This is a genomic window from Methyloceanibacter sp. wino2 (assembly GCF_003071365.1).
Taxonomy (GTDB): Bacteria; Pseudomonadota; Alphaproteobacteria; order Rhizobiales; family Methyloligellaceae; genus Methyloceanibacter.
This window is the reverse complement of sequence record NZ_CP028960.1, coordinates 1823496-1880356: the sequence shown is the minus strand read 5'-3', so window position 1 is coordinate 1880356 and position 56861 is coordinate 1823496. Positions and strand designations below refer to the sequence as shown.

Here is a 56861-nt window from a genome sequence, read left to right as displayed (position 1 = left end):
CCAGAGTTACAGGACTCTGCCCGTGGACGCGTTTCCCGACGTGTCACCAACACTTGTTCAGGTGTTCACCGAAACGGAAGGCCTCGCGCCCGAAGAGGTCGAACGCTACGTCACTTATCCGATAGAGGTAGCGATGAATGGTCTTCCCGGACTGAAGACCATTCGTTCCATCTCCAATTTCGGCCTGTCCGTAGTCAATGTGTACTTCGAAGACTCGACGGACATCTACTTCGCGCGTCAGCTGGTCGGAGAGCGGCTGCAGACCGCTCGCGAGGAAATTCCGGACGGCTTCGGCGAGCCCGAGATGGGGCCGATCACCACCGGCCTCGGACAGATCCTGTTCTACTACGTCGAGGACACGCAAGGATCGCGCACGCCCGAAGAGATGCGCGAGATCCAGGATTGGATCATCAAGTTCAACCTGCAGACGGTTCCGGGCGTCACAGAAGTGCTGTCGCTCGGCGGCGAGGTGAAGCAGTTCCAGGTCCAGGTCGACCCGCAAGCGCTGCTGCGCTATCGGCTCGGCATCGGAGATGTGGTCGACGCGGTGAAGGCCAACAATGGAAATGCCGGCGCCCAATACATCGTCAAGAATTCCGAGCAGTACCTTGTGCGGTCGATCGGCCTCGCGACCGGAATAACCGACATCGAAGACACCATTCTGAAAGTCTCCGACGGCGTTCCCGTAAAGGTACGCGACATCGGTGAGGTGAAGATCGGCGGCGAAGTGCGCCAGGGGCTGGCCACAAAAGACGGCGAGGGAGAAATCGTCGCAGGGCTCGTACTCAAGCTCATCGGCACCAACACGTCGAAGGTCATCGCGGACGTCAAGGAGCGGCTCGACAAGATCAATGCGGCGCTCCCCGAGGGCGTGCGCGTGGTGCCCTATTACGATCAATCCAAGCTCGTGCTGCGCAGCGTGGAGACGGTCAACAGCGCCCTCGCACAAGGGGTGATACTCGTCGTCCTGGTGCTGCTCGCCTTCATGGGCGGGCTGAGGCCAAGCCTGGTGGTTGCCTTTGCCATCCCATTCTCGATTTGCGTTGCCTTCATCGTCATGGGTGCGACGGGGCTGTCGGCAAATCTCATGTCCTTGGGCGGCATTGCCATCGCCATCGGGATCATGGTCGACGGCGCAATTGTCATCGTCGAGAACGTCGACCGCTATCTCAAGGAACAGCACACCGCGCTGTCCAAGCGGGAGATCGTCGCGCGCGCCTGCGCCGAGGTCGTGCGGCCCATCGCTTTCGCCATCGCAATCATCATCGTCGTCTTCCTGCCGCTCTTCACGTTGCAGGGCTATGAAGGCAAGACCTTCCGGCCTCTCGCCTTCACCGTTTCCCTGGCCATGCTGGGCTCGCTGTTGTTTGCAATCTTCGTCGCCCCGGTTTTGTCAGAGATGCTGATGAAGCGGCCGAGCTCCCAGGATCGGGACAAGGTCAGCTTTGCGGATCGGCTCTTGAACGGTCTGATCGGCGCCTACAGGCCGCTGATCCAGATGTTCGTACGGAAGAGGCCCCTCGCTATCGGGCTCGCGGTTGCAATTCTCGCGGTAGGACTTGCGATCTTCCCCCGGCTGGGCTCGGAGTTCGTACCGAGACTCAACGAGGGCGACCTCTTGGTGCGCGTTACCATGGCGCCGTCCATCGCCCTGGAGGAGGCCCGCGAAACGGTGACGCGCTTCGAGCGGCAATTGCTGGAGACATTTCCTGAGGTCGACCGTGTCGTTTCGCGTGTTGGACGCGGTGAAGTCGGCGCTCATGCGGATCCGGTCAACAACGCAGAGGCGTTTGTTGGGTTGAAGCCACAAGACGAGTGGCCGGGCAAGCTTACGCCCGCGGAGCTGTTCGCGGCCATGAGCGAGACGTTTGAGAGTTTCCCCGGCGCAAAGTTCAACTTCACCCAGCCCATCGCCGCCGCCGTGGACGAGTTGCTCACCGGCACGAAGGCAGAGCTTGCGATCAAGCTCTTCGGCGACGACCAGGATGTGCTGCTGGAGAAGGCCGGAGAGATCGAACAGGCTGTACGTAACGTGCCCGGTGCGGCGGACGTACAGAAAGATCAGGTTACCGGGACGCCGCAGCTCCAAATCCGGGTCGATCGTGGGCAAATCTCCCGGTACGGGCTCACCATCGACGACGTGCAATCAGCCGTGCGCACGGCGATCGGCGGCGAGACGGCGGGACAGGTCTTCGAGGGCGTCAGGCGTTTCGACATCCTTGTCCGATACGACGAGGGTGCGCGCACAACGCCCGAAATGATCCGGGAACTTGTTGTCCGCACGCCGTCCGGTTTGCTCATTCCCCTACGGCAGGTGGCCGAGGTGGCGGAGATCGTGGGGCCCCGGCAGATCACGCGGGAGAACACCCAGCGCTTCATCACCATTCAAGCCAATGTACGCGGGCGCGACATCGGCTCGTTTGTCGCGGAGAGTCAGGATCGGATCGCCGAAACAGTCGATCTGCCGGCAGGCTATCTCGTCGAGTGGGGCGGACAGTTCGAGCTACAGCAGGAGGCCAACCGAAGGCTCGCCATCGTGGTGCCCATCACGCTTGGGCTCGTCTTCCTGCTCCTGTTCATGAACTTCGGCTCGCTGCGCGCGTCGTTGCTGATCATGCTCAACATCCCTCTCGCGCTGGTCGGCGGTGTGGTCGCGCTGTGGCTCGCGGGCCTGAACCTTTCCGTGCCGGCCTCAGTTGGCTTTATCGCCCTATTCGGCATTGCCCTCGAGAACGGCATGGTGCTCGTCACCTATCTCAACTGGCTTGTCGAAGAAGGAAAGCCGGTGGACGAGGCGAGCGTTCAGGGCGCCTGCATGCGCCTCCGTCCCGTGCTGATGACCGCACTGACAACCGCGCTCGGGCTCATCCCACTGCTCTACGCCACCGGCGCCGGCAGCGAGGTGCAAGCACCGCTGGCCACGGTCGTGGTCGGCGGCCTTGTCAGCTCCACCGTGCTGACGCTCCTGGTGATACCCGCCGTCTACAAATGGTTTGTACCCGGGCCCTTGGGAGCATCGATGGCGCCGCAAAAGGCGGACGCACCGGCCGAATAGCCAATGTCCGCTGTGGGTCACAAGCGGACATTTGAGTCCCGCCCCTCTCCGCCAAGCCTCTCCACCAAGTCATTCTCCGCCACGTCAGCCGCACAGGATCCGTCCTGCCAGCGGCCCATATCCGGTCCGCTCCGACTAGGATGGACCGCACGCACTGTCTCTAGGGACGCGCTGTCGATCCCATCAAACGCGGAACACTCGCACCTCCTTCGTGTTGACGAGGCCCAGTCCCGGCTTGGGACCCAACACGACAAGAGGATGACGCAGTGAAAACTCTGGAAGGCTTATTCAAGCACTTTCTCCGCGACATGTATTACGCGGAGAACAAGATCCTGGACAGTCTGCCGAAGATGGCGAAGGAAGCCGATGCGGCGGAACTCCGCGATGCGTTCAATGCGCACCACAAGGAAACCAAGACGCAGGTCGCTAACCTCGAAAAGGTCTTCAAGGCCTTGGACCTCAAGCCGCGCGGTGTGACCTGCGAAGCGATCAACGGCATTATCGACGAGGCCAAGGAAATCATGAAGGAGTGCGAAGACCCGGACGCTCGCGACGCCGGCATGATCGCCGCCGCACAGGCCGTCGAGCACTACGAGATCACGCGCTACGGCACGATGGTGGCCTGGGCGCAGCAGCTCAAGATGCCGAATGAAGCAAAGCTGCTCGCGGCCAATCTCGACCAGGAATACGCGGCCGACAAGAAGCTATCGATGCTTGCCGAGAGTGCGCTCAATAAACAGGCCGTCGCCTAACGGCCGCTCGAGACTTCCGAGAGGGGCGCGTTGGCCGGGAGACTAAATGAATGGGCGCACCGGCAATGAGGTGAGCTCGTCATTCGCGGCCCGGACGAGCCCCTCGAGGTCTTTCACATGAAGGATCGGTGGGTGCCAGTCGATCAGGTTCTCGCTCGTGAGCTTCTTGATCGTCTTGTTGGTGTGTACGTGCGAGAGACCGAGCGCATCGGCCAATTGTTGCTGCGTGAACGGAATATCGACCCTGCGCCCGCGCGCCATGCCGAGCTGTTGAATCCGTTGGAAGACGTGCAGCAGTACCGAGGCGACCCGTTCAATTGCCGTGCGGCGTCCCACGGTCAGCAGATTCTCGTCCAGAATGAACTGCTCGCGCGCCGCAAGCCAGGTCAGGTCGAATCCGAGATTGGGATAGTGCTCGTAGAGCTGCCAGACCTTCTCCCGCGGGAACACGCACAGCACGACGTCGGTCAATGCTTCGACCGAATGATCCATCTCGCCGAACATCGACGATTGAAGGCCGAAAAAATCTCCGGGAAGTCCGAAGTTCAGGATCTGACGCCGGCCGTCGTGGAGAAGCTTGTAGCGGAATACCCACCCGGACAGGACCGTATACAGGTGCGCGCTGTTGTTCCCCTCCAGGAAGATCGTCGTTCCCGCGTCGGCGACCAACTCGCCGCCCTTGAAGGTCTGAACGAAGTCCAACTCCTCTTCGGTGAAAGCCCGAAAGGCTTCGTTGCCCCGAAGCGGGCAGTCCTTGCATTTGATTTGCTCTGTATTGGGGGAGCGGCCCGGCGGTGTAAGTGTCATGGCCCAGGTCTCAAGGCAAACGGCGCGCGAAAGTCTAGTCGACTGTCTATGGGAGGTCACCTTCAACTTATGGCCAGTGCGGCCACTCCTCTAGGACCGCCCATTTGAAATGCCAAAGGGCGATCGTCGTGCCGTTTGCGGCACCTTGTCCCTCCGGCTTTCGTATCCGCGCGGAGCAGAAACGGCGAATGGAAAACCGCTAAGCGGTCGAAGAGTCTTCCGGCGCCGAGGGACGGCCCCTGACGATCTCCGCCAGTCTCTCGGGGACCGGCTCATCCAAAATGTGTTGCCCGAGGCCTCGGAGCATTTGGTTGATCAACCACAGGGCGGCCACTTTGCGTCTCAAGTCGGGATCCGCTGCGACGTGGGCGGCAAATTTTGCGGCCTCGCGCGCCGAGAGCCGACCGTCCACGAACTCGTGGATGTTTTCGTCAGAGGGCCTCAGCAACGATCCTACTTCGTTCAATTGGGCGCGGCACGCCGTCATCCATGAGAGAGGCCAAACAGGCACGCGCACGCGACAGTCGCGATTTGATCGTTCCCATCGTCACCCCGAGAACCTCCGCCGTCTGCTCATATGTCATCCCTTCGATAACGACGAGACTCAGAATTTCGCGGTGATCCGGGCTCAGGGACATGAAGGCACGTTCGAGCTCCGAAAGCATCAAACTGTCTTCCTGCTGGGCCGGAAGCTGCTGTGGCGCCGCCGTTCCCAGCTCCTTGAGGGATACCCGCTCCCGCTTGGCTCTGCGGCATTCGTTGAAGAAGACATTTCGGAGAATGACGATCAACCAGCCTTGAAGGTTCGTGCCCGGCTGAAACGAGTCGATCCTTGCGATCGCCCGCGCAAGACATTCCTGTACAAGGTCGTCCGCCAATTCGATATCGCGCGCGAGAAAGCGCGCGTAGCGCCGTAACATCGGAATTTCCGATGCAACCTGCGAAACTGTCTCGGTTTGTGTGCTTTCCCGCATCGTGGCTTTTCCTAACCGCCATAGGTGGTCCGGCGACCGGGCAAAGCCGATCGATGGACTGCAGCACGAGCGCGGTCCCTCAAAGCGCTGATGCGCATGAGCGAAGTTGTTTCCAAGAGAGAGTGCGGATTGCATGAGGGGGCAACACCCGCACCCCACGTTCGTTCCCTCGGCAAGATCCAAGAAGTTCGCCGAGGCTTCGCTTGGAGTCATAGCAAGCCGGTGCGGGATCCGAATTAAGCTATGCTAATCGCGCCCCAAAAAGCCTGGGGCCGTAAACTTGCCTTCGATGGGATGCCGTCGGGCGTGTCCGGACGGCAAAAAGGGCCGCCTCGCGAGCGACCCTTCTTGGCACTTGACGGGCGTTCAGCCGCAACTGGCTCAGAGCCCTTGATCGGCAACCGCGACTACTCGGCCTTTGTGTCGGACTCCATTGTGGACTCGTCGTCCATCTTCTTGGCTTCGGTATCGTCGTCGGCCTTGGGGCGGCAGCCGGTGTAGCGGCACGCTTATAGGCAGACGCATTCATCAGAGCGTCTTTGTCGGCGTTGAGAACCAGAAAGAAATCGTCGTCGTCATCGGCCTCGCGAACCATATTGAGGCTCGACATTTTCACCGCAATGTCACGTTCGCCGATTCCCAAGAAGCCACCGACGCCGACGATCACGGCCTTCACCTCACCGTTCTCGGTCAGGATGACGTCGTCGATTTCACCGATGTCGTCCCAGTCGGGTTTCGACGCCGTCTTGTCATCCTCTTTGCTCATGTCCTTGTCGGTCGCATAGACGCGCATGCCAATGAGCTCCGAGGCATAGATGTCACCGGCTTCGTTTTGCGCGACGGTCCCAAAAGGCTTCGCGTCTTGGCTGGCTGCCAACGCAGGTGTCGCGAGCGTTAGGGCCAGCGCTGTCGTTACGAGAAATCGCATCACGTATAGTCTCCTCAATCCATGATGATGATCGTGCAGTCTCGAACACAGTTCGTGTTCTCGTTCGCAACACCATGCGCAGGGCTATGTTCCGACAATGCGCCGGGCGACTTACGACACAGGTCGTTTAGTGAGTGGGCGTCGCGGTGAAGCAGTTGCCAACAGCCCAACGTGCGGCATGCAGTGCGCCAGTCGCCGTCGTGCGCATGGAACAAAAGCAACAGTCCCGTGTTGCCTGTCGAAGCATCAGAAAAGGCAGGAGAGCACCATGCACAACATCTTCTACATCATCGGGGTCATCGTCGTGGTGGGCTTCATCCTGTCGTTCCTCGGCATTTTTTAGGACGAAGCCTTCGCGCATCGACGGTTTCCGCCTGGACACCAGTCACTCTCAAAACAAATTAGGAGCACTACGACATGAGCCTTGGGACAATTCTCGTCATCATCTTGATCCTCGCCCTGATCGGCGTGATCCCCAATTGGGGCTACAGCCGCGGATGGGGTTACGGTCCAACGGGGATCGTCGGCCTCGTTCTCGTCATTGTACTGATCTTAGCCTTGCTCGGACGGCTCTGACGCCCCGAACGCGGACGCGCTCTAGCGGGCCTTCTCAGCGCCAGGCCTTGCCGACCGTGTCCGCCATGACAGCGCCGCGCGCTCCGAGCGGTTGCTCGGGCGCACGGTCGTGTCTTCCGCAGTCTGGTGCTCGAGCTCGGCATTCAGTTCCGCGCCGAACAGCACGACGATGACCGAAACCCAAAGCCACATCATCAACCCGATGACAGCGCCGAGTGAGCCGTAGGTCGCGTTGTAGTTGGCGAAGTTGGAGAGATACCAGGAGAACAGGCTGGACGCGGCCAGCCAGCACAGGGCCGCGAACACACTGCCGATACTGAGCCACTGCCACTGCGCGGCCGTGCGGCTGGGACCGTAGCGGTAAAGCAGCGCCAGCCATACCAGCACTACGATCAGCAGCGCCGGCCAGCGCAGCAATGAAATGATCCGCTCGTTCATGGATTCCAGCCCGAGCCATGGCATCACGAGCGGAGTCACCACGACCGCCGCCAAGGCCAAGAACACCAGGACGAGACTGCCGATCGTGAAGGCGAAGGAGACCAGCGTCAGTTTCACGAAGCTGCGCTTCTCGCGCTCGTCGTAGACGACGTTCAGCGAATCGATAATCGCCTTCATGCCGCCGTTGGTGCTCCAAAGCGCGAACGCAAGTCCGATCAAGAAACCAAGACCGAGCGACCCGGACCGCGCCTCCGAGACGCGCGTGACCTGGTCCCGCACGATTTCGACGGCGTCGTTGGGCACGACACCAGCCAACAGGGAAAGCTGCGCGTTGATCTCGGCGGGATCGGATACGAGGCCGTAGAGCGAAACCAGTGCCGTCAGCGCGGGGAACAGAGCGAGCAGCATATAGAAGACGACGCCCGCGGCCACGGCGAGCAAGCGATCGTTCTGCAGCTGGTTGTAGATACGCCACAGCACATCCATCCAGCCCTTGCCGGGGATGCCGGTCGGGGACGAGGCCGCGCGTCCGCGGCCGGCCTCGTTCTTCCGGCTTTCATGAAAATGGTGGGGCTCCTGGGAGGGCCGCAGGTCGCTGTCGTCCGGCTCTGCTTTCGATGCACCTGTGCCCGGATCCCTGCGGGACCTATCCAGTTGGAACGCCAGGGCAAAGAGTCCTGCGAGCAGAGCAATGTCAGTGACCAAAGAGTTGCGACTGTTCCTCATGGTTCAGGATCTTCCGACACGTTCCCCGGTGTTTCAATCAGACGCCACACAGAGAAGGGAACAATGCGCACAAGCTGGTGTTCCCAAAGCATTCATGACCAGGGGAGATACGATGTCTACTGCAAGACCCGGCCAAGGTGGAAACGATACGGCAGCTGCGGCGCGCGAGCACCTCGACAAGCTCGTCGACGAAGTTGGCAAGATACAGTCCGAGTTGAGTGCCATGGGCGCGAAGGTCAGCAAACTCGCAAGCGAGGGCCTGAGCCGCGCTCAGGAAGGCGCTGCGGAAGGCGTGCACGAAGCGGAAGAAGCCGTGCGGCGCAACCCCCTGGCCGCCCTCGCGATCGCCGTGGGCCTTGGCCTGCTGCTCGGCGCCTTCATGCGGCGATGAGAGCCGCGCGCAATGATCCTTACGCTGATTTCACAAGTCAAGCAGCGCATCGACAACTCGATCAGCGCGGTCGTGCACAAGGTCATCGTCATCGCGGTTGCGATCGTCTGTCTCCTGTTCGCCGCAGCTTTCGGTCTCGTTGCCGCCTACTATGCGCTCGTCGATTCGATCGGCCTCCGTCCCATCGAAGCCGCAGGGATCGTCGCGGGATGTTTGCTGGGATTGGCGCTTGTGGTTCTCGCCATCCTGCCGTTGGCAGCGCGCACGAAATCGCGCGAAGCGGCTGCCATTGCGGCGCCGGGCGAGGCTCTGGCGCTCGTCGACAAGGGGCTTTCCCGTGCCACGCAGCGCGTCGGAGCCCTGCCACTGGTGGCGATCGCATTCGTGTCGGGCTTCCTGGCGACAAGACGGTAGCGCCGCGCCGAGCGAGACAGCACGCATGGAAAAGCTCAGTGATCACGAACTACGCAGCGCGCTTGTGAAGCCCGATCTGAGCGCAAGGAAGCGCGCCTACGCCAGGGAGCTTCTGCGGCGGCGCTGCGACAAGAGCGGCAAGCATGCATGGCGAAAACTCTGGGTCGGGGCGCTCTACTGGGTCGGCTCGTGCCGCGCCGCGCTTTCCCAGCGGCTTTCGAGCGCACGATGAAACGGCAAGCGACGGCTCTTACAAAAAAGGGGCAGCCTCTCAAGGCCGCCCCTTTAGATAGGAGGGAGGGTTTGCGCGGGCTATCCCGAGATGCTTTTCATCCAATCGTCGACTTGCCGCTCTGCCTCTTCTTTGGCCACGCCATAGCGCTCTTGCACCTTGCCCACGAGCTGGTCGCGGCGCCCTTCGACGACATCAAGGTCGTCATTGGTCAGGTGGCCCCATTGCTGTTGCGCCTTACCGCGCAATTGCTTCCAGTTTCCTTCGATCTGATCCCAGTTCATTTCCTTCAATCCTCCTTGCGATGCAGTTGGATGCTTTGAGAACATCAAAGGCGCTGTCATGTTCCCACCGAATTTGGGGCGCACGGAACCGGACCAGCCGCATGGGAATTGTCAGTGCAAGGTCCTGCAGGGTGAGTGCAGATGTCACACGATTCGAAAGATCTAATGGAACCCGTACCTACATCGCCGCGTATCGAACGGAAGCTCGTCGGCATACTGGCCGCCGATGTGGTGCGTTTCTCGTCTCACATGGAGCATGACGAGGAGCGAACGCTGCAGCTTCTGACGGAGCGCCGGAAATTGATCGATGAGCTCATAGAGGCTCACGCCGGTCGAATCACGGGCACTGCCGGCGACAGCGTCGTCGCGGAGTTTGCGAGCGCGGTGAATGCCGTCGACTGCGCCGTGAAGATTCAACGCGAAATCATGCGTGTGAACGCCAAGGAGGCGGAGCATGACGGCCTGTCCTTTCGGATCGGCGTCAACGTGGGAGACGTCATGGTGAAGGATGCCGATATTTTCGGCGATGGCGTCAACGTCGCCGCGCGGCTCGAGTCGCTGTCGGAACCGGACGGAGTTTGTCTGTCGCGCGGCGTACACGAATATGTGCGCAAATTGACGAACTACGTCTACGCCGACTTGGGCGAGCAATACGTCAAGAACATCGAGCAGCCGGTAAGAGCCTACCGTATCGTGTTCGAGGATGGCGAACCCGTCCTATCCGAGGAGGACACACCCAGTCAGGAAGCGCTCGACGTGGAAACGCATGAACCGCCGGAATACGAGCTTGCCTTTTGGGAAAGCATCCGGGACGGCGATGTCGTCGCCGAGTTCGAGGCCTATCTCGACAAGTATCCGGAAGGGGCATTTGCCGCGCTCGCTGCCGAGCGCCTGAAGGTGCTTTCCGAAAAGGAAGGTGAGCCTGAGCTGCCGGAGGCGGATCCCGTCGAACTTGCCTACTGGGAGAGCATCAAGGACAGCGAGAACGCCGAGATGTTCCAGACCTACTTGGAAACATACGCGGAGGGCGCCTTCGCCGCCATTGCCCGGCTGAAGGTCGCCGAGCTTCGCTAGCAGCGTCCCTCTCACCCAAGGAAAACGACGCGGATGACCGTCAAACTCGGTTGCAACCTGAACTATGAGGTCACGGCGGATACGATCTTCGTATTCAATGTCGAGGTCGCGCGCCTGGCAACAAATGCCAACCTGAATGATACGGTCACGGTCAGTCAGGGCGTCAATGTCGAGTCCTACGACACCCCGGGTCTCGGGAACCGCTACTTACGCGTTCCGGCTTCGCCGGGCACGTTGTCGCTCCACTATGAGGCGGACCTCACTCTCGATGTCGTGAGAGCCGATCCGCAGACATTGGCCGAAGTGCCGGTTGCCGCGCTGCCGTTTTCACTGCTGCCCTACCTCTTGCCGACGCGCTTCGTACCCTCGGATCGGGTTGCGGGATTTGCGCAGGCAGAGTTCGGTCAACTCCCCAAGGGTCATCAGAGAGTCAGCTCCATTTGCAACTGGATCAACGATCATATCGCCTATATGCCGGGGAGCAGCGACGCGGAGACCACGGCGGCGGAGACAATCATGAACCGCGCGGGCGTGTGCCGCGATTTTGCGCATCTCGGAATCACCTTCTGCCGCGCACTCGGCATCCCCGCACGCTACGTCACATGCTACGCATTCGGCCTCTCGCCCCCGATTTTCATGCGGTGTTCGAAGCCTATCTCGGTGACCGCTGGTGGCTGTTCGACCCGACGCGGCAGGCCGCCCTTGATGGGCTGGTCAGGATCGGAGTGGGGCGCGATGCCGCCGAGGTCGCGTTCGCGACGCTGTTCGGCAGCGCCACCGCTTCGCCGCCCGAAGTTTGGATCGATCGCTCGGATCAGAGCCCCGGCGATCCGCGCACGACCGACGCAATCAGCCTCGAAGCGCTCTCGTAGCCAAGCCAGGTCCCAGGCTGGATCGGCGCGCTGCTTCTTGGACGGAGTATGTCGGCGATCGCCCTGCCCTGTTCCCGAGCCGAAAAACCAGGCGTCGTAGGTGATCCGCGGCACCCCGTGTGTCGTATACTACCCACGCAACAACGACAGGACCTGGCGGCATTCGAGGAATGAGCGCGGCCCAACCATTGTCAACGTGCCCGGAAGACAACCTGGACGATCGAACGCTCGTCGTGCGCGTGGCGCAGCATCGCGACCGTGAGGCGTTCCAACGCTTGTTTCTGCATTTCGGACCGAGAATCAAAGGGTTGATGATCCGGAGCGGCAGCGACGCCGATACGGCGGAAGATTTGGCGCAAGAGGTGATGCTGACGCTTTGGCGCAAGGCCGGGCTCTATGCGCCCGAAAGGGGCACGGTAAGCGCCTGGGTTTTCACCATCGCCCGTAACGTCAGGATCGATCGCCTACGCCGGCAGTCGTCCCGGCCCTATGAGGACATTGCCGACCTCCAGCTGGAAGCACCGGATGCAAGCGGCGAAGAGGAAACGGAAATGCGGCAGCGTGAGAGGCTGGTGGGACAGGCTCTCGCAGACCTGCCGCCCGAACAGCGCCGCGTGGTCGAATTGTCGTTCGTGGAAGATATGCCGCAGGCGGAAATCGCGACGACACTCGGCCTGCCGCTCGGAACAGTGAAGTCCCGCATGCGCCTTGCGTACGGAAAGCTGCGGGAACGCTTGGAGACTTTAAAATGACAATCGTCCATCATCCCGACACCGCCACCTTGGTGAGCTACGCCGCGGGCAGTCTCGATGAGGGATTTGCGACCCTGGTCGCGGCCCATATCGCCACATGTGACGCCTGCCGCGCTGCACTGCGCGAGATCGAAGATGTCGGCGGCGCGGTGCTGGAGAGTGTCGAAGCATCGCCCATGAGCCCCGCCTCGCTCGATCGGGCCCTCAGTCTTCTCGACGATCACGCCGACGCGCCGCCGGCACGCACCAAACCTCGGCCGAAAGATACGCGGCCGGGCGTCCCGGGCCCGCTCGCGCGGCTGCTCGAATGCGGCCTCGACGACATTGTCTGGAAGAAGGTCGCGCCGGGTGTCTCCAAGCATGTCCTTCCCGTCTCCAAGACGGCGCGCAGCACGCTGACTCTGTTGCGGATTGCGCCCGGGACCAAGATCCCGGACCACGGCCATGGCGGCATGGAACTGACCCTCGTTCTCGAGGGGTCCTACCGCGACGTCTTCGGGCGGTTCGGACCGGGCGACATCGCCGATCTCGACGAACATGCCGAGCATCAGCCCGTGGTGGACTCGCCGGAGGCCTGCATCTGCCTCGTGGCCACAGAGGCGCCGACGCGCTTCAAGGGCTTTTTCAGCCGCTTGCTGCAGCCCATCGTGGGGATCTAGGTGACCGACACGCCGGCGCTCCCATGGCGCACCGCCTGGATTGTCGGCGCGAGCTCCGGTCTAGGCGCCGCGCTCGCGAAGCTGCTCGATGGACGCGTCGAGACCGTCGCCATCTCCGCGCGCTCGGCCGATAACCTCAACGCCATGCAAGAGGCCTCGCAAACGCTCATCGCTTATCCGCTCGATATTACTGACGCGAACGCCGTGGCGCGATGCTATCAGGACATCGAGGACAAGGCCGGAAAGATCGATCTCGTGGTTCTTTCCGCCGGTACGTGGGAAATGGTCCTGCCGCCCGATATCGATCCGGAGGTGTTCAAGAGTTCCATGGACGTTAATTTCATGGGCGTCGTGAATGTACTCGCCCAAGTGGTTCCCGACATGATGCGCCGCGAGGCCGGGCAGATCGCGATCATCTCGTCCGTCGCCGGCTATCGAGGGCTGCCAAAGGCGGCGGCCTACGGCTCGACCAAGGCAGCGCTCATCAACGTCGCAGAGTCCTTGCATCCGGAACTCGCGGCGAAAGGCGTGACGTTGTCGATCGTCAATCCCGGCTTTGTGGACACGCCCATGACCGCGGTAAACGACTTTCCGATGCCGTTCCTGATGCCGGTGGACGACGCGGCGCAGCGGCTCCTGCGCGGGCTGGAGCGCAAGGCATACGAGATCACCTTCCCCCGCCGCTTCACCTGGGCGATGAAGCTGATGCGGCGGCTGCCGAACGCCGTCTATTTCTGGATCGTGCGGACCTTCATGCTCCGCCCATAGGGGCCGGGGTCAGTCGCGGGTCAGGCGATAGAGGCCCACGTCGATCGATCCCTCCAGGAAGCCCGCCTCGCAATACGCAAGGTAATAGAGCCACTTGCGGCGGAACCGCTCGTCAAAACCGAGCGCCTCGATTTGGGCCCACGCCGCCTCGAAGCGCACGCGCCATTCGGAAAGCGTTCGTGCGTAGGAGGGACCGAATGCAAGGACAGGCTCGTAGTGGAAGCCGGCGGCGCGGGCCTGTTCGGCGAGGATACTCTTGGTCGGCAACATGCCGCCGGGAAAGATGTAGCGCTGAATGAAGTCCGGCTGACGCCGGTAGGTCTCGAAATGCGCCTCGCCGATCGTAATCGCTTGCAGTGTGGCGGTGCCTCCCGGCTTGAGACGATCGTGCAGGGTCCGGAAATAGCGCGGCCAATTCTGTTCGCCGACGGCCTCGATCATCTCGACCGAGACGATCCGGTCATATAGGCCGGTCACGTCGCGATAGTCTTTCAGATCGAAGCGCGCCTGTTCATCGAGCCCTTCCCGTTCGGCGCGGGCCCGAGCATGAGCCAATTGCTCATGAGACAAGGTGATGCCGTGCACCGAGACGCCGTGATCGCGGGCGGCTGCAAGCGCCAACGCACCCCAACCAGCGCCGATCTCCAACATGCTCATGCCGGGCTCGAGCCGAAGCGAGTCCAGGATGGCGCGCAGCTTCGCTTCCTGCGCGGCTTCGAGCGTCGCGGTGCCGTCCTCGTACAGCGCGCTCGAGTAGAGCAGCTCCTTGTCGAGCCACGCCTCGAAGAAGGCATTGCCCAGGTCGTAGTGCTCGGTGATGTTGCGGCGGCTCCCCTGCCGCGTGTTGCGACGCTGAAAGTGGCCGATCCGATCCAAGACACTCGCACTGAACAAGGAGCGCCCTGAATCGTTGAGCGCAGCCTGGTTCCGCAACACAAAGCGGAACAGGCCGACAAGATCGGAGCAGTCGACGTCGCCATCCATGTAGGCCTCGGCAAAGCCGAGCGCGCCCCGGCGAAACGCCTTTCGCAAAACCCTATAGTTCTTGAGGGTAAGCACGGCATCATGTGGACGGTCGTTGCCGAACCGCACGCGCTGACCGTTCGGCAGCACGATCGAAAGCGAGCCGATCGGCTGCCACGTCAGCAGGCGTTCGCCGATGCCGACGACGACGCGGGTCAAAAGGTCGAGCGCCAAGGGCGCCCGGCCGGCGGCAATCGAAGTGTCCGTCATTGGTCTCCGTGCTCTCCTGGTGTTGGCGCAAAGGCGATCGTGGATCGGGGCGCCGTGGCCGCTCAACGAGCCGCAAGCCTTTGAGCCAAAGCTTGAGCGCTTCGTAGTGAATGGCGGCGATCACCTTGACCGACAGCCAGCCGGTTCGTGCCAAGGCCGCCGCGAGCGTTGCGTCGGTCAGCGCCGAGCGCTCGCCACGGAAGAAGGCCTTCAGCAGCGGCCGCTCCTCCGTGTGAAGGGCTATGCCGATCGTGATCTCGTCCTCAAGCGGCGTGACGTGGAAACTGTAACGCCCATCGACGCTGTTGAACGGCGAGACGTAGAACGTCTTTCCGCAGCTTTGATGCAGCGTATCGCTGCCGCCGGATCGCACCGGCACCACATAGGTCTGCCGCTCCCCGAACGTGTTGTTCACCTCGTACACGATCAGCGCCGGGGCGCCGGACGCATTCAGGCCGAAATAGATCGTCACCGGGTTGAAGCCGTAGCCCAGCACGCGCGGATAGCAGAGCATCCGGAAACGCTCGATGCCCGCCACGCCGCTCTGATCGGCGATGCCACGCAGATAGGCCGCAATTGGCGTCCCGTCGCCATGATTGGCGTCGTGCAGGCTGCAGACATTGAAGCGATTATAGGAGAAGAGACGCAAGCGACGATCGAGATCGGGAAGTTCGTCGCAATCGATCAGAAGCGAGAAGACGTGATAGCGGAGCGCATGATGAACGGGGCGCACACGCTTGTGCACGACGACACCGTTATAGAGCGCCGACGCGGACATCATTCCGCCGCCACGAGGGGCACGGTGCCGGCAGCGCCGGCATCGTGTGTGATGTGGATACGGTCCGACTCGCCGGACACCGACCATGGCCGCCGCACGCCGCCGAGTTGTTCGGCAACTGCGAGTCCGCTCTGCAGCCCGTCCTCATGGAAGCCGTAGCCGAAATAGCTGCCGCAAAACCAGGTGCGATCCTTGCCCTGCAGCGACCAGAGGCGGCGCTGCGCCGCGATGGCGTGTGCGTCGAACACCGGGTGGTCGTAATCGACCTCCAAGTCGATCGCCTTGGGGTGGATGTCCCATGGCGGATTGAGCGTCACGAACAGATCCGTCTTGGTCGGCAGGTTCTGCAAGCTGTTCATCCAGTACGAAACGCACAGCTCGGACTCCAAGCCGTGCCCGCGCTTGATGTAGTTCCAGCTCTGCCAGAGCCGGCGGCGGCGCGGCATGAACCGCGGGTCGCGGTGGAGCACCGCATGATTGCGCTCATAGGCGAACACGCCAAGAAGCTCCTGCTCCTTTGGAGACGGAACGGCGAGCAATTTTAGCGCTTGATCCGCATGCGTCGCAATCACCACGTGGTCGAACATACGGACAATGCCCCGCGCGTCCTCCACGTGGACGCAGGATCGGGCGCGGCCGATCCGCCGGACCGGTGAACCGACGGCCGTTTCGAAGTCGCCGTCGTCGAGGAGGCGGTCGATGTAATTCTTGCTGCCGCCGGTAACGCTCCTCCACGCGGGGCGGCCGGCTGCCTGCAGCATGCCGTGATTGGCGTAGAAGTTGACGAAGGTCGCCGCGGGAAAGTCCAGCATGCCCGCCATCGGTGTTGACCAAATCGCGGCGCCCATGGGCAGAATATGATCCTCGATGAAGGCATCGGAATAGTTCTCGGCCCACAGGAATTCGCCCAGCGAAAGCCCTTCCGGATGGCGTTCCAGCGCGCCTTGCGCCGTGCGGAAGAACCGGAAGAGATCGGATACGAGCCGCCATTGGCGCAGGTTTGCGAGATTGGAGAGCTGGCCGAAGAGCCCTGGGCCGCTGCCGGCATATTCGAAGGCGCCGTCATTGGCGGAAATGGCAAAAGTCATCTCAGTGGATTCGGTGCGGACGCCAAGATGAGCGAAGAGTGCGGTCAGGTTCGGATAGTTCAGCTCGTTGTAAACGATGAACCCCGTATCGACCGGCACCGGTCCATCGGCCGTCAGCGCGGTCGTCGTGTGGGTATGGCCGCCGAGCCGATGATCCTGCTCGAACAGGGTGACCTTGTGATGCTTGGAAAGCAGCCAGGCCGCGGAGAGACCCGAAATTCCCGATCCGACAACTGCGATATTGAGAGGAGCCATGGTCACCTTGATTGACGGCAGCACTGGAACCGTTACGGACCGTTCGAAAGCTTGGATCACCTGCTGGGGGCAGATTGTGCGACGGCGTTTAGGACGGAGCCGCACGCTCCTTATGCGCCGGCAAGCGTCCGCGTGGCGCAATAGCCGGCAACGGCGGCGGTGCCCGTGAGGAACGTGCCCCAGGCGATATCGACGACAGTGACAGTCGGGCTCCAGCCTTGCAGCGTGGCCAGATTGGTCATGTCGTAGGTGGCGTAAGCGAAGAAGCCGAACATAGCGCCGTAGAGCAGCGCCGTTTTCCACGTGCCGCCCTGCAGTGCGGGAGCCACCGCGAAGATGACCACGCCCGCGATAAAGATCAGATAGAAACCGATCGCCGCACCCACATTGAACTTCTCGAGAAGGAGCGGGCCAATTTCCTGCTGGTAGAGTGGCTTGGCGACATATCCCAGCCAGATGAAGTCCAGCACAAGAAAAGCGAGCGCGGTTGCCACATAGGCAAGAGCATAGGTCATGGAGCGGTCCTGGGTGTTTGTCCGTATGCCCACTACGGCAAGCGGCCCGATCCGGATCACTGGTATCGCCCGAACGGGGGCTCCTCTGTGGGCTTGGCCGACCCGTGCGGCAAGCAGAAGCCGTTAGGCCGACGAGCCGCCAAGCTTGTCGAGCGCGCCGGAATTGTCGTCGTCCACGCGTGGGGCACCGTCCGTCCACTTGCTCATCATGGCCATGAGAGTGACCGGCGTGATCGGTTTTGGCAGATGATCGTTCATGCCGGCCTCCCGGCACGTCTCCCATTGCGAGGCGAGAGCCTGTGCCGTCATGGCGATGATCGGAAGGTCCGCAAAACCGTCCATAGCCCGAATGGCGCGCGTGGCCTGGAGGCCATCCACCTCCGGCATCTGAACATCCATCAGCACGATGTCGTAGTTGCCGGTCTTCACGGCTTCGATCGCCTCGGCTCCGCCGGTCGCCTCGGACACGACATATCCTTGCGGCGCGAGCAGTGCCGCAACCAGATCGCGGTTGAGATCCACATCATCAACGACAAGCACGCGTGACGAGGAACCGGCGGCCTGGAGTATGTCGGCACGGTCTTCGTCGGCAAGCGCCCTGGCATCCTCACAAGGCAGGGTGAGTTCCACCCACACCGTCGTTCCCTCACCCTCCACGCTATCAACGCCGATCTCGCCGCCCATGAGCTCGACGAGGCGCTGCGATATCGCAAGCCCCAGCCCGGTGCCTCCGTAGCGGCTGTGAATCGACGAGTCGGCTTGTGTGAAGCGCTGGAAGATCGATTTCACCTGCTCCGGCGAAATACCGATCCCGGTATCGCGAACCGCGATGCGCAAATGCTGATCCGAGCCGGGCGGCTCCGCCGCGGATATCGCAACGACTACGCCGCCCTCCGACGTGAACTTGACCGCGTTGTTCACGAGGTTGAGGAGCACCTGGTGAAGCCGGACGGGATCGCCGAAATGGGCTTCGCCAACGGCTGCGCCCTTTTCGATTTTCAGCTGCAGATTTTTCTCGTCCGCCATCAGGGACACGCTGGCAACGACGTCTTCCACGAGCTTGGGCAACGAGAACACGACCGGATGCAGGCGCACGGCGTCGGCGTCCAGGCTGGAGATGTCCAAGATATCGTTGACCAGAGCGAGGAGGGCCTGGCTCGAGGACGTGATGATCTCCGCAAAACGGCGATTCTTTGCGTTGAGATCCGAACTCTTTGCGAGCAACCCGGCGAACCCGACCACGCTGTTCAGCGGCGTCCTGAGTTCGTGGGTCATGTTGGCCAGAAACTCGGACTTCGCGACCACGGCCGCTTCCGCCTCCACGCGCGCTTTCTTCAGTTCCTCGTTGGAGCGCGTCAGCCGCGCGATGAACCGCTCCTCTTTTTGCCGCTCGACAGCCTTCTTGCGTGAGATGTCGCTGGTCATGCCGAGAAACAGCTGCTTGTCGCCCACTTTCATGGGGACACGCCGAGTTCGATCGGAAAGGTCGTGCCGTCTTTACGGCGCGCCTGGACCTCTCGCCCTTCGCCGATGATCTGGGCCTTGCCCGTGTCCAGATAGTTCCGGATGTAGCCGTCGTGCTCGCGCCGATAAGGTTCAGGCATCAGTATACGGACGTTCTGTCCGATCGCTTCCTCCTTCGTGTAGCCGAACATCCGCTCGGCGGCCGGGTTGAAGCTTTGGACAATGCCCGCCTCGTCGATGACGATAAGACCATCGAGCGCGGTCTCCATCACCGCCGAAAGTTGCGTGTTGAGCTCGCCGAACTGTTCGTTGCTCTCGGCAAGTTCTTTGGACCTCTCGCGCAGCGCCGACTCGCGATCGCTGATCTCGTCCGCCATTGCGCCGAACGCCCGGGCGAGGTCGCCGGTCTCGTCATTGCGCTCGCGAACGTGGCTCAGATCGACGTCCCGGCGCCCGCGGCCCAAGCTCACCGCCGCCGCCGTGACCTCCTGGAGCGAACGCGTCGTAAAGCGCGACCAAAATACGGCGAGCGCCGTGCCGCCCAGGATGAAGGAGACAGCCGACAGGATCACCCAGACGGTATCTGCGCCAATCTGCCGGCTAAGCCCCGTGTCTGCGGCAACAACGCCGAGTGTGAGAAAGCGATCCGGACGGTCGCCGTCGATGGAGACGCGCTTCTGGTAGAGCTGGGACTGACCGTCGGCGCCGATGACGACCGTCTCCGTGTCGGCATCGATGTCGTTGAGACCCGGGAATGCCTCTTGGATAAGATGACGTTGGCCAAGGTCGAAGCCAAAGGTGAGCGCCGCATTGGATGGTAGAGGTAATCGCCGGCAGCATTCGCGACCACCAGTGTCTGCCCGCTCTGCAGCACGGCAGCCATGCGCGAGAAATACTCTTGGGCATTGGCGTTGATGACGATCATGCCGAAGATCTCACCAGTCTTCTCATCGAACACGGGGGTCGTGGCACGAACCGTGGGCCGATGGGGCACTTCGAGCGTGCCGTATTCGCGGTTCAGATTGAACGCGCTCAGAAACCGTTCGCCGGGCTTCAGTTCCAGGGTGCGCTCGAAATACGGGCGTTTGGCTTTGGATTGAAGCTCGTTCTCCGGAGTCCGCCGAATACCGTCATCTGTCTTTTCCACGCGCACGATCTCAAGACCATCGCTAGATGCAGAGACAAACCGGATCTGGAAGTACTCGGACCGCGCCTCGAGGAAGCTCGTGAAGATGTGTGCCAGGCGTTCGCCCCAGAGCACCTCAGTGGAGCCATCCAGCGGATCGATGCCGCCGCTCTCCCGTGTTCGGATAAGGCCCTGGATCGGCGGCATAGTCGATAGGATAGTCGTGTCCTGCTTCAGGCGATCCAACGAGGCGCCCAGGCGGACCGAGGCACGTTCCAAGGCCTCGGAGGTCGAAAGCGCCTCCATCTCGTCAACGGCGGTGGAGCTTGCCATGTACATGAGCGCGGCGACGCCGAGCGCAGTGAGCGTTCCGAAGATGGAAGCCCCAAGCGCCATTTTCGCCGCGAGGCTGAAGCGCGTTCCCGGTGGCGCGGTGGCGTTATCCCGCTTCTTGGACATAGCTAGTCCTGGGTACGTTCGGCGTCGAACAGATTGCGCAGGTGCTCGCGAGCCCCGCTAAATTTAGGAAAGCGGGACACGCCGACCTTCTGGTTCAGCGGAAAGGGATCGCCGCTCGCAAGACTGATTTTCGCGAGCTGATTTCGGTCCGATGGTTTGAACGTGTTCTGAAACTCTCGGGGCAGCATGTCGGTTACCGGCAGAATCTCAGTAATGGTTCCGGCGGTCGACTCGCGGCCGTCGGTGACGTGCACCTCCATCCCCACCGAAATCGGGAACAGATAGCGGCGCGGCAGATAGGCCAGCACGTAGGGCTTGCCCGAATATACGGACAAGATCGGCTCGCCCGGCCGGTAGACATTGCCGACCGAGGGAACCGTCGCGCCGATCGATCCGCTCACCGGAGAGCGGACGGTACCGTCGGCATAGAGTGCTTCGACCTTGGAGATTGCGTCGGCAGCGTCCTCCAACGCATCGTCGAGGGACTCGAGTTCTTCCTCGAGAACCTGCCGCTGCGTCCTGAGGCTCACGCGATCACGGTTTGCCTCGTAGCTCACCTTGAGCGCTTCCTGGTAGCGCGCCGACGTTACGAGCTTTGCGGCAGCCAGGTCGTCGAACTGCTTAATGGTGTTGACTGCTTCGTCTGCGCGCCGCTCGGCCAGGGGCAATAGCTGCGCTACGCTTTCCGCGCGCACCTTGAAGTCCGTCGCCTTCGCAACTAATTCGGCCCGCTTGGTCGATAGATCCGCCAGGCGCTCCAAAATTTCCGTCGACTGAAGATTTAGAAGAACGCTTTCCGCCTCGACGGACTGTCCTTCCCGGACGTCGACGCGCTCCACCCGCGCCACGAACGGGGTCGCGATGACATTCTGATCGCGCAGCACGAGGCCGTCTGCCCTCAGAAAAACGTAGTCGCCGAAGAGATAGTTCGCGACGAACAGCCCAAAGACGAACAGGAGGACGAGATATATCGTCCGCCCCGTCTTGCTGCGGATGACACGCTGCTCGTTGGGGATATTGTCCGGACGCTGACGATTCTTGAGCGGTCTCATGAGTTACCTCCGCACGCGATGTACCTTGTGCGGTACGTAGGTGTCTCTGTACGACGCCGAGAATATCCATTCCTGCAGGTAGGCGCCGAGACGGACGAATCGCATTAGAAAGCCATTGAAGAAGCTGTAGCCCGGCACGAATGGGATCAGCCGCACGGTATCGACCTTCGGCGTTGCTACGGCCGCCAAGACAAACGCCATCCCATCGAGCGCCAGCATCCCTGCCTGCGCACCGAGCAAGATGACAAAGCCCAGCTCGCCGTACGTCGCGAACAGCCAAACGATGTAGATCGGGAAGAAGAAGGCCGAGCCCAGATTGAACACGATAAAATCGATCTCGTGCCAGACTTCTCTGAGGCTGAAGCGCGGGCTCATGGGATTCATCAGATCGCCGTGCTTTCGGTAGCGCAAGTGAACGGCATCCCGCTCCCAGCGGAACCGCTGCCGGATCAGCACGGACAGTCTGTCCGGCACATCCGTGTAGCAGAGCGCGTCGGACGCAAAGACCGTTTTCCATCCTGCTTTCCGCAGTGACAGCGTGACATCGAGATCCTCGCCGCCGCCGGCGTCATATCCACCAACGCCAAGCAAGGCCTTACGCCGAAACGCGCCGAACGCGCCGGACACGCAGCTGACCTGATCGGTCAAATCGGAGGCCTGCTTGCCTTGCGAAATCGAGATCAAATACTCGACCGCCTGAAAGGCCGTGATGAGGCTTCGCTCCGGGTTGCGCACCACCACGTTGCCGGCAACAGCGCCCACGCGCGGGTCGGCGAGAGGTTCGAGAATGTCCCTGATCGCGTGGCGATCGAAGGTGCAGTCACAATCCACAACCACCACGATGTCACCCGTGGCGCGGGAGAGCGCGAGATTGAGCGCGGCCGACTTGCCCGCCCGCACTTGCGTGCTGTGGCCCTCGGTGATGAGACCGGCATCCTGCAAATTACGGAGTTTCATCGCTGTCCGATCGGCCGAACCGTCACTGACGGCGATGATCTCGTCGGGCACCCGGCTTTGTTCGTGAAGCGCAAGCACGCAACGCTCGATCGAGTCCTCTTCGTTGTGCCCGGCGATCACAACCGTCACCCGCCCGAGGAAGGGATCTTGCTTCCCCTTGGGGTAGAGCAGGATTGCCGCGACGGAGAAGAAGCTTAGCGTGTAGCGCGGGAACTCGAAGATCACGACAAACCAGAACAGCCGAAAAAGACTGTCGCCGCTCTGCGCCGTCAGATAGGTGATGCCGTCTGCGATCGGCTGGAGCATCAGGCGAAATCTCCCGGACCGAAGACCTGGAACTCGGGCCCGATATCGCAGCGAAGCGTCTTCTCGGCGGCGGCGACGAGAAGATCGAAATCGGCGCGCGTTTCCTCCGGCTCGTTCCCAGCCATCAAGACGAAGTCACGGGAATGGCCACAAACAACGAGATCCGCGTCGCTGCGCAAGGTCGTCCGCAAATTCTCGATGAACAGGTCGCGCACCTTGGCGAAGGTTCGCGCGCCATGCTGCGCCGTAATCTCTTTTTCGTTGCGGTAGTACAGGCTGATCAGCGTGAACGGCACCTGCGCATCATTGTACGTCTTGGCGGCAGCATTGAGCGCAACGACCAGCTCGAGCGGCAAGTCCGCGAAGCGAAGCGCATGGCTTGCCGTTCCCAACAGAGAGTGGCCGTGCTCGGCAAAGCCGATGCCTTGGTCGGTCAGATGGTAGCTGTAGATGTCACGCGGAGGCGCGACATCGGAGTCCACGTGACCGCCGCAATCCAGACAGACGAAGCCCACCGCCGGTTCCGATGCGGCATGGCCGCAAGCGTCGCAGACCACCATGGAGCCCGGCCGGTCGTAGTCGAACCCGAAATGGGTGAGCTCGTAGCGGCACTTGGGGCAGACAAGACGGTCTCCGCGGCGGAACTCCGGTTCCGGCCCCTGATAGGCGCAGCGGAAGTGATGAAGATACTGCTCCTCCTCAAGATGGGAGCTATGGCACTGACGGCACTCCTCCCGCACGTGGAGGCGGTGCGAGTCGCATTGCGGGCAGACATGGAAGCGGTCGAAGAATTCGCGGCGCAGAAATCCGCGCTCGCAAAGTGCTTCGGCCTCGCGGGCCGCGACTGCCGTGGTCAGGGCGACATTATACGAAACGAGCCACTTGGAGTGCGGGTCGTAGGTTGGCGTCAGAGGCTGGTCCGCGACGAATAGACGGCCGATGAGCTGCTCGTCGAGGTCTTCGCTGAACCGCAGATCCCGGTGCAATTTCAGCCGCCGGTCATGGGTCTTGCCCAGGACCTGCTCGAGATAGGTCGTATCGCGCGCGGTGAGCCTTGAGGCATCGACATCGGCGACGCAACCCAGGAGACCGGTGGCGTCGATGATCGGCAGCGTATAGAGCGCCTTGGCACGCCAGATCGCGCCGAGTTCTTCGACAGTGACGAGCTCTTTGATGAGGATGCCATCGAAGCGCGGATCGGCGAGGCTTGCCTGAACGGCCCGCGCTGAGAGCCGGCCCGGTTCGATGTCCCCAGGCCATGTCAGGAAATTGTGTCCGAGGCTTTCAAGCGGTGACGGCGGCGCCGGGTGCGCGGCTGGGCTCTTTTCAGAAGGCACCGCTTCGTGGGCCTCCATGTCCGCGATGTCCGCCTGATCCTCGACGACGCGCGCGACTTGGTAGATGTCGAGTGGCTTCGGAAGGACGTGGTCGAAGTTGTGGCAGCCTTCGGGATGCGCCAACAGACCTTCAGCATCCAAGGTAATCGCGATGAGCTTTGGGACTTTGCCGTCGCCCGCCTCGCGCCGGAGAGTGGTCGCGACCTGCAGGCCGTCCATTTTCGGCAGGTGGAAGTCCAGCAAGGCGACGTCGTACGTGTTTTGCCGGAGCGCCTCGAGGGCCTGCTCCCCGTCGACGGCGATGTCCACGTGATGTCCGCGCTGACTAAGCAGCATCTTGAGGATCTCATGGGTCGTCGGGCTGTCTTCGGCGACCAGAATCCGCCGGGCAACCGGCGAACCTTGGGCACGTTCGGGCTTCTTGGTAAGGACGGATAACATGATGAGATTCGCGCCGATTTCACTGCTGCAATTGCAATGTGAAGCGTAACGGCCAGGCAATAAGCTTGGGTGAATCTCCCTGGGTGTTTTTACCGTTTTTCGAGTAAATACGGTTACTTAGTCGTTAAGAGCGGGATGACGCTGGGCGCGGCGCAGACGCCAAAGCCCGCGAGGTGTCGGGCTTCGCTTTCAGTTTCCGTTATCCTTTGGGCCGCTAGGCTGACCCCATGAAACCGGTGCTTGATCACGCCAAACTCCAGGGCCTGAAACACATCCTCGGAGAGCAAAAGAGCAATGCCGCGCTCGAACGCTTTCAGGAGGAATTGCACACCTGCCTATCGGCAATCGAGAGTGGCGGCCCGGAGCGTGCCGAGAGCGCGCACCGGCTGGCAGGCGTCGCGGGCCTGTTGGGCTTCGACGACCTTGAAGAGCACAGCAGGACGTTTCTCGCCGCGGTTACTCAAGGGTCGCGAGACCAGGACGACATCGCAACGCTGGCCGAGGCACTCGTCGAAGCCGCAAATCGCGCCGAAGCGGAACTCGCCGCTTTAAGGTAGGGGCCGCATCGACACGCTATTCTCTGGGAGTTGAGCTATGGCGTCTGTTGTCGTCGTCGGCTCCATTAACCTCGACATTGTCGCGAGCGCTTCGCGCCTACCCACGCCCGGCGCAAAAGTAACGGACGCGCTGCTAACGCATCATCCGGGTGGTGGCGGGGCCAATCAAGCGTTGGCCGCACGCCGTCTTGGCGCTGACGTGTCCCTCATGGGACGCGTGGGCAGCGACGCCGAGGCAGATACGGCTTTGGCGCTCTTGCGGGAGAACGGGGTCGATCTCGCTGGCGTGGTCGAAGTACCCGACACGGCAACCGGCGTTGCCCTGATCGCCGTTGCCGCAAGCGGAGAAAACCAAATCGTCGTGGCGCCCGGAGCGAACCTGCGCCTCATGTCCGAGAGCCTTCAAGTTCCCGCCGTCGATGCCCTCATCGGCGAGCACCTGGCGCCTCGGGACGCCGTGGCACGGGCAATAGAGACCTTCGATGGCTTCACATGCGTCACCTTGGCCACCGCCTCAGAAGTCGACGAGGTTGTGCTGCGCCATGCCGACCTGATCGTCGTCAACGAGTCGGAAGCGGCCTGGTACGGGGACAGCCTGGCGCTACAAAAAGGCTTGGTGGCAAAGACATCCGGCGCCTCGGGCGCCGCGCTTTATCGAGGGGGTGAACAATTGGCTCGGGCCGCATCGCCGGCGGTGAAGGCCGTCGATACCACCGGTGCGGGGGATACTTTCACCGCCGCATTGACCCTCGCTCTGGTCGAGGGGCAGCCATACGCCGAAGCCCTGAGCTTTGCCTGTGCCGCCGGTGCCGCGGCAACTCAACGAAACGGCGCTCAACCGTCTCTGCCGACGCGCGATGAAGTCGAGCGCCTCCTGAAGGGCAATGACTAGCGCTCGGCCCATCTAGACCATGGTGCCGAGTTTGGTGCGGAACCGCCGCAACGATATGCCGAACATGACCAGCCCGATCCCCGCGAGCGCGAGGAACTGCGGCCAGACCACATCGAGACCGGCCCCGCGGAAGAGGATCGCCTGGGCCGCCAGCACGAAATGGGTGTTGGGGGCGGCGAGCATCAGCGTCTGAATCCCTTCCGGCATACTTTCGCGCGGCGTCACTCCGCCGGAGAGCATTTGCAGCGGCAACAGGACGAGGATCAGCAGCAGACCGAACTGGGGCATCGAACGCGCAAACGTCGCGAGCAAAATTCCCAGAGACGTAGTTGCGAAGAGCTGCAAAGCCGCACCCACAAGGAACAGGCTCAGCGAGCCCTGAAGGGGCACGTCGAGCATGCCTTGCACGACGAAGATGAGTGCTACGGCGCAGGCCGCCAGCACCACGGCGCCCATCGCCCAGACCTTGCTCGCCATGATCTCGAACGGCGTGACGGGCATGACGAGGAGATGCTCGACCGTGCCGTGTTCGCGCTCGCGAATGAGCGCCGCGCCGGTCAACACGATCGCCAGCATCGTGATGTTGTCGATGATCTCCATGATCGCGCCGAACCAGGATTGGGTCAGCTCCGGATTGAAACGGGCCCGCAAGGTCAGCCCGACGGGCGGCTCGTAGGTTTCGCGATAGTGCTCGACGAAGGCGCGCACCTCGTCGCTGACGATCGTATTGACGTAGTTGCTGCCGGTGAAGGCTTGGCTCATACGCGTGGCATCGACGTTGAGTTGGACGGTCGCGCCGTGGCCCGCCAGCACGTCGCGCTGGAAGTTCGGGGGGATGTCGAGCGCGAACGTATCGAGCCCGGCGTCGAGCCGCGCGTCCATCTCGGCATGGGTGATGAGTGCCGGCGTTTTGAAGTACGGCGGGTAGAACGCGGCGGCGATGCGGTTTGAGAGCGGCGACCGGTCCTCGTCGACGATGGCGATCTGCGCGCGGTGGAGCGTCTCCGGGATGGCCGTGGCCGATGCGTACACGGCGAGCGTAAAGGCATAGACGATAAGGACCAGCATGCCCCGATCGCGTGCGAGGCTGCGCAGCTCCTTGATGCCGAGGACCCAGATGTGACCCAGCCGCATAATCAGCGCTCCTGCTTCTTGAGCAGCATGGCAGCCGCGGCGATCAGCACCGGGCTCGCAACCGCCAGAGCGAGGAACGGCGCGTGCAGGTCGGAGAAACTCAGGGCCTTGGAGAACACACCGCGCGAGATGGTGAGGAAATGCGAGGTCGGATAGATCTCGCCGATGACCCGTCCCAGCCCTTCGAGCGAGGACACCGGATCGATCATTCCCGAGAAGCTCACCGCCGGCAGGAGCGTGAGCACCGCAGTCCCGAAGATCGCGGCGATCTGGCTCCGCATGAAGGTGGAGATGAGCAGACCCAAACCGGTCGCCGCGCCGGCATAGAGCAGCCCTCCGCCGAGGAGGGTCAGAAGGCTTCCCTTGAGGGGGACGCCGAACACCGTCACAGCCAGGATGATCAGCACGAAGAAGCTGAGCATGGCGAGCACGACATAGGGGATCTGCTTCCCGATCAGGAATTCGAGCCGCGTCGTCGGCGTCACGTAGAAATTGACGATGGAGCCGAGTTCCTTCTCGCGCACGACGCTGAGCGCCGTCAGCATGGAAGGGATCAGCATCAGCAGAAGCGGAATGATTCCCGGCACCATGGCCACCACGCTGCGGACGTCCGGATTGTAGCGGAAGCGGATCTCTACATTGGCCAGCTGCGAAAGGGCGCCCTCCGCGCCGGCCTGGCGGGCTTTCTCCGCAAGCCACAGCGCGTGCATGCCTTCCACGTAGCCGCGGGCGGTTTCACCGCGGGTCGGCATGGCGCCGTCGAGCCAGGCGGCGACCGAAACATCGCGTCCCCGCGCGATATCCCGGGCGAAGTTTGGTGGAATCTCGATGGCAAGACTGAGCTCGCCGGAACGCATGCGCCTATCCAAATCTTCATAGCTGACGATGGGTGGCTTCTCGACAAAGTAGCGCGAGCCGGTGAGATTGAAGGCATAGTCCTGGCTGATGGCGGTCTGGTCGCGATCGAGCACGGCGAAAGTCAAATCCTCCACGTCGAGATTGATCCCGTACCCCATCACCAGCATGAGAATGGCGCTGCCGATCATCGCCAAGGTCAGCCGGATCGGGTCGCGGCGCAGCTCGAGCCCTTCGCGTTTCGTATAGCTCAGCAGACGGCGCAGATTGATATGGCCGCTCCAGAACCCGGTCCGTGGCTCTGGTTCGGGCGCGCGCATGCTCTCCGCCAAGGTCTTCTCGGCTTCCGCTTCGGCCTTCTCGTCCGCCGCCTCGCCGGCGACAGCTTCTTCCAGATAGTGGATGAAGGCGTCCTCCAGGGTCTCGACGCCGCACGCCCGGACGAGTTCGTCCGGCGCCTCGGTGATCAACACCTTGCCTGCATGCATCAGGGAGATGCGGTCGCAGCGCTCCGCCTCGTTCATGAAGTGCGTCGAGATGAAAATCGTCACGCCGTCACGGCGCGAGAGATCGACCAGCATCTGCCAGAAGGCGTCGCGGGCAATCGGGTCGACGCCCGAAGTCGGTTCGTCGAGGATCAGCATTTCCGGCCTGTGAATCATGGCCACGGCGAGCGACAGGCGCTGGCGGTGCCCGAGCGGCAACGCGGCCGGATAGGCATCGACTACGCCGGCAAGCGCAAAGCGCTCCACCATCTCCTGGACGCGGGCGGGCATCTCCTCTTCCGGAACTTCGAACAGGCGTGCGTGCAGCTCCAGGTTTTGCCGAACCGTGAGCTCCGTGTAGAGCGAGAAGGATTGCGACATGTAGCCGACGCGGCGCCGCGTGGCGAGGTCGTGCGGGTCCAAGCTATGGCCGAATAGCCAAGCCTGGCCCTCGCTTGGCGGCAGCAGACCCGTCAACATCTTCATGGTCGTGGTCTTGCCGCAACCGTTCGAGCCGAGAAAACCGAAGATCTCGCTGCGCTGAATCTCGAAGCTCACGTGATCGACGGCGGTGAAGTCTCCGAACCGTTTCGTCAGCCCCTTGGCCTCGATCGCCGTCGCGTGATCGTCGGAAGGGCGCGGCGGAATCGAGACGGGCTTGTGCGCGCGCCGCTTCTCCTCCGGGAGCAGCGCAATGAACGCCGCTTCCAACGAGGCTGCGCCGGTGCGGGCGACAAGCTCCTGCGGCGTACCGGTGTCAAGCACGGTCCCGGCGTCCATGGCCACCAGCCAGTCGAAGCGCGCCGCTTCTTCCATATAGGCGGTCGCGACGACGACGCTCATCCCCGGCCGGTCGCGGCGAATGTCGTCGATCATGCGCCAGAACTGGCGGCGCGAGAGCGGATCGACGCCGGTGGTCGGCTCATCGAGGATGAGGAGGTCCGGGTCGTGTACGAGCGCGCAACACAGGCCGAGCTTCTGCTTCATACCGCCGGAGAGTTTGCCGGCAGGCCTGTCGACAAAGGGAGCCAGCCCTGTGCTTTCGGTGAGCAGGGCGATGCGCCGCTCCCGTTCGGCGCGATCGTGCCCGAACAATGCGGCGAAGAAGTCGATGTTCTCGGCGACCGACAAGGTCGGGTAGAGGTTCTTGCCGAGTCCTTGCGGCATGTAGGCGATGCGCGGACAGACGCGCCGCCGATGGCCGGCCTTGGCCATGCTGCCGCCGAGCACCTCCACCTTCCCTTCCTGGATCGCACGTGCACCGGCAATGAGCGACAACAGGCTCGACTTACCGATCCCGTCGGGTCCGAGCAGACCGATCGTGATGCCGGCGGGAAGGTCGAGGTCGATCCCCGCGAGCGCTTGCGTCTTACCGTAACGCAACCGCACGCCCCGCAAGCGGACCACGGGAGCAGCCGCTGTCCCCGGCACATCAATGTGAGGGGACGGCGCGCTCATTCCGGGAGCCGCACCTTCAGATTATCGGGCCAGGGGATATCCGGGTCGAGCTGGACATAGGCGATGCCAGGAAGCCCGGTCTTGACGTCACGGACATGCTTTTCGAGGAGCGCCGGATCGATGCGCGCCTTGATGCGGAACATCAGCTTCAGCCGCTCTTCTTCCGTCTCCACCGTCTTAGGCGTGAACTGCGCCACGTCGGCCACGAAGGACACGTTCGCGGGCACGACATATTGCGGGGCGGCATCGAGGATGACCCGTGCTTCCGCGCCGAGCTTAACCCGGCCCGCGTCGATCGTCGGCAGAAAGAGCGTCATGTAGACGTCCCGGAGATCGATGAGATTGACCACGGTGCCCCCCGCCGCCAGCACCTCGCCGGGCTCGGCAACGCGATACTGCACGCGGCCGTAGCGCGGCGAGCGCAGTGTGCTGTCGTCGATATCCGCCTTGATGCGTTCAATCGTGGCCTGGGTCGCGTCCACGGCCGCATGGGCGCTGATGACCTGCGATTGGGCGAGGCCGATCGCCGCCTCCGCCGCGGACACTTGCGCCTTGGCGGCCGCGACTGCTGCCTTGGCCCCTGCGAACGCCGCCCGGCGGTCATCGAGAACCTGGACCGAGGTGGCCCCTTTCGGGACCAGTTCCTCGGCGCGCGCCAGACGCTTGTCCGCTGCATCCAGCTCGGCCTCGCGCTGCGCCACCGAGGCCTCGGCGGCTGCCTTCTCCGCTTCGCGCTGGGACACTTGGCTTTCGGCGGTCTTGACCCCGACCTTTGCGCGCCGAAGTTCGGCGTCCGCCTCGCGGAGCTGCGCGTCCAGCACCTCCGTATCCATCACCGCGAGAACCTGGCCCGCGTCGACGAAGTCGCCTTCGCGGACTTCGATCTTCTCGACCCGGCCGGCGATTTTGGTGGCGACGTCGATTTCCGTCGCCTCGATGCGGCCATTGCCCACGGCGAACCCTTCGGGCGGGCCGTCCGGGCGCAAGTTCTGCCAGAGAAGGTAAGCGGCGCCAGCGATCAGCGCGGCAATGGCGGCCCTCACGAGCCAAGTCTTCATTGTTTGCGTCATACTTCCGCCAAGTGGCCGCCGGCATCCCAACGGGGCCTCAATGCCCGGTTCGGAGTCGCACTTCTAAGGTCCGGAGCTTTAGCACAGCGGACGGCCGCTTTCGATGTCTGCAGCTGCGGCAGCCTGCTTCAGGTCAGAAGCGGACTGGGTCACCGACCAGCAAACGCCATCACGGGCCAGCTTGGAAAGTCTCGGGTGTTGAACCGAGCCGCGACAATGGGCTAAAGCGGGCCCTTACGACGTCGGAACTGATTCCAGCCCGCCGCCCCAGATCTCAGGCTGCCCGTTGAGCGCCTGAGAAATGCCGGCCGACATGCGCGTGGTGCGCTCAGGAAAGGTAGATCCATGAGACGTGCCGCCCACGCAATGTTCAGACCAGTGCTTCTTTGGTTGTTGTTGCTTCTCGGCCCCGCTCCGGCCTTCGCCATCGATGCCGGCATGCCCAATCCGCCTGCCTCTCCGACTGTCGTAAAGGTCGGTATTTTCTTGGCGGACATCATCGACCTGGATGAGATGGACGAAACCTTCCAGGCCGAACTCATTATTCTGGCGGAATGGATGGATCCGCGTCTGGCGTTCGACGCGGAGGAATACGGCAGCGACCGCAAACTGTTTCAGGGCGGCTTCCAGTTCGACGAAGTGTTCGGCGGCTGGTGGCCGTCACTGATTTTTCTCAATGAAATCGGGTCGGGCGATCTCAACGCCCTGCAGATCGAGGTATTTTCCGACGGTCGCGTCCGCGCCAAGGAACAACGTAACGTGACGCTCGAGACGCCGATGAAGCTGCACTCGTTTCCCTTCGACAGCCAAGTTCTGGAAGCGGACATGATAGCGTTCGGCGACACGAGCCGCGAAGTTGTTCTCGAAGTCCACCAAGGGATGCTGGGCGCCAGCGAGGAATACGCCGAAACCAACCAGAGAGTGAATATTGCCCAGTGGCAGTTGGTCAACGTCGACATGACGCCGTTCATCTCGAAGACCCGGTACTACGCCGAGGATGCTGAAGTGTCCGGCGTCAAGCTCGCCATAACGCTGAAGCGCAACCCCATGAACATCATCTGGAAGGTGCTCGCGCCCATGGTGATCCTGGTGTCACTCATGTGGGCCGTCTTCTGGATGGATATCCACGACCTGTCCGATCGGTTGAACGTTTCGTTCATCGGTATCCTTACGATCGTCGCGTACCAGTTTCTGATCGACGGAACCATGCCGCGAATATCGTACTTCACACTCACCGATACGGTTGTGCTGTACTCCTTCGTCATCATGTGCCTGACGATCTTGGAGAGCCTTGTGGTGGTGTCCCTCTCCAGGGCTGATCAGGATACAGTCGCCCGTAGGGTCGATGCGACTGCTCAGTGGCTGTTCCCGGTCGTGTATTTCTCCGGGTTGGTCGTTATTTTCGCGGCCTATTACTTTCTCATTGGAATTTGAGATCGGCTTTGCTGCCGGTCCGGCCATCGCCCCAACGAAGTCGCGGCATATTGGAATTCCGTCTAGGCATTGAGGCAAAGACGGGCTAGCACGGGCCATGGCTTCGCCTCCCCTCCTTCTTCTCAAGGACATCTCGCTCTCGTACGGCAGCAAACCGTTGCTATCCGGCGCCGTCTTGTCGGTCGGGCAAGGCGAGCGGCTTTGCTTGGTGGGCCGCAATGGCTCGGGCAAATCGACGCTCCTGAAGATCGCCGCCGGCATGATTGAACCCGATGCCGGCAGCCGCTTCGTCCAGCCCGGCGCCACCATCCGCTATCTGCCCCAAGAGCCGGACCTGTCCGCCTATGCGTCCACGGGCGCCTTTGTCGAAGCGGGCCTCGCCCCCGGCGATGATCCTCACCGCGCGCGCCAACTGTTGGAGAGCCTCGGACTGACCGGCGAAGAACAGCCGGCAAACCTGTCGGGCGGTGAGACGAGGCGCGCTGCATTGGCGCAAGTGTTGGCCCCGGATCCCGACATTGTGCTGCTGGACGAGCCGACCAATCATCTCGACGTGGCGGCGATCGAGGAATTGGAAGCGGTGTTGAAGGCCTCCCGTTCGGCCTTGGTCTTGATCAGCCATGATCGGCGCTTCCTGGAGACTCTCTCGCAAGCGACAGTGTGGCTCGATCGGGGCATCACCCGGCGGCTCGAAAGGGGCTTCGGCGCGTTTGAAGCCTGGCGGGACGGTATTCTTGAAGAAGAAGAGACAGCCCGTCACAAGCTCGACCGGAAGATCGTCCGTGAAGAACATTGGCTGCGCTATGGCGTCAGCGCACGGCGAAAGCGCAACCAGCGCCGCCTCGAGAACCTGGTCTCGCTGCGCGGCGAGCGCACGGTTGCCAAGCGTAATCGCACGCAAGCCGACGTTAAGATGTCCGCCCATGAGGCCAACGAGTCCGGGCGGAAAGTGATCGAAGCGCGGGGCGTCGCGAAACGCTACGGCGACCTGGTTCTCGTGCGTGACTTCAACATCAAAATCGCCCGTGGCGACCGGGTCGCTCTCGTTGGGCCGAACGGCGCCGGTAAGACGACGCTCATCAATATGCTCACCGGAGCGATGGAACCGGACGCGGGTCGCGTCAAGTTCGGCACGAATCTCGAAGTGGCGACCCTCGATCAAAAGCGCGAACGGCTCGACCCCGAGAAAAGCGTCTCCGCGACCTTGACCGGCGGGAGCGGCGACACGGTGATCATCAACGGCGAAGAGCGCCACATCATCAGCTACATGAAGGATTTCCTGTTCGAGCCGGAGCAGGCCCGCACGCCCATCAAGGCGCTGTCGGGCGGCGAGCGCGGCAGGCTGATGCTGGCCTTGGCGCTGGCACACCCGTCGAACGTTCTGGTTCTCGACGAACCGACGAACGATCTCGATCTCGAGACATTGGACGTGCTGCAGGAACTGCTCGCGGACTATCCGGGAACCGTGCTGCTGGTGAGCCACGACCGTGACTTTCTCGACCGCACCGTCACCTCGATCATCGCCTCCGAAGGGGACGGGCGGTGGACCGAATATGCCGGCGGCTACACCGACATGGTGGCGCAGCGCGGGGCCGGCGTGAGCGCGCCGAAACAGGATAAGCCGGCTGCGAAGAGCCGCGAGAAAGGAGCGCCGCCGCCGAAGGCCCCGCCCGCACCGCGCAAGCGCCTCAGCCCCAAAGAGCAGCATCTCTTGAAGACCGCACCGAAGCGCATGGACGAGCTGACGGAAGAGATCCGCAGGCTGGAGCACGTCCTTGCCGACCCGCAGCTCTATACGAAAGACCGCGAGGCCTTTGCGGCGACAACCGAGGCGTTGGGCAACGCCCAGGTCGAACTTGCCGCCGTCGAGGAAGAATGGCTGCGTCTCGAACTGCTGCGGGAGGAGATTGCGGAGAGCTTGGGCGCAACTGCCGCGCGATGAGGTCATGGAAATCGCAGACCTCGAAGGCCCTCGAAAAACCGTTGAGCGCGTGAGCATTCCGAGGTGTCGCATCCCTCCCTCTCCACCAGCCTCTCGGAACACTGATATCGAGCGGTCGCTCGGCTCTTACGGCGAGCCGCAGCCCATCCGCATTCAAGTCGAAAGCTACCGGCAAGCATCGAGCCGTTGTGGGAAATGCGGCTGTGATTCAACTATTCCTCGGGTCCTAGCGTCGGGTACATTGGCCCGTTTTTGACCTCTCACAGACGCCCACCTTTGGAGAACATCATCAGTAGCCCACGTTCCGCACCGACCGAGCCTGAGGCCGCCCCTTGGTGGCTCCCCTCTTATGTGGGGCTGTTTCTCGGCGTCATCTTTTTCACCCTGATGTTCACGCCATCCTTGGTGCCGCGCCCCCGATCTTTCAGGGGCTCCTTGGCGGTCTGGCCTTCGCCATCGGCTACGCCATCGGGCACGGCAGTGTGGTCCTGTGGCGTTATCTCGAGCTGCCGGAAGTGCCGCGGCCCTGGCGGCGGGCGGCCAATATCGTGCTGGCGGTTGCCTGTGCCATCGCCGCGATCATCTACGTGCCGCAGGCGGCCGCCTGGCAGGACGAGGTCCGCGCCCGACTGAACATGCCGCCGGTCGAGACTGCCAATCTCTTGCTGGTGTTCACCGTCGCGGCGGTCGCGGCGCTGCTCCTGATCCTTTTGGGGCGTCTCGTGATCGTGGGCGTCCGGGCGGCGTCGGCCGTCGTCTACCGCTGGATGCCGCGGCGGATCGCCGGGTTGCTCGGCGCCGTGATCTTTGCCGTGCTGTTGGTCACGATCGTGAACGGCACGCTCGTCAGCGCCACGATCGGCGCGATCGATCGCGCTGCGGCTCTCGTGGACGTCACCGATCCCCGGGGGCGGTCGTGCCGACGGAAGACACCCGCTCGGGCGGCCCCGGCTCGTCCATCGCGTGGCAGGAACTCGGACGCGCCGGCAAGCGGTTTGTCACGGAGGGCCCAAGAAAGACGGACATCGAGGCCTTCACCGGACGCGAAGCGCGCGAGCCGATCCGCGTCTATGCCGGGCTCCGCGCCGCTGATACGCCTGAAGAGCAGGCCGAGGCGGCCCTGGCGGATCTGATTCGCATGGGCGCGTTCTCGAGGTCCATCCTGGTCATCGCAACGCCGACGGGAACAGGCTGGGTCGACAACAACGGCATCGCGCCCCTCGAATACATGCATGACGGCGATATCGCGACCGTCGGCGTTCAGTATTCGTATCTGCAAAGCCCCTTCTCGCTGGTGCTCGAACCGGGCCGCTCTCAGGACTCCGCAGCCGCCGTGTTCAGGACCATCTACCGCTATTGGAAGACTCTGCCCGAAGACAGCCGGCCGCGGCTCTATCTCTTCGGCCTCAGCCTCGGCTCGCACGGATCGGAAGCCTCGCCGCCGGTGCATGCCTGGCTCGGGGATTCGTTCGATGGTGCCGTCTGGTCGGGCCCGCCGTTTCGCAATCGACTCTGGCGCACTATACAGCGCGACCGCGACGAGGGGTCGCCCTCTTGGCGACCGGTGTTCGAGGGCGGCGCCAATTTCCGCGTGATCGGCCATGGTGGCGATGCGAGCGAGGCCCCCGCGGATTGGGGAAGGGTGCGCATGGTCTACATGGTGTATCCGAGCGACGCGATCGTCTTCTTCGAAGAGAGCATGTTCTACCGGCAACCCGAGTGGTTGACCCCGCCTCGCGGCGAGGACGTCTCTCCGCTACTGCGTTGGTATCCGATCATCACCGCACTGCAGGTCGGGATCGACATGATGTTGTCGGCGGAAGTGCCGCCCGGTCACGGCCACGACTACGCGGTGGCGGACTACATTTCGGCTTGGAATGCCGTCACCGCTCCGGAAAACTGGACCGATGAGGACGCGGACCGGCTCGCCACCGCGATCGAGACGGAAGCCGCGAAGCACAGCGGATCTTGGTGAGAACACGAGGAGCGACGCAGACCCAAAGATGTCGCGCGCCGCGATCCGGCCGCAACTCACTCTGCATCGGCACGAGAGAGCATGCACATGAACGGCTGACGGTCGGCGCCCTCGAATAGGACTTCACCGATCACCGTTACGATGCCGCGCTCCTTGTTCTTGAGTGCAGCATTGATCTCATAGTCGATGTGGCCGATTTCGTGCGTGCCCTCCGCGCTGTCCATGAACGCGCGCATGACCTGAAACGGCGCCTGGGCAAGGAGGTCGTCCGGCCCCGAGAATTCGTAACGCCCCTCGCCGCCGTATTTTCCATGGATGAGAATAGCCATGTACTTCGCCATCTGCTTGCTCCTTGTGGTCCCCACGGCATCATGGGGCACGGCAGTGACGGTTCTCTGACAACCGACCTTAGGAGGTTGAATTTGACTGGGACTCTGGTCTTCCCGGCAGGGAGCAGATCAAGCGGCTTCTAGTTTGGGTCGGACGCGGACAGTCCGAGCTCAGACAGAGTTCACCAGGAAAACAAGGACCGAAGCTTCTTCGCGATCCGAGCAACGCCGAGGCTCAGCGCGTAGCTGCGTGACGTCGTGATGTCCTCCAGCCTTGTGCGAAGGTCCGTCTCGGATGCGCTGGTTTGCTTCAACTGATTGCGAAGCCCTTTGAGAGAGTCTTGCTGATCCCGGATCTCAGCTTTCGCATCGGCGTTCTCGCCCTCCAACTGGGCGTGCCCCTGCACGATCGCCGTGACGACATTCTTTGGTATTGAGACGCGTCGGGTTCCTGGCTCAGCACAGGCCAGGTCTCGGAGAACGCTTAGAATCTGGTTTCCGTTGCAGACGAACATGGCATCTGCGTGCCGCTTCGCCGCCGCGCCGATCTGCGCCGCGCGGGCCGGATCGTTCGCCAGTTCTTCGATGCGGTCCGCCAGTTCCTCGACATTGCCGGGCATGTAGGAAAGCCCCGTCACGCCATCGCGCATCATCTCGGGAATCCCGCCGCTGGCCGTATAGATAACGGGTCTGCCAAGCTTCATGCCGTCCACCACCACGCGGCCGAAGGCCTCGTTCCGTGAACAGACGAGAAGCGCATCCGCGGCGAGCATTGCGGGATACGGATCGTGGATGAAATCCACGATGCGCACGTGGTCCACAAGTTCATGTTGGCTGATGAAGTCTTCGATCTCGGCCACGTAGTGGCGGCCGGGGTATCCGGCCAGGACGAGCTCCACGTCTCTGCCGCGTTGCGTCAGTGCCAAGACGGCCTTCACCGCGTCGAGTTGGCCCTTCCCTTCGCTGATGGTTCCAAAAACAGCGAGGTGCTGCGCCTGAGGCCGACGGAAGAAATCTGTTGCGGGAGCTTCTGCGGTTGGCTTCGCGGCATGCCGGTAGATCGTGCGTGCGCGATCCGGGCTGAGATCCGGAAAGAGCGTTTTTCGCACGGCTTCGGAGATGGTCAGAATGAACGAGGCGCCGTCTTTGATCTGTTCGATTGCCGCATCGTGCCCACCGAGAAAGCTCAATCCATGATCGAGTTCACCGAACTCCGTCACCGACCACATATGAGGCTTGTCCAACAGCGCCGCCGCTGCGGCGCCCCAGGGGATGACGCTCGTTTCGGTGTAGATGACGTCGGGGTCGATCTCGCGAAGGGTCGGAAGCAGCCGCAAGAATGCGTGCGCTCCAGTGACGAGCTTCTTCCCAATCGGGCTATTGGGTTTGCCGGCCCACCGGTGCAGCGCCGGCTCGAAAATGATCTGGGCCCCCAGCTCTTGAAGGGCGCTGACAAGCGGACCATCGCTCGGGGCAATCACGGTGCAGGCGATGCCCGGATCCCGGCGCAGATAGGTCAGAAGTTCCAGGAAGCACCGCTCTGCGCCTCCGAGGTTCGCGCTGTGAACGAAGAAAAGTACGCTGAGGGGGCCCTCTTCTTGCGCGCAAGATCCGTTGGTGGCGTTGGCCGGCATCAGTCAGATTGCCCACGTTGCGAGCCCTTCAAGCGGCGTCGCGTGAACTGTGGCACGAATGATGTGAGCATGGCACGCAAGATCGGTCCCCGCGCGGGCAGGGCACCTGCCCCGGTGACCTATCAACCTACCAGCAAAGTTTGGCTCCGGACGTGCACACATAGGGCGAGACCACACCCGACCAGCACGTTGTGTAGGAACTCCTCTTCACGATGTCCGGCTTGTAAATGCCGCACCACACGTTGAAGCAGAGCATGTTGTTGCTGACGCTGGTGCGCCAGTAAGGATTCGGCGACGCGCGCATGGCCGTCACGGTAACGGCGCCAAGCCTCTTCTGCGCCTTGTAGTCTCTAACCTCCTCGGCAAGCGCGGCTTGCGCGCGACCGACCGCCGTCGGCTTGTCGAACCCGTCAGCAGTACCCGACAGGAGAACGCAACCGGCTTGCACCGGCGCGCTCAAAGTCAGACACGAAATCGCAACGGCAAAAGCCAGCGCCAAGCGATGCCAATACACCCTCATCGGAACCCATCCTTCTCAACCTGCCCGATTCCCCATCTGGCGCAGACGAACACCCTACCGGCGCCGCCCTGGATCGTTTCACCGCTTTGTGTCTTTCCAGTGCTGCGTCATCTCTTCCAGATATTCGACGATCTTGCGCCTGGTCTCGGGCTCGGCGATGCCGTCGAAGTCCATGGTGGTTCCGGGGACGGTCGCTTGTGGATCCGTCAGGAACTTGTCGAGCCGCTCCGGCGTCCATGTCCCCCCAAACTTCGCCATGGCCTCGGAGTAGTCGTAGTTCTTGTGCCTTGCCACCTTGCCGCCGACGACGCCCACGAGGTCCGGGCCGACGCCATGAACTTCTTTCCTGACCGCATGGCAGCCGATGCAGGCAGAGAAGATTTGGTTGCCGGCCTCGACGACTTGAATCGTGTTGCGTCCGTTCCAGAGTACGAGCCGCCCGTCCGGGAGCTCCACGAGGTCTTCGATCCGCTCCCCTAATTCCAGTCTCTCGACGACGACCGCCCTGCCTTCCCTCATCCTCACCCGGTAGAGCGACTTCCCGTTCCCGGCGCCCGTCTTGGAGCCGACCATGAGGTCACCCTTCCAAGCGGGGAACTCCTCGCCGCGAAGTCTGATCAGGTTCGAAACGCCGATGGACGGGATCCACGCGTAGACGGGCCTTTTGGTTTTCGAATGATCGCCCGTTGCCGGATTGTTGGCGAACGTCTTCCGTCCGTAGTCCGTGCCGTAGCTTTCCTTGGGCCACCCATAGTCGGTGCCGTAGGTCAGCAGGTTGAGCTCGTCGCCGCCTTGCGGTCCGTGCTCGGTTTCGAATATTTCCCCACTGTCGACGAGCAGCCCTTGTGGATTGCGATGTCCCTTGGTGAAGACTCGCGTCGTCCAGTCGTCGCGGTCCACTTGAATGACTTTGCCGTACTCGTAATCCGGGGCCTCGGCATCGACGTTGCTGGGGTCGCGAAAATTGCCCGTGGTCATCAGGATCGACCCGTCGTCCGCAAACGCCAGTCGCCCTCCGGTTTCGTTGGGCAACCTCGTCTTGAGGCACGGGTCCGTCTCATAGCGCACGGTCCAATCGGCCGAAGACGGGTTCTCAAAGTCGATCTTGGCTTCGGACAGACGCAGCGTGTAGCACTTACGCGCGCGATCCCAATGGGTGGTGGCTGCGTAGAGCAGACCCTCGTCGCCGTCCCCTTTATCCAAAATGACGTCCGTAACGCGGTACCACCTGTTCTTGGCCTTTGGATTGAGCTTGCGGTGGGTCTTGACGTCCAGCGGCGGCTTTATGTCGAGAGGCTTGAGCCGTATGTCTGCCTCGTCAATAAAGAGCAAATAGGAATCGCCGTCTCCAGTCGTTAGGAGCACACGATTGCCACCGGCCAGCGCCAAACCACCGCCGCTTGCTATCTTCGGTTTGAGAATAAGGTAGCTTGATACTTTCACATCGTAGTAGCTACCGAAGACATACTCGACGGACGCTTCGGAGTCCCGCGCTGCGCCCGGTCCCGATCTTGTATTACTCTTGTCGTTATCTTTCAGATAAACTACGCCCACGATGCCGGCCAAACACAAGAGCCCAATCAGAGCACCGTAGATCACTCGCCTTCTCAAGATCGGCCTCCGTTTATTGGTCCATGTGGGATGAAAAAGGAACTTCTAGATAGCGCCTGATGTCTGACGGGAAAAGATAGCAAAACGGGGGCGACCGCTTTCGAACAAGATGTTGTTTCGGATCGAGCCCCGTCCCGCTGGGAAACGGCAGACAGGCAGACGCTGGGGATACGGACAAACCCGGCGGCACGTGCTGTTTCGAGCTTTGGAACAACCTGGCAAACCAGCTGTTCGGTCTTGGGGCGGTTGCTGGCATCAACATGGGGAGTTGTCCGCGTGCGCTGGAGGCACACCTGAATGCCGATAGAACGTCCCGGTGCATGCCTGCTGGCACGCGAGGAGATCCTCTCCCGGCTGGATGTGACGGCTGCGGTGGAAGAGGTGCGGCGCTCCTCCGTCGCGCTCGATATCCGCACGCCTCCGAGCCCCGACGCGCTCAAGGAGTCCATCCCCCGCGCGATCGAAGAGGGCGCCAGCCGGATCGTTGTGGCCGGCGGCGACGGCACTCTCAATGCTGCGGTCGATGCACTGATGGGAGCAGGCTTGGGCGGACAGGCATCGCTCGGGCTCTTGCCGCTCGGTACAGCCAACGACTTCGCGAAGAGTGCCCGCATCCCCGCGAGCGACCTTGCCGAAGCACTCACTCTCGCCTGTGTCGGCCAAGCGACCGCGATCGACGTCGGACACGTGAACGGAAGCTATTTCGTGAATACGGCCAGCCTCGGCTTCGGAGCACGCGTCACGGCGACCACGCCGCAGGACATGAAGAAACTCTTAGGCGGCACGGCCTATTCCATCATGGGACTCGTACACGCATTCCAAGCGGAGCCCCACGAAGGACGGCTTACGCTGCCGTGCGGCGAGACGATCGAGGCGCATTTCCTGATCATGGTGGTCGGCAACGGCCGTTTCGCAGGCGGAGGGTTTGACGTGGCCCCACGGGCCAGTCTGACCGATGGCCTACTCGATATTGCGTTGATCACCGAAACGGCAACCGAGTCGATCGGCACTCTGCTGGATGAGCTGAGTGATCCAGCCCACCCCGAGAACGAGCACGTCTACTATCGGCAAGTCCCCGGCTTCACGCTCGAAACAACGAACCCGCTCCACGTCACGCTGGATGGGGAGCCCACCACCGGATCCCGGTTCGAATTTCGATGCAGCCCTCAGGCCCTGTCCATGGTCTTGGGCGCAGACCCTTTGACCGCCAGGCAGACGACAGCTTGAGGAAAGTGGACGTGACACCCATCCCGCCGCTGGCCGACACCGGGTCCTGGAACATCACCTTGCACCGCACGTTGACGACGGCATGCAATGTTTTGATGATAGCGGTCAGTTAGAGTGGTTCGAGTCGGTGTAGGCTCTCTGTGCGCAATAGCTCTATTGTCGCGATGGCGGCGGTATCGCCAGCGGACGCCTGCCAATAGAATGCAAGAGTGTTAGGAGCACTGACTACCGATGGCTCATGTCTGCCCAAGCTGCAATGCGCCCCTCGCCGATGACGACAAATTCTGCAGCGAGTGCGGCAGAGAGCTCGACGCCTTTCTGGAGCTCCCTGACGGTTCGCGCCCGGTGGCGCGCCGGCCGAACCTGTACCGGGACGCCATCGTCTTTTTTCTTCTGGCAGCCATCAGCACGCTCGTAGCGGACTTCATCGAAGTCAATCTGGCCCTGAGAGCGACCTGGGACATCACCTCAACGCCCTCGCTCTACCTCGTCTATTCGTTGCTGGCGATGGGCGTTTTCGTCATCCTCTACATCCTCTGGGGACGCATTTTCCGCGGTGCGGGAGCGCACTATTCCGGGCGCCGGCTGCTCGTGCAATTGATCTGCCTTGGTCTTGGCATGGCGGTCTTGTTCTATGGCCCGATCACAGATGCGATCTACGACTTGACCGACCCGGAGGGACCAATCTGGGTCCAGTTCGACCTTCTGAATGCCTTGCTGGCCGCACTGCTGTATGCGGCCTATCTCGCGTTCACCTTGAGGCGGGCCGACTGACGGCGACACGAAGCCGGCCCTTGCCTGTGACGAGACGTTCGAGCTTTGTCCGGGCCTCGCTGGTCGTGGCGGTTTCCGCTGGATTTGGCAGAAAAGCACCCGCGGGCGCGGATTCAGCCCCGCAGATGGACTCGCCTGCCGTCAATCTTCCTCATTGTCGTGGCTGAACGTCAGCCGATAAAACCTGTTCTGGAACTCCCAGGGAGCTTCCAGCCGCCGTTCGCCGAGGAGATCCACCGACCGTGCCAAACTTGGGGCCACTGCAGAAACTCTTACGAATACTGACGGTATCCGGTCTCCTCCTGACGCCGCTGGGCGTGCCGTGCGCCGCCGCCCAGGATGCACAAGTCGCGCCCCCTACCGAAGCTCCCGCCACTGAAACACCAGCTACCGAAGCACCCGCCACTGAAGCGCCCGCTACTGAAGCACCCGCTACTGAAGCCAGTACCGCCAAACCGGGGGCCGCAGATGCCGCGGCCATCGAAGCAGAAGCCGCCGAAGCTGCAACTACGGATCCGGATGTTCTGGCCTTCAGCGAGAAGCTCGACAAATGGCGCGCCAAGATCGAGGCAGCGGAACGCGAGATTGCCGATTCCTCGACGACCGACGAGGACCTTCGGAACATCCCGGACGAACTCGAAGAACTGCGCCAGAGGATCATCGACCGCCGCGCGAAACTTCGGCCGAATTTGGAGGACCGGCGGGAGCGGCTGGCGAAGCTCGGCCCCGCGCCTAAAGACGACGCTCCACGGGAAAGCGACGAGATCGCCGAGCAAAGAATGCACCTCGAGGATGAAGTTGCGGACATTGACGGCAAGCTCAAACAAGCGGACGTGCTGTTCGTACGCGCGGGCCAGGTAATCGATCAGGCCAACGAGGCGCGCCGCGATCGCTTCACGGACTCGCTCTTTCGGCCGGTCCCCAACCTGTATTCCTCCATCCTCCCGACGGCTCTCGAAACGCTGCCTCAGCAGTTCGTCCGCATATTCGCAGAGGCCGAGGAGCGGATCGCAGAAGCTTGGAGCAAGGGAGTCCTGGTTTTCGGGCTTCTCTTGATCGCGCCGATATGGGCCGGCTTCGCGACGAACCGCTTCACGCGCCGCCTGGCGCCGAGCGCCGCCGAGGCCGGTCAAACCGCCAGTCTTCAGGACCGGGGCGTCGCTGTGATCAAGGCCTTGCTACGAACCTGCTTACCCGTTTGGGCGGGGCTCGCCGCTTTCGGTCTCATCGCGGTATCGGCAGGACTGGCCGGCCCCACGCTCGACGCCTTCCTGCCGCAAGCGCTGATGGCAATTGCCTGGGCCACGCTCCTCGCATCCCTCGTTCGTGAGACGCTCGTTCCGGACGGCGGCGTTCAAAGAATTGTACCCGCAACCGATGCCGTCGCCTGGAAGGTGGCGGTCTTGCTATGGGCGCTGATTGCCGTCTGGCTGCTCGACAAGTTGTTCGTGTTGAAAGACTTCATCGTTTTCACGCCCTATCAGGTCTCGGTCTTTCGCTCGACCCTGTTCGCCGCGCTGTGCGGGCTCCTTCTCCTCTCGGTTCTCTGGACCATCCACAAAGGGCCGCAGATACGCCAAGCCGCTCTCAGCGGTTGGCGGGGCTGGCTGTTTTCACTCGCTGCCGTTCTCACCGGGGCCATCCTGCTGGCCATGCTGCTCGGCTACGAGTCGCTCGCACACTTCATCGGAACTCATGCCGTTTCGACGGCTGGCGTGCTGTGGATCATGTACCTGTTGCATCTGGCCGCCGAGTCCATCTCGAGCGTCAGCATGATCTCGGGCCAGGCCATCGACGACGACATCGAAGAAGACGAGGACATGGGGGCGCCCTCGCTTCTGACGATGCGGATCATCGCCAGTCTGTTCCTCGATATCGCCATCCTCGCGGTCGGCATCACGATCCTCCTGCTGCTGTGGCGGTTCGACTGGGTCGAGGTTCACAGCTGGATCAAGGCGGCTTTCTTTGGGTTCCAATTTGGCCCAATACGGATCTCGCTTCAGTCCGTGCTGATCGCGCTTGGCGTTTTTGCCTTGGGCCTGGCGCTCACGCGGTTTGTGCAGCGCTGGGTCACGGGCCGTGTTTTCGCCGGGCGAAAAAGCGAGTCCGGCCTGCACGAATCTGTCCGGATCGGCATCGGCTATCTCGGGTTCGTCTTAGCGGCGCTCGCGGGCATATCGTATCTCGGCGTCGACTTCTCGAACCTCGCTATCATCGCCGGCGCGTTGTCGGTCGGCATCGGCTTCGGCCTGCAGAGTATTTTCAACAACTTCGTGTCGGGTCTGATCCTGCTTGCCGAACGGCCGATCAAGATCGGCGACTACATCCGGGTCGGTGACCAGGAAGGAACCGTCAAGAAGATCAGTGTTCGGTCGACAGAGATCGAGACGATCCATCGGCAATCCGTCATCGTTCCGAACGCGACGCTCATCACCGATCCCGTGGTGAATTGGATGCATCTCGACAAGAGCTGCCGCCTCGATCTGCCCGTGGGTGTCGACTACGGCACGGACATGGAACTGCTCAGTTCCACGCTGCTGGACGTGGCGCGGTCGCATCGCGCCGTCCTCAAGCATCCGCCGCCCGTCGTGCACTTTGCCGGCTTTGGCGACAGCTCGCTCGATTTCGAGCTCCGCGTGTTCTTGCGGGACGTCCGCGAGCGGATCACAACGAGCAGCGCCCTGCGCTTCGCGATCCTGGCGGCCTTGCGCGACGCGAACATCAGCATTCCGTTCCCGCAGCGCGACGTCCACATGCGGGGCGGCGCGCCGGAGGATGGGGCGGATGAGGCAGATCCCCCGCCAGCGAAGTAGTCGTCGGGTGTTGGAGTTGTCTGCTTCACGCCTGCACTATGAAAGGCGAACGGGGCCTTGCTATTCGAATGTGACGATGCGCCCGCCGACGCTCCATTCGAGGCTGAGCGGGTCAACGGTCACGTCGTCCTGCAAGGCGGCAGGCAGGCAGGCGCCCCAGGCTTCTCCCGGCTTGAGGATCTTGTCGCTGCTGTAGGCCAGGCGGCTCGCCAAGTTCGTGGTGTCGCCCTTACGCTCGGCCCTCAACCGGAAGCTGATCTCCTCGACCGTCTTCGACGAGTTGTTGACGATGTCGACATAGAGCGGGCGGTCTTGAGCGTCCGAGCAGATCGCCCCCGCGCCTTGCGGATGCACGGTCACGCTGACGGCAACCTTCTTGACGTGGCGGTCATAGGTCCAATGCTCATAGGCGGTGACGCCCACCCAAAGCAGCAGGCCGAATACGGCGATCGCGAGCAGCGCCTTGAGCAACCACGTTAGCAACGTACGACTGAACACTTTGACCGAGTCGGCCATCGACCCTACCCTTTGGCTCTCGTGCCCACAGTCTACCTGGGCAGGCATGGATCACCAATGGCCATAGCTGTTTTCACATGGGTGTTGTCATATGGGCGTTGTCATAATGGGAACACTGCAATGCCAGACGCGGCGTAGCCCCGGCACGCTCACGAGAGGATGCGCGGTATGAGCGCATCTGAGGAGCTTTATCAGCGCGCGGGCATACTCCTGTCCGAGGTTCCGAACTTCAATCGGCAGGGCGCGCTCAGCGATCAAGAAGATCAATGGCTGGCTGCGGCACTGGCCGTGATCGAGAGCGCATCCGAGATTGTCCCCGTACCGGATGTTCTGGAGATTTTTGACGCGAAGTACGCAGCAAAGATGGTCGTATCGCAGATCGCCAACGCTCATTTGCGGGCGACGAATGCACGTATCGTCATATCCCTGCTTCGCCGCGTACTGGGACGGCTGGAGCTTCAGGTCCAAACGGCAATCGTTGGCGCCTATGTCCCCGCGGGCGATGTCGATGAAGCCCACAAGGCCGTCGGCGCCGTGCTGAGGACTGCGGTCAAAGATGTCCTCCTCGTTGATCCGTTTGCCGATGAAACCATCCTCAAGGCATACGCGGAACAGGCCCCTGACAACATCGTCGTCCGTGTTCTGACCGATCCCGACAAGCACAGGCCGACACTCAAGGCGGCACGTGAAATCTGGAAGAAACAATACGGCGACAAGCGGCCGCTTCAGGTGCGCCTCGCCAAGGCCCCGTTGCACGACAGGTTGATCATCGTGGACGGAGAGCGTGCCTGGACGGTGACACAATCCTTCAAGGACCTGGCCGCAACGCGCCCAACGACGATTGTCAGTACACCAAACGAAATCGCCGAACTGAAGATCAAGGCCTATCAGGAGATTTGGAGCGGCGCGTCCGCTATTGTGCCGTCGGCAGGGCCGTCGCCGTGACTTTTGCCGGAACAACGGCGCCGTGATATCGCGGCACCGCACTTCAGGTTCCGATAAGCCGAGAGGTTGGGACCCGATGAATACAGAGACCTATCTAGAAGAAGCTCGCGTGGCCCACAGGAAGATCTTGGAGGCGGCGGCGTATCTTCGCGAGGCGGCGGGGCCCTTTGCCGACACGCCGCGCAGAAGGGCCATCGAGGCGGTCGCCGCCGACGCCGAGAAGCTGGCTCTCGACCTGGAAGGCCATATGCAGGAAGTCTTGCGCGGGCTCTGGCAGGGAGAATAGGTCAGATGCTGCACGCAGCGATTCGGGACTCTGAAGCACGTATGCCTGTTCGTGATAACCGCACAGCCTCGGCGCGTTGCCGCTTCACGTTCAGTGGAAAGACAGTATGGTGCTCTGACCTCGTTGGTGCTCGTTGCGGCAAGGACTTCCATACATGAAGAAACGCGTCACTCGTTCGAAGCGTCTCGAAGGCCGTGAGATCGGCTGGCGCGAGCATGTCGCCCTTCCCGAACTCGGGATTGCGTCGATGCGGGCAAAGATCGATACCGGCGCGCGGACCTCGGCCTTGAACACCGACCACATGGAGCGGTTTGAGCGCAATGGGCAGCACTGGATAAGCTTTACGCTCCCGGCGGCCGGCCGTAGATCGAAAGTGCGCTACGAGGCACAGCTTGAGGACGTTCGCAACATCAAGAACACGGGGGGCGTGCCGGAGACTCGCCCCATAATCAAGACGACGATGGTCCTGGGGAAACGCGCCTGGGTGATTGAGATTTCGCTCGCCGATCGCGAGAATATGAAGTTCGACATGATCGTTGGCAGAACAGCGCTGCGCACGCAGCGATTGATCGTCAACTCGGGCCGGTCGTATCTCGCAGGCGACCCCATCGGGCCCGCGCCGCTTGAGTTGCACGAAACGTAGTCGTGAAACTTCCTGAGGACGCAACGGCGTCTTGTTTTGTTTAATTCGTTGATACCGGGGTTTTGATATGAAGATCGCAATGTTGGCCCGCAACGCGGAACTTTATTCGCATCGGCGCTTGAAGGAAGCAGCAGAGCAACGCGGCCACGAGCTGGATATCATCAACACGTTGCGCTGCTACATGAACATCGCCTCGCGCCGCCCGGAGATCTACTACAACGGCGAGAAGCTACCCCACTACGATGCTGTCATCCCGCGCATCGGTGCGTCGGTGACCTTCTATGGCTTGGCCGTTCTGCGCCAGTTCGAGATGATGGGTGTCTATCCCCTCAACGAGTCGGTCGCTATCGGCCGCTCGCGCGATAAGCTCCGTTCGATGCAGATTTTGGCGCGCGATGGAATCGGTTTGCCGGTGACGACCTTCGCTCACGACCCAAAGCAGACCGAGGAAGTCGTCAGGCTGGCCGGCGGCGCGCCGCTGGTCGTCAAGCTTCTCGAAGGCACGCAGGGCATCGGCGTGGTCCTCGCGGACACGGATCGGTCCGCCAAGTCCGTCATCGAGGCCTTCCGCGGCGCCAATGTGAACATTCTGGTGCAGGAGTTCATCAAGGAGGCAGGTGGCAGCGACATCCGCGTTCTTGTTATTGGCGGAAAGGTAGTCGCCGCCATGAAGCGCACCGGTGCGGAGGGTGAGTTCCGGTCCAACCTCCACCGGGGCGGCTCCGCTCAGACGGTCAAGATTTCACCGGAGGAGCGGTCGACCGCGGTCCGCGCGGCAAAAGCGCTCGGGTTGAATGTCTGCGGTGTCGACATGCTGCGCGCCAACCACGGCGCCGTTATCATGGAGGTAAATTCCTCCCCAGGGCTGGAGGGCGTCGAGAAGGCCACAGGCATCGATATCGCCGGGAGGATGATCGAGTTCCTCGAGAAAGAAGCGAAACCAGGCAAGACACGGACACGCGGCAAAGGTTGAAGTTGAGGCGAAAACCATTCGAGATCGGCGGCCGTCAGATTCCGCCAGGCTCACGCCAGACCGTTGATCTTCCCGTCAGCGTTCTGTCCGATCACACACCCGTCACCATGTCTGTCCATGTGGTGCACGGCCGCGAACCGGGACCGACCTTGTTCGTGAGCGCTGCGATCCACGGTGACGAGGTCATGGGCGTGGAGATCGTCCGCCGGCTCCTGCGGATGCCGAGCCTCGATACGATGAAAGGGACGCTGCTCGCGATTCCCATCGTCAACAGCTACGGCTTCCTAAATCATTCGCGGTACCTGCCGGATCGGCGTGACCTCAATCGCTCCTTCCCCGGCGACGCGATCGGCTCCCTCGCCGCGCGTCTCGCCAAGATGTTCATGACCGAGATCGTCAAGCGGTCCGATGTGGGCATCGACCTGCACTCGGCGGCGATCCACCGCACCAACCTGCCGCAGGTCCGCGTGTCGCCACGCAAACCGGAAACGATGACGCTTGCCGAAGTCTTCGGCGCGCCGATCGTGATGACATCCAAGATTCGCGACGGGTCCCTGCGTCAGGCCGCCCGTGAGCTGGACGTCGACATTTTGCTCTACGAAGCCGGCGAAGGCTTGCGCTTCGATGAGGTCTCCGCACGCACGGGCGTGATGGGCATCCTGCGGGTCATGCGTCATCTCGGGATGGTCAAGGCCAAGGGGATTGCAAAGCCTCAGGTCGCGCCGATGCGGTCCTCGTCGAGTTTCTGGCTTCGCGCGCCGGCCGGAGGACTGTTGCGTACCGTCAAGACGATCGGCGCCCACGTGGAGTGCGGCGACATCCTCGGACTGATCTCCAATCCGTTCGGCGAAGTCGAGACCGAGATCGTTGCGGGCGAGCCGGGCCTACTGGTCGGCCGCACCAATCTGCCCGTGGTCAACGAAGGCGACGGGCTATTTCACGTCGCCAGAATTCGCGCCGACGACGACCCGGCAGCAACGATCGACCTGCTGGCGGGTCAGCTGGAAGAAGACCCGCTGTTCGACGAAGACGAGATCATCTGAGCCCCGGCACCAAGGCCGTCCGCCTTGTCGACTAGTCTCAAGTGCGCAATCGAGCATCGGGCGACGACAAGCGAATGGGGCGCCTCGAACGTTCGCCTACCCGAACCGATAGCTGGACGCCGTCACGCCGCCCATAAGATTTTCATCGTGATAGATCCGCGTTGCCGGGTCGTCCTCGGCCGCGCCCAGCGCGACGAACAGGGGGAGTAAATGGTCTTCCTTCTTATGGCAGACGCGCGCGTAGGGCGCATGTTCCCAGTCGAGCACTGCAGCAATCCGCTCTTCCGGCGAGCGGGCGAGCGCCTCCCCTAGCCATGCGTCAAATGCCTCCGACGGCACCTTTGCGCCGGGGCCGAATAGTTTCAGGTTGTGGTAGCTCAGGCCGGAGCCGACGATCACCACGCCCTCGTCCCGCAAAGCAGAGAGCGCCCGGCCAACGGCGAGATGAGCAGCCGGATCATAAGACTTCAGCAGGGAAATCTGAAAGATCGGCACATCCGCGTTCGGATACATGATCGCTAGGGGTGCAAACGTTCCGTGATCGAAGCCTTGGCTTTCATCCAGATGCGCAGTGATCCCCGCAGCGGTGAGGAGATCCAGCGCCTTTCGGGCCAGCGCCGGGGCGCCCGGGGCCGGATAGAGGACGTCATAGGTCTCTGGTGGAAAGCCGAAATAGTCATACACCATCGGCGGTGCAGGCGAGGCCATGATGGCGACATCGTCCGACTCCCAATGGCCTGAGATTACCAAGATCGCCTTCGGCCGGTCGCCAAGCTCCGCAGCCATGTCCTTGAGCGAACGTTCCAGGTTCGCAAACATCGCCCGCATATCGGGCACCCATGGCCACGGGCCGCCCCCATGCGAGATGAAATAGGTGGGGAGTCTTGCGTGCATTTCGGCTTCCTGCAGACAGAGCGGCCGGTCAGAGCCGACCTCGTGCACTATGCGAACCATTCATGGCGATTCCACGCGCCCAACCGGGCCAAACGTCGCGCCTGCCCCCCTGCCGCCGGCGCGTTGTCCCAAGGCTATTTCCCGGGGCCCGTATTGGGCTCGCCCCCATGACAGGCTCCCGAAGTCATACACGGTCTGGAAGTCAACGAGCCTTTAGTCTAATCCTGAACGGCTGAAGCTCAGCGATCGGGCTTCCAATAATGCTGTGCCCTTTTCGCAAGTGCGAAAAGAGAAGACCCCAGAGGAAACGGATTGAGATTGAGAATGACAGACAAGACCATAAAGGCTGACGAAGCCATCGCGCTGATCCATGACAACGATGTCGTCACGACGACCGGTTTTGTTCAAAGCTGCATTCCGGAGGCGCTTCATGCAGCGCTTGAGGCCCGCTTTGTCGAGACCGGCGGGCCCCGTGACCTTACGCTGATCATGTGCGCCGGCGCTGGCGACAGTAAGGGCCTAGGGACCGGGCGCCTGCACCATGAGGGTCTTCTGAAACGCGTGATCGCCGCCAATTTCGGTCGGATGCCCAAAGTCGCCGAGGCCGCCCAGCAGAACAAGATCTGCGGCTACAACCTGCCCCAAGGCGTGATCTCCCAGCTCTACCGGGCCTGCGCCGCCGGCCAGCCCGGCCTCTTCTCCAAGGTCGGCCTCCACACCTATGTCGACCCGCGGATCGACGGCGGCAAGGTCAACGACGTGACGGAGGAAGACATCGTCAAGCTCGTCGAGGTCGAAGGCGAGGAGTGGCTCTTCTACAAGGCGACGAAGATCGACGTGGCCTTCATCCGCGCGACCAGCGCCGATCCGTCAGGCAACCTCAGCATGGAGAAGGAAGCGCTGACGCTCGACAGCCTGGCCCAGGCCATGGCCGCCTACAACAATGGCGGCCTCGTCATCGCCCAGGTCGAGCGCATCGTCGAGCAGGGGTCGCTCAAACCGAAAGACGTGAAGGTCCCCGGCATTCTGGTGGACTGCGTCGTGGTGGCCGACCCGCCGGAAATGCACCGCATGAATTATGGCGTGATCTACGATCCGGCGCTGTCCGGCGAAATCCGGGTGCCCGTGGAAGGCATGCCGAAAATGCCGCTCGACGCCCGCAAGGTGATCGCGCGCCGCGCTGCGTTCGAGTTGCCGCCGAACGGCGTCGTGAATCTCGGCGTCGGCGCGCCCGACGGCGTGGCCTCGATCGCCAACGAAGAGAAGGTGACGCCCTACATCACCCTCACCACAGAAGCCGGCGCCGTCGGCGGTGTGCTGGCGGGTGGGTCGAGCTTCGGCTCATCGGCCAACGCCCACTCGATCATCGACCAGAACACCATGTTCGATTTCTACGATGGCGGCGGGCTCGATCTCACCTGCCTCGGCATGGCTGAGTGCGATGCGCAAGGCAACGTCAACACCAGCCGTTTCGGCGGGCGCCTGAACGGCTGCGGCGGCTTCATCAATATCTCGCAGAACTCCCGCGCCGTCGTATTCGCCGGGACATTCACCGCCGGCGGCCTGCAAGTCGAGATCGCCAACGGCACGCTCAAGATCGTTCAAGAGGGCCGGGCCAAGAAGTTCGTCAATCAAGTCGAGCAGATTACGTTCAGCGGGCACTTTGCCCAGCAACGCTCTCAGCCGGTGATCTACGTCACCGAGCGCTGCGTTTTCCAGCTGACGCCGGACGGCCTCGAGCTGATCGAAGTCGCACCGGGTATCGACATCGATCAGGACATTCTCCCGCACATGGAGTTCGAGCCGGTCATCGTCAATCCGATCTGCATGGAGCGGCGCATCTTCTTCGAAGAGCCGATGGAGCTCTTGTCCGACCTGATGAATCTCAAGCTGTGGGAGCGCGTCAGCTACGACGAGGACCGGAACATCCTGTTCCTGAACCTCGAAGGCTGGAGCGTCCGCAAGAAGAGCGACATCGACGACCTTCAAAAGGTCCTATGCGATGCCTGCGAGAAAGCCGGCAAGCGGGTCAACGCCGTCGTCAATCACGATGGCAGCCGGATCGCGGAGGATCTCTACGACGACTACGCCGCGATGATCGAGCACATGATGGAGCATCACTACGCGTCAACGACCCGGTACACGACCAGCGCCTTCATGCGCCTCAAGATGCAGGAAGCGCTGAGCAAGCGCGGGCTCGCACCGCATGTCTTCGAGAAGGCGTCCGAAGCCCACGAAGCTCTCGGGCTCGAGGACAGCGCCAACGCCGGCAAGAAACCGACGGTGAATCACCTCGCGGAAGCGTCAATGGGCAAGTAGGAACGCCGCCAACGCGGGATGCCGACGCGCAACCTGCGACCACCGCGCCGTTGGAACTGTCATCGAGCGTCATTATAGAATGCGCAACGACAGTTGAACGGAACGCGGCGGCGCCGGATCATGTTGCAAAAGTGGGGGCGGCTTTTCGGACTTGCTTGCATCGTCGTGACGATGGCCGCGGCGATAGCATTGATTGGGCTCCACCGGACCGCACAGTCGAGCGCGATGAACAAAGGGATCCAACCGCCGGACGTGAGCGCGAAATCGGTTTTCGTGCTGAACGCGGACACGGGCGAGGTCCTTTACGAGAAGAACCCCGACGAGATCTTCCGCATCCTCAGCCTCACCAAGCTGGTGACGGCCTACATCCTCGTGGACCGGATGGGCGACCGGCTCTCCGAGACGATCAAGATCAATTGGCCGCATCTGACCGGCGGCTCGTCCGCGAAGCTCAAGCGGCTCGATGTCTGGACGCTCCAGGACCTGCTTTACGGCATGGTCCTGGTCTCCGGTAACGACGCCTCGCTCGCCATTGCCGACGCGGTCGGGCACGACTTGTTGGCCTCCGAGGCCAAGCATGGTGACACGGCCAAGGCGACGGCGCGCTTCGTAGAGGAGATGGAAGCCGCTGCCAAGAAACTCGCCGCACACAACGCGCGCTTCGCCGATCCTTACGGATTGTCGCCCAAGAACGCCGCGACGGCGCGCGACATGGGGCTGATCGCGGCAAAGATCTTCGTCGACCCGCGCATCCTGCCCGCATGGGCCTGTACCGAGCGCACGCTGCATATCGCGGGTCGGCAGCCCCGCACGGTCGAGCTCAAGACGAGCCTCGAAATCCTCGGCGAAGGAACGGTGATCGGCGCCAAGACCGGGTCGCATGTCTCCAACAACATCTACAACCTGGTCACGGCTTGGCGGGCCCCCAACGGCCAAACCATCGTGGGCGTGGTGTTGGGCAGCAAGAGCCATCCTGCGCGCTACGACGAGATGCGCGCCATTATCGATTCGGCCCCCGCGATTTTCCGGGTCTGGGGGCGGCCGAGATCGCTACAAAGCGCGCGCCCACCGATACGTGCCATTAACGGAAAAAGCCTAGATCGCCTTGGGGCACAAACGGGCGCGCCCGGATGGGCCGGCGCGGACAAGCCTCCGATCAGCACGCTTAATCGCAATGGTGGCGCGCTGGATCGGGCGTCGGGCCTGTGGCATAGTGCGCGTCTGCGTAGGGAGTAACGTTCATGGCCGAGCATAAGCTACTCGGAATTCTTCTGGCGATCGGCCTTTGCCTTGTCGCGGGTGTCTTCTTCTTGATCGACACCGAAGACACGACCACCAAAGACACGTTGGGCATGACGGTCGACGTTACGCCGCCGGCCGAGGACGCAGGCTCGGCATCGGGAAGCAACCAGCCGACCATGGGCACACCGCTGCCGCCGGGCTCTCCCCTGGCCGGCAAGGTTCTCGTGTCGAAGCAACCCGTGCAGGTGCTGTCCTCACCCAGCCCCTCCGCATCGCCGCTCTACAGCCTTCCCATGGGGCGGCCGTTCCGCGCCGTGGCCAAACAGGGCAAGTATCTCCGCATCCAGGACGTGAACAGCGGCGCCGGCGGCTGGATCGAGCAGGCCGCTCTCGCGCCCGCGCCCGCCCAGAAACGAGCCGCGGAGCCAAGCCGGGCCGCCCCGTCCGATTCGGGCGCCAGCCCATCGCGGCGGACTACGACGTCCAGCCCGTCGAGGCAGACAACCACGAGCTCGGCAGCAGCGCCCAAGAAGGAACAGCCCCAGCGCCGTTCCGGAGGCGGCCTGTTCGGTGGCAACGGACCGCTCAAGGGCCTGTTCGGCAACTAGCGCTTTCTTAGCTTTCTTATCCTGGAACGGCCTCGCCCTTGGGCAGTGGCGCGTCCTTACGGTGCCGGCGCTCGCCGGCGATCTGGAACAGGCCTGCGCGCAAGGCCGCCATGCCCACCCCCCGCCGCGCTGTGACATAGGCCAGCGGGATGGCGCCGCTCAGGCCCAGCCAAACGGGCAACAGCCATAGCCACACGGAAATGGACACGCTGAACGCGGCGTAGGATGAGACGAGCCCCATGGCCGTCAGCCCCAGATTCCGCCGGGCGACGGCGATGAAGGACGCGTCCGCGGCGAACCGCTGCTGTGCGCCCCAACCCGAGTCGCGCCCCAGGAGCACGTCGAGCACGGCGCGACTCTGCAACAGCATCATCACCGGCGCCAGCAGGGACGACAGCAGCACTTCGAGAACGACGCTTCCCGTCAACGCAAGGCCTCCGCCTGCGGCCGTGCGCCTGTCGCTGTCCATCATGGCCGCGGCCCAGGCCAACAGCTTCGGCATGAGCAGCACCGCTAGGGACACGCCCAGCAACGACAGCGCCTGCCGCGCATCGAACTGCGGCCAGGTCGGGTAAAGCGCGAAATCGCGAGGGAAGTAGTCGGTCGGAACCGACTCGGCGATCCAGCTCAAGGCGAACCCGGTGGCGAGGAACAGGAGCCAGATGGGCGAAGCCAGATAACTCATGATGCCGTTGACGAGGTGAAACCGGCTCATCCAATGCAGCCCTGCCCCGCCGACGAGCCGGGCGTGCTGCAGATTGCCTTGTGCCCAGCGGCGGTCACGCGCCGCGTGCTCGGACAGGGTCGGGGGCGTTCCCTCGAAACTCCCGGCGATATCGGGCCGCATGGAGACGCCGTATCCGGCCCGGCGCAGCAAGGCCGCCTCGACGAAGTCATGGCTGAGGATCGGCCCGCCGAACGGCGGCACGCCGCCCAAGGCAGGCAGACCGCACGCATCGGCAAACGCCCGCACCCGGATGATCGCGTTGTGGCCCCAGTAGTTGCTATCGTTCCCGAACCACAGCGCCAGGCCCGATGCGTGGAGCGGCCCGTAGACGGCCGCCGCGAATTGCTGGAGCCGCGCGAACAGCGTTTGGCCGCCCGTGAGATGGGGCAAGGTTTGAATAAGACCCGTCCGCGGCTCCGCCTCCATGGCCCGCGCGAGCGTAAGCACCGCGTCGGGGGTCATCGTGCTGTCCGCGTCGAGCACGATCATGAAATCGTAGCGTCCGCCCCAACGCTGCACGAACTCGGCGACGTTGCCGGCCTTCTTGCCTTCGTTGTCCTTCCGCTTCCGGTAATACGCACCGATGCCATGACGGCCGAGGGACCGAAGCCGATGCGCGGCTGTCTCTTCCTGGCGCAGGGTCTCGGGGTCGTTCGTGTCGCTGAGGACGAAGACCTCGAAATGCTTCGCGCATCCCTTTGCAGCAAGCCCCCGCGCGAGATCACGCAGCGTGCCGAACACCATCTCCGGGTCTTCGTTGTAGACGGGCATCACGATCGCCGTACGCGTTGTGAGCGCCGCCGGCTTGCCAGTGCTTTTTGCGCGCAGGCGCTGGCTGAGCAAAACACAGAAGCCGAGTAGCGCGGTCGCCGCCGACAGTGTGATCCACGAGAATGACAAGGCAAAAAGGATGACGAGCAGCACCTGCAGACTGGTGGCGTTGGTCTGCCCCACGACGGCGTACATCTGCGTCGCCCCATACACGGTGACCGCGCCCGCGGTCACGAATACGAAGAGGCGCGCGAATAGAACCTTCCAGGAGAACCACCTCCGATGGCGTGGCCCGGGCCAATGCTTGACGCATTGCCGCGGCATGGCGAGCCCCTGCTCCGGCGGGACGAGGGACGGCGCAACGGTCGATTTGGATATGGTGACGGTTTCGCTCATGGCTCAGGCCGTCCACCGGTAGAGCCAGGTCTCGCTGACGACCGCATCATCATGCTTCAGCGCGAGCCGAAGCTC

At 62.4% G+C, this 56861-nt stretch carries 52 protein-coding genes and 2 pseudogenes (2 of these 54 cut by a window edge); 28 read left to right on the top strand and 26 right to left on the bottom strand.

Annotated features, from left to right (window positions below; all coding sequences use genetic code 11):
- Window positions 1–3055: the 3' portion of an efflux RND transporter permease subunit gene (locus DCY11_RS08700; RefSeq protein WP_108682563.1), read on the top strand. The gene continues 80 nt to the left of window position 1, outside the view; only the last 3055 of its 3135 coding nucleotides appear in the window; the start codon falls outside the window, past its left edge; it ends in the stop codon at window positions 3053–3055.
- Window positions 3056–3321: 266 nt separating this feature from the next.
- Window positions 3322–3807, top strand: a complete 486-nt coding sequence (locus DCY11_RS08695) for a ferritin-like domain-containing protein (RefSeq protein WP_108682562.1) — start codon at window positions 3322–3324, stop codon at window positions 3805–3807.
- A 42-nt stretch (window positions 3808–3849) separates the two neighbouring features.
- On the opposite strand, the gene DCY11_RS08690 is transcribed toward DCY11_RS08695, so the two are convergent.
- The 3 genes from DCY11_RS08690 to DCY11_RS08675 form a co-directional block, all read right to left on the bottom strand.
- A complete protein-coding gene (locus DCY11_RS08690; RefSeq protein WP_108682561.1) occupies window positions 3850–4614 on the bottom strand; it encodes a Crp/Fnr family transcriptional regulator in 765 nt (254 codons plus the stop codon).
- 431 nt (window positions 4615–5045) lie between these two features.
- Window positions 5046–5588 carry a sigma-70 family RNA polymerase sigma factor gene (locus DCY11_RS08680; RefSeq protein ID WP_108682559.1) on the bottom strand — a complete coding sequence of 181 codons (543 nt, stop codon included), beginning with the start codon at window positions 5586–5588 and terminating at the stop codon, window positions 5046–5048.
- Between the two features lie 241 nt (window positions 5589–5829).
- Complete coding sequence (locus DCY11_RS08675) at window positions 5830–6381, bottom strand: PRC-barrel domain-containing protein (protein WP_159079911.1); 552 nt, start codon at window positions 6379–6381, stop codon at window positions 5830–5832.
- A 552-nt stretch (window positions 6382–6933) separates the two neighbouring features.
- Here DCY11_RS08675 and DCY11_RS08670 point away from each other — a divergent pair.
- Entirely contained in the window at window positions 6934–7092 is a 159-nt protein-coding gene (locus tag DCY11_RS08670; protein WP_069445693.1) for a DUF3309 family protein, read from the top strand.
- Window positions 7093–7113: 21 nt separating this feature from the next.
- Here DCY11_RS08670 and DCY11_RS08665 read toward each other — a convergent pair whose 3' ends face one another.
- Window positions 7114–8256 (bottom strand): YihY/virulence factor BrkB family protein, encoded by a 1143-nt coding sequence (locus tag DCY11_RS08665; protein WP_245409317.1) that lies wholly within the window; start codon window positions 8254–8256, stop codon window positions 7114–7116.
- A gap of 112 nt (window positions 8257–8368) precedes the next feature.
- Between DCY11_RS08665 and DCY11_RS08660 the strand changes: the two genes are divergently transcribed.
- Genes DCY11_RS08660 through DCY11_RS15525 form a run of 3 tightly spaced genes read left to right on the top strand, consistent with a single transcriptional unit; the run spans window position 8369 to window position 9293 of the window.
- Window positions 8369–8647 (top strand): DUF883 C-terminal domain-containing protein, encoded by a 279-nt coding sequence (locus DCY11_RS08660; protein ID WP_108682557.1) that lies wholly within the window; start codon window positions 8369–8371, stop codon window positions 8645–8647.
- A gap of 12 nt (window positions 8648–8659) precedes the next feature.
- Window positions 8660–9061, top strand: coding sequence for a hypothetical protein (locus DCY11_RS08655; protein ID WP_108682556.1), 402 nt, complete (start codon window positions 8660–8662; stop codon window positions 9059–9061).
- 25 nt (window positions 9062–9086) lie between these two features.
- Window positions 9087–9293 (top strand): hypothetical protein, encoded by a 207-nt coding sequence (locus DCY11_RS15525; protein ID WP_159079910.1) that lies wholly within the window; start codon window positions 9087–9089, stop codon window positions 9291–9293.
- 80 nt (window positions 9294–9373) lie between these two features.
- Here the strand turns inward: DCY11_RS15525 and DCY11_RS08650 are convergent, their stop codons facing one another.
- Window positions 9374–9577 (bottom strand): CsbD family protein, encoded by a 204-nt coding sequence (locus tag DCY11_RS08650; RefSeq protein ID WP_069445696.1) that lies wholly within the window; start codon window positions 9575–9577, stop codon window positions 9374–9376.
- Window positions 9578–9742: 165 nt separating this feature from the next.
- On the opposite strand from DCY11_RS08650, the gene DCY11_RS08645 reads away from it, so the two are divergent.
- The 5 genes and pseudogenes from DCY11_RS08645 to DCY11_RS08625 all read left to right on the top strand — a co-directional run bounded on the left by DCY11_RS08645 (window position 9743) and on the right by DCY11_RS08625 (window position 13702).
- A complete protein-coding gene (locus DCY11_RS08645) occupies window positions 9743–10651 on the top strand; it encodes an adenylate/guanylate cyclase domain-containing protein (protein WP_159079909.1) in 909 nt (302 codons plus the stop codon).
- Window positions 10652–10684: 33 nt separating this feature from the next.
- A pseudogene (locus DCY11_RS08640) lies at window positions 10685–11523 on the top strand (transglutaminase family protein).
- Window positions 11524–11693: 170 nt separating this feature from the next.
- Window positions 11694–12275 (top strand): sigma-70 family RNA polymerase sigma factor, encoded by a 582-nt coding sequence (locus DCY11_RS08635; protein WP_108682554.1) that lies wholly within the window; start codon window positions 11694–11696, stop codon window positions 12273–12275.
- On the top strand, window positions 12272–12934 hold the full coding sequence (locus DCY11_RS08630) for a ChrR family anti-sigma-E factor (RefSeq protein WP_108682553.1): 663 nt from the start codon (window positions 12272–12274) through the stop codon (window positions 12932–12934). Before DCY11_RS08635 ends, DCY11_RS08630 begins: the two co-directional genes overlap by 4 nt.
- Window positions 12935–13702, top strand: coding sequence for an SDR family oxidoreductase (locus tag DCY11_RS08625; protein WP_108682552.1), 768 nt, complete (start codon window positions 12935–12937; stop codon window positions 13700–13702).
- Between the two features lie 9 nt (window positions 13703–13711).
- Here DCY11_RS08625 and DCY11_RS08620 read toward each other — a convergent pair whose 3' ends face one another.
- The 10 genes from DCY11_RS08620 to DCY11_RS08575 form a co-directional block, all read right to left on the bottom strand.
- A complete protein-coding gene (locus tag DCY11_RS08620) occupies window positions 13712–14884 on the bottom strand; it encodes a cyclopropane-fatty-acyl-phospholipid synthase family protein (protein ID WP_245409510.1) in 1173 nt (390 codons plus the stop codon).
- A complete protein-coding gene (locus tag DCY11_RS15905; protein ID WP_159079908.1) occupies window positions 14766–15716 on the bottom strand; it encodes a DUF1365 domain-containing protein in 951 nt (316 codons plus the stop codon). Before DCY11_RS15905 ends, DCY11_RS08620 begins: the two co-directional genes overlap by 119 nt.
- Entirely contained in the window at window positions 15713–17056 is a 1344-nt protein-coding gene (locus tag DCY11_RS08610; RefSeq protein ID WP_108683750.1) for an NAD(P)/FAD-dependent oxidoreductase, read from the bottom strand. Before DCY11_RS08610 ends, DCY11_RS15905 begins: the two co-directional genes overlap by 4 nt.
- A gap of 110 nt (window positions 17057–17166) precedes the next feature.
- Window positions 17167–17571, bottom strand: a complete 405-nt coding sequence (locus DCY11_RS08605) for a DUF2177 family protein (RefSeq protein ID WP_108683749.1) — start codon at window positions 17569–17571, stop codon at window positions 17167–17169.
- A gap of 123 nt (window positions 17572–17694) precedes the next feature.
- Window positions 17695–19029: an ATP-binding protein gene (locus DCY11_RS08600; RefSeq protein WP_108682549.1), complete on the bottom strand. Its 1335-nt coding sequence runs from the start codon at window positions 19027–19029 to the stop codon at window positions 17695–17697.
- Window positions 19026–19607, bottom strand: coding sequence for a PAS domain S-box protein (locus tag DCY11_RS08595; RefSeq protein WP_108682548.1), 582 nt, complete (start codon window positions 19605–19607; stop codon window positions 19026–19028). Before DCY11_RS08595 ends, DCY11_RS08600 begins: the two co-directional genes overlap by 4 nt.
- On the bottom strand, window positions 19604–20620 hold the full coding sequence (locus tag DCY11_RS08590) for a hypothetical protein (RefSeq protein WP_108682547.1): 1017 nt from the start codon (window positions 20618–20620) through the stop codon (window positions 19604–19606). Before DCY11_RS08590 ends, DCY11_RS08595 begins: the two co-directional genes overlap by 4 nt.
- 2 nt (window positions 20621–20622) lie before the next feature.
- Complete coding sequence (locus tag DCY11_RS08585) at window positions 20623–21672, bottom strand: HlyD family secretion protein (protein WP_108682546.1); 1050 nt, start codon at window positions 21670–21672, stop codon at window positions 20623–20625.
- Between the two features lie 3 nt (window positions 21673–21675).
- Window positions 21676–22935 carry a glycosyltransferase family 2 protein gene (locus DCY11_RS08580; protein WP_108682545.1) on the bottom strand — a complete coding sequence of 420 codons (1260 nt, stop codon included), beginning with the start codon at window positions 22933–22935 and terminating at the stop codon, window positions 21676–21678.
- Window positions 22935–24713 carry a response regulator gene (locus DCY11_RS08575; RefSeq protein ID WP_108682544.1) on the bottom strand — a complete coding sequence of 593 codons (1779 nt, stop codon included), beginning with the start codon at window positions 24711–24713 and terminating at the stop codon, window positions 22935–22937. Before DCY11_RS08575 ends, DCY11_RS08580 begins: the two co-directional genes overlap by 1 nt.
- Before the next feature lie 227 nt (window positions 24714–24940).
- Here DCY11_RS08575 and DCY11_RS08570 point away from each other — a divergent pair, with 227 nt between their 5' ends.
- Complete coding sequence (locus tag DCY11_RS08570; protein WP_108682543.1) at window positions 24941–25270, top strand: Hpt domain-containing protein; 330 nt, start codon at window positions 24941–24943, stop codon at window positions 25268–25270.
- A 37-nt stretch (window positions 25271–25307) separates the two neighbouring features.
- Window positions 25308–26162 (top strand): ribokinase, encoded by an 855-nt coding sequence (locus DCY11_RS08565; RefSeq protein ID WP_108682542.1) that lies wholly within the window; start codon window positions 25308–25310, stop codon window positions 26160–26162.
- Window positions 26163–26174: 12 nt separating this feature from the next.
- Here the strand turns inward: DCY11_RS08565 and DCY11_RS08560 are convergent, their stop codons facing one another.
- Genes DCY11_RS08560 through DCY11_RS08550 form a run of 3 tightly spaced genes read right to left on the bottom strand, consistent with a single transcriptional unit; the run spans window position 26175 to window position 31152 of the window.
- A complete protein-coding gene (locus DCY11_RS08560; protein ID WP_108682541.1) occupies window positions 26175–27296 on the bottom strand; it encodes an ABC transporter permease in 1122 nt (373 codons plus the stop codon).
- A gap of 2 nt (window positions 27297–27298) precedes the next feature.
- Window positions 27299–30094 carry a ribosome-associated ATPase/putative transporter RbbA gene (gene rbbA, locus DCY11_RS08555; RefSeq protein ID WP_108682540.1) on the bottom strand — a complete coding sequence of 932 codons (2796 nt, stop codon included), beginning with the start codon at window positions 30092–30094 and terminating at the stop codon, window positions 27299–27301.
- Window positions 30091–31152 (bottom strand): HlyD family secretion protein, encoded by a 1062-nt coding sequence (locus DCY11_RS08550; protein WP_108682539.1) that lies wholly within the window; start codon window positions 31150–31152, stop codon window positions 30091–30093. Before DCY11_RS08550 ends, rbbA begins: the two co-directional genes overlap by 4 nt.
- Window positions 31153–31509: 357 nt before the next feature.
- Here DCY11_RS08550 and DCY11_RS08545 point away from each other — a divergent pair, with 357 nt between their 5' ends.
- The 4 genes and pseudogenes from DCY11_RS08545 (at window position 31510) to DCY11_RS08535 (ending at window position 36515) form a co-directional block, all read left to right on the top strand.
- Complete coding sequence (locus DCY11_RS08545; protein WP_108682538.1) at window positions 31510–32598, top strand: ligand-gated ion channel; 1089 nt, start codon at window positions 31510–31512, stop codon at window positions 32596–32598.
- 97 nt (window positions 32599–32695) lie between these two features.
- Window positions 32696–34540, top strand: a complete 1845-nt coding sequence (locus tag DCY11_RS08540; protein ID WP_108682537.1) for an ABC-F family ATP-binding cassette domain-containing protein — start codon at window positions 32696–32698, stop codon at window positions 34538–34540.
- Between the two features lie 335 nt (window positions 34541–34875).
- A pseudogene (locus DCY11_RS15900) lies at window positions 34876–35492 on the top strand (alpha/beta-hydrolase N-terminal domain-containing protein); the annotation flags it as partial.
- Between the two features lie 6 nt (window positions 35493–35498).
- Window positions 35499–36515 carry an alpha/beta-hydrolase family protein gene (locus tag DCY11_RS08535; protein WP_371515045.1) on the top strand — a complete coding sequence of 339 codons (1017 nt, stop codon included), beginning with the start codon at window positions 35499–35501 and terminating at the stop codon, window positions 36513–36515.
- A 56-nt stretch (window positions 36516–36571) separates the two neighbouring features.
- Here DCY11_RS08535 and DCY11_RS08530 read toward each other — a convergent pair whose 3' ends face one another.
- From DCY11_RS08530 to DCY11_RS08515, 4 genes are all read right to left on the bottom strand, one after another.
- Window positions 36572–36844 carry a hypothetical protein gene (locus tag DCY11_RS08530; protein WP_159079907.1) on the bottom strand — a complete coding sequence of 91 codons (273 nt, stop codon included), beginning with the start codon at window positions 36842–36844 and terminating at the stop codon, window positions 36572–36574.
- Window positions 36845–37026: 182 nt separating this feature from the next.
- A complete protein-coding gene (locus DCY11_RS08525) occupies window positions 37027–38478 on the bottom strand; it encodes a glycosyltransferase family 4 protein (RefSeq protein ID WP_108682534.1) in 1452 nt (483 codons plus the stop codon).
- Between the two features lie 127 nt (window positions 38479–38605).
- A complete protein-coding gene (locus DCY11_RS08520) occupies window positions 38606–38998 on the bottom strand; it encodes a hypothetical protein (protein ID WP_159079906.1) in 393 nt (130 codons plus the stop codon).
- 78 nt (window positions 38999–39076) lie between these two features.
- Window positions 39077–40597 (bottom strand): PQQ-dependent sugar dehydrogenase, encoded by a 1521-nt coding sequence (locus tag DCY11_RS08515; RefSeq protein WP_159079905.1) that lies wholly within the window; start codon window positions 40595–40597, stop codon window positions 39077–39079.
- A gap of 309 nt (window positions 40598–40906) precedes the next feature.
- Between DCY11_RS08515 and DCY11_RS08510 the strand changes: the two genes are divergently transcribed.
- The 3 genes from DCY11_RS08510 (at window position 40907) to DCY11_RS08500 (ending at window position 45423) form a co-directional block, all read left to right on the top strand.
- Complete coding sequence (locus DCY11_RS08510; RefSeq protein WP_108682531.1) at window positions 40907–41836, top strand: YegS/Rv2252/BmrU family lipid kinase; 930 nt, start codon at window positions 40907–40909, stop codon at window positions 41834–41836.
- Window positions 41837–42067: 231 nt separating this feature from the next.
- Complete coding sequence (locus DCY11_RS08505) at window positions 42068–42610, top strand: zinc ribbon domain-containing protein (RefSeq protein WP_108682530.1); 543 nt, start codon at window positions 42068–42070, stop codon at window positions 42608–42610.
- 242 nt (window positions 42611–42852) lie between these two features.
- Window positions 42853–45423 (top strand): mechanosensitive ion channel domain-containing protein, encoded by a 2571-nt coding sequence (locus tag DCY11_RS08500; protein WP_159079904.1) that lies wholly within the window; start codon window positions 42853–42855, stop codon window positions 45421–45423.
- A 60-nt stretch (window positions 45424–45483) separates the two neighbouring features.
- On the opposite strand, the gene DCY11_RS08495 is transcribed toward DCY11_RS08500, so the two are convergent.
- Window positions 45484–45939, bottom strand: coding sequence for a hypothetical protein (locus tag DCY11_RS08495; RefSeq protein ID WP_159079903.1), 456 nt, complete (start codon window positions 45937–45939; stop codon window positions 45484–45486).
- A 168-nt stretch (window positions 45940–46107) separates the two neighbouring features.
- Here DCY11_RS08495 and DCY11_RS08490 point away from each other — a divergent pair, with 168 nt between their 5' ends.
- The 5 genes from DCY11_RS08490 to DCY11_RS08470 all read left to right on the top strand — a co-directional run bounded on the left by DCY11_RS08490 (window position 46108) and on the right by DCY11_RS08470 (window position 49829).
- Complete coding sequence (locus tag DCY11_RS08490; protein WP_108682527.1) at window positions 46108–46884, top strand: hypothetical protein; 777 nt, start codon at window positions 46108–46110, stop codon at window positions 46882–46884.
- Window positions 46885–46960: 76 nt separating this feature from the next.
- Window positions 46961–47170: a hypothetical protein gene (locus DCY11_RS08485; RefSeq protein ID WP_108682526.1), complete on the top strand. Its 210-nt coding sequence runs from the start codon at window positions 46961–46963 to the stop codon at window positions 47168–47170.
- A 154-nt stretch (window positions 47171–47324) separates the two neighbouring features.
- The gene (locus DCY11_RS08480) at window positions 47325–47813 is read left to right on the top strand and encodes a RimK/LysX family protein (protein ID WP_108682525.1); all 489 of its coding nucleotides are present in this window, start codon (window positions 47325–47327) and stop codon (window positions 47811–47813) included.
- A 67-nt stretch (window positions 47814–47880) separates the two neighbouring features.
- On the top strand, window positions 47881–48786 hold the full coding sequence (gene rimK / locus DCY11_RS08475; RefSeq protein ID WP_069445719.1) for a 30S ribosomal protein S6--L-glutamate ligase: 906 nt from the start codon (window positions 47881–47883) through the stop codon (window positions 48784–48786).
- A 2-nt stretch (window positions 48787–48788) separates the two neighbouring features.
- Window positions 48789–49829 (top strand): succinylglutamate desuccinylase/aspartoacylase family protein, encoded by a 1041-nt coding sequence (locus DCY11_RS08470; RefSeq protein ID WP_108682524.1) that lies wholly within the window; start codon window positions 48789–48791, stop codon window positions 49827–49829.
- Window positions 49830–49925: 96 nt separating this feature from the next.
- On the opposite strand, the gene DCY11_RS08465 is transcribed toward DCY11_RS08470, so the two are convergent.
- The gene (locus DCY11_RS08465; RefSeq protein WP_371514993.1) at window positions 49926–50771 is read right to left on the bottom strand and encodes a class III extradiol ring-cleavage dioxygenase; all 846 of its coding nucleotides are present in this window, start codon (window positions 50769–50771) and stop codon (window positions 49926–49928) included.
- Window positions 50772–51047: 276 nt separating this feature from the next.
- Between DCY11_RS08465 and DCY11_RS08460 the strand changes: the two genes are divergently transcribed.
- The 3 genes from DCY11_RS08460 to DCY11_RS08450 all read left to right on the top strand — a co-directional run bounded on the left by DCY11_RS08460 (window position 51048) and on the right by DCY11_RS08450 (window position 54892).
- Window positions 51048–53042 (top strand): acyl CoA:acetate/3-ketoacid CoA transferase, encoded by a 1995-nt coding sequence (locus DCY11_RS08460; RefSeq protein WP_108682523.1) that lies wholly within the window; start codon window positions 51048–51050, stop codon window positions 53040–53042.
- 120 nt (window positions 53043–53162) lie between these two features.
- The gene (locus DCY11_RS08455; RefSeq protein WP_159079902.1) at window positions 53163–54278 is read left to right on the top strand and encodes a D-alanyl-D-alanine carboxypeptidase family protein; all 1116 of its coding nucleotides are present in this window, start codon (window positions 53163–53165) and stop codon (window positions 54276–54278) included.
- Window positions 54279–54283: 5 nt separating this feature from the next.
- Window positions 54284–54892 carry a hypothetical protein gene (locus DCY11_RS08450; protein WP_108682521.1) on the top strand — a complete coding sequence of 203 codons (609 nt, stop codon included), beginning with the start codon at window positions 54284–54286 and terminating at the stop codon, window positions 54890–54892.
- A gap of 16 nt (window positions 54893–54908) precedes the next feature.
- Here the strand turns inward: DCY11_RS08450 and mdoH are convergent, their stop codons facing one another.
- Entirely contained in the window at window positions 54909–56786 is a 1878-nt protein-coding gene (gene mdoH / locus DCY11_RS08445) for a glucans biosynthesis glucosyltransferase MdoH (protein ID WP_108682520.1), read from the bottom strand.
- A gap of 3 nt (window positions 56787–56789) precedes the next feature.
- On the bottom strand, window positions 56790–56861 hold the 3' end of the coding sequence (locus DCY11_RS08440) for a glucan biosynthesis protein (RefSeq protein ID WP_108682519.1). 1470 nt of this gene lie beyond the right edge of the window; the window shows 72 of its 1542 coding nt (coding positions 1471–1542); its start codon lies beyond the right edge, outside the window — the gene reads right to left on this strand; the stop codon is at window positions 56790–56792.

Excerpts from the sequence above, each read along its gene's own strand:
- DCY11_RS08490 (WP_108682527.1), top strand. The coding sequence starts at position 46,108 with ATGAGCGCATCTGAGGAGCTTTATCAGCGCGCGGGCATACTCCTGTCC.
- DCY11_RS08580 (WP_108682545.1), bottom strand. The coding sequence starts at position 22,935 with ATGCTCCAGCCGATCGCAGACGGCATCACCTATCTGACGGCGCAGAGC.
- DCY11_RS08525 (WP_108682534.1), bottom strand. The coding sequence starts at position 38,478 with ATGCCGGCCAACGCCACCAACGGATCTTGCGCGCAAGAAGAGGGCCCC.
- DCY11_RS08680 (WP_108682559.1), bottom strand. The coding sequence starts at position 5,588 with ATGCGGGAAAGCACACAAACCGAGACAGTTTCGCAGGTTGCATCGGAA.
- DCY11_RS08570 (WP_108682543.1), top strand. The coding sequence starts at position 24,941 with ATGAAACCGGTGCTTGATCACGCCAAACTCCAGGGCCTGAAACACATC.
- DCY11_RS08635 (WP_108682554.1), top strand. The coding sequence starts at position 11,694 with ATGAGCGCGGCCCAACCATTGTCAACGTGCCCGGAAGACAACCTGGAC.
- DCY11_RS08585 (WP_108682546.1), bottom strand. The coding sequence starts at position 21,672 with ATGAGACCGCTCAAGAATCGTCAGCGTCCGGACAATATCCCCAACGAG.
- DCY11_RS08660 (WP_108682557.1), top strand. The coding sequence starts at position 8,369 with ATGTCTACTGCAAGACCCGGCCAAGGTGGAAACGATACGGCAGCTGCG.
- rbbA (WP_108682540.1), bottom strand. The coding sequence starts at position 30,094 with ATGAGCGCGCCGTCCCCTCACATTGATGTGCCGGGGACAGCGGCTGCT.
- DCY11_RS08495 (WP_159079903.1), bottom strand. The coding sequence starts at position 45,939 with ATGGCCGACTCGGTCAAAGTGTTCAGTCGTACGTTGCTAACGTGGTTG.
- DCY11_RS08560 (WP_108682541.1), bottom strand. The coding sequence starts at position 27,296 with ATGCGGCTGGGTCACATCTGGGTCCTCGGCATCAAGGAGCTGCGCAGC.
- DCY11_RS15525 (WP_159079910.1), top strand. The coding sequence starts at position 9,087 with ATGGAAAAGCTCAGTGATCACGAACTACGCAGCGCGCTTGTGAAGCCC.
- DCY11_RS15905 (WP_159079908.1), bottom strand. The coding sequence starts at position 15,716 with ATGATGTCCGCGTCGGCGCTCTATAACGGTGTCGTCGTGCACAAGCGT.
- DCY11_RS08600 (WP_108682549.1), bottom strand. The coding sequence starts at position 19,029 with ATGAAAGTGGGCGACAAGCAGCTGTTTCTCGGCATGACCAGCGACATC.
- DCY11_RS08665 (WP_245409317.1), bottom strand. The coding sequence starts at position 8,256 with ATGAGGAACAGTCGCAACTCTTTGGTCACTGACATTGCTCTGCTCGCA.
- DCY11_RS08550 (WP_108682539.1), bottom strand. The coding sequence starts at position 31,152 with ATGAAGACTTGGCTCGTGAGGGCCGCCATTGCCGCGCTGATCGCTGGC.
- DCY11_RS08505 (WP_108682530.1), top strand. The coding sequence starts at position 42,068 with ATGGCTCATGTCTGCCCAAGCTGCAATGCGCCCCTCGCCGATGACGAC.
- DCY11_RS08545 (WP_108682538.1), top strand. The coding sequence starts at position 31,510 with ATGAGACGTGCCGCCCACGCAATGTTCAGACCAGTGCTTCTTTGGTTG.
- DCY11_RS08690 (WP_108682561.1), bottom strand. The coding sequence starts at position 4,614 with ATGACACTTACACCGCCGGGCCGCTCCCCCAATACAGAGCAAATCAAA.
- DCY11_RS08460 (WP_108682523.1), top strand. The coding sequence starts at position 51,048 with ATGACAGACAAGACCATAAAGGCTGACGAAGCCATCGCGCTGATCCAT.
- DCY11_RS08520 (WP_159079906.1), bottom strand. The coding sequence starts at position 38,998 with ATGAGGGTGTATTGGCATCGCTTGGCGCTGGCTTTTGCCGTTGCGATT.
- DCY11_RS08480 (WP_108682525.1), top strand. The coding sequence starts at position 47,325 with ATGAAGAAACGCGTCACTCGTTCGAAGCGTCTCGAAGGCCGTGAGATC.
- DCY11_RS08590 (WP_108682547.1), bottom strand. The coding sequence starts at position 20,620 with ATGTCCAAGAAGCGGGATAACGCCACCGCGCCACCGGGAACGCGCTTC.
- DCY11_RS08610 (WP_108683750.1), bottom strand. The coding sequence starts at position 17,056 with ATGGCTCCTCTCAATATCGCAGTTGTCGGATCGGGAATTTCGGGTCTC.
- DCY11_RS08605 (WP_108683749.1), bottom strand. The coding sequence starts at position 17,571 with ATGACCTATGCTCTTGCCTATGTGGCAACCGCGCTCGCTTTTCTTGTG.
- DCY11_RS08530 (WP_159079907.1), bottom strand. The coding sequence starts at position 36,844 with ATGGCTATTCTCATCCATGGAAAATACGGCGGCGAGGGGCGTTACGAA.
- mdoH (WP_108682520.1), bottom strand. The coding sequence starts at position 56,786 with ATGAGCGAAACCGTCACCATATCCAAATCGACCGTTGCGCCGTCCCTC.
- DCY11_RS08575 (WP_108682544.1), bottom strand. The coding sequence starts at position 24,713 with ATGTTATCCGTCCTTACCAAGAAGCCCGAACGTGCCCAAGGTTCGCCG.
- DCY11_RS08645 (WP_159079909.1), top strand. The coding sequence starts at position 9,743 with ATGGAACCCGTACCTACATCGCCGCGTATCGAACGGAAGCTCGTCGGC.
- DCY11_RS08675 (WP_159079911.1), bottom strand. The coding sequence starts at position 6,381 with ATGCGCGTCTATGCGACCGACAAGGACATGAGCAAAGAGGATGACAAG.
- DCY11_RS08510 (WP_108682531.1), top strand. The coding sequence starts at position 40,907 with ATGCCGATAGAACGTCCCGGTGCATGCCTGCTGGCACGCGAGGAGATC.
- DCY11_RS08655 (WP_108682556.1), top strand. The coding sequence starts at position 8,660 with ATGATCCTTACGCTGATTTCACAAGTCAAGCAGCGCATCGACAACTCG.
- DCY11_RS08630 (WP_108682553.1), top strand. The coding sequence starts at position 12,272 with ATGACAATCGTCCATCATCCCGACACCGCCACCTTGGTGAGCTACGCC.
- DCY11_RS08485 (WP_108682526.1), top strand. The coding sequence starts at position 46,961 with ATGAATACAGAGACCTATCTAGAAGAAGCTCGCGTGGCCCACAGGAAG.
- DCY11_RS08540 (WP_108682537.1), top strand. The coding sequence starts at position 32,696 with ATGGCTTCGCCTCCCCTCCTTCTTCTCAAGGACATCTCGCTCTCGTAC.
- DCY11_RS08565 (WP_108682542.1), top strand. The coding sequence starts at position 25,308 with ATGGCGTCTGTTGTCGTCGTCGGCTCCATTAACCTCGACATTGTCGCG.
- DCY11_RS08670 (WP_069445693.1), top strand. The coding sequence starts at position 6,934 with ATGAGCCTTGGGACAATTCTCGTCATCATCTTGATCCTCGCCCTGATC.
- DCY11_RS08650 (WP_069445696.1), bottom strand. The coding sequence starts at position 9,577 with ATGAACTGGGATCAGATCGAAGGAAACTGGAAGCAATTGCGCGGTAAG.
- rimK (WP_069445719.1), top strand. The coding sequence starts at position 47,881 with ATGAAGATCGCAATGTTGGCCCGCAACGCGGAACTTTATTCGCATCGG.
- DCY11_RS08450 (WP_108682521.1), top strand. The coding sequence starts at position 54,284 with ATGGCCGAGCATAAGCTACTCGGAATTCTTCTGGCGATCGGCCTTTGC.
- DCY11_RS08455 (WP_159079902.1), top strand. The coding sequence starts at position 53,163 with ATGTTGCAAAAGTGGGGGCGGCTTTTCGGACTTGCTTGCATCGTCGTG.